Genomic DNA, 57,671 nt, shown 5'->3' on the forward strand with positions numbered 1-57,671 from the left:
AGCGCTGAATTTAAGATCTGCAAATAATAAGACTAGCTAAGTACCCCTTAATTAACAAAGATATATAATCAATAAATAAGGTTACTCTTTAGTAAGATTTTTTAATAAAAAAAATCAATTTTTCTTCTGAAAATTTTACACTCATGTGTATGACAAATAGAAACTATATGTTATAAATATTGAATAGGCATGATTTTTGCTTGTTTTATGGAAACTAGAATATATGAAATTATCTGTTGGGTTGAAAGTTGCGAATTCTCTATCGTTAACACCTCAATTGCAGCAGGCGATTCGTTTGTTACAACTCTCCAGTTTAGAGCTTGAACAAGAAATTCAGATACAACTAGATAGTAATCCTTTACTTGAAAAAATAGAAGAAGAGTCATTAACAGAGAGTCTGTCTACATTAGAAAGTAAAGAATCAGATGACTTAACAACTGAGTTAAATGCAAACCATTTACCCGATGATTTACCAGTCGATACCGAGTGGGATGACATTTACACTCATCAGTCGACGGCTTTGGCTACTCCAGAATTTGAAGAGCGAGAGGATAACCGCCAAGTTCAATTATCTTTAAAAGAACACATTTTAGAACAGGTTAATCTTCTGCACTTTTCCAAAATAGATCAATTAATTGCTTATTGTATTGTTGATGCATTAGATGATAATGGATTTTTGGATGCTGAGTTAGAGGAAATCATTTTAGCCTCACAGCAATTATTGAATGAAATGGATATTGAGGAAGAGATAGAAGAAGATGAAGTTTTGGTGGTTTTAAAGCATATTCAAAGACTTGATCCCTTAGGAATTGGGTCACGTAATTTAGCAGAATGCTTAAAAATACAGCTCGAATTTTTATCAAAAGACGTTGAATATTTAAATGAGGCCAAAAGCCTATTGCAATATTATGAACTTTTAATAGCAAATGATCTGAATAAATTACTCAAACAGACAGGTCTAACGAAAGAACAATTAAAGTTTGCAATCAGTCTTTTAAAAACCTTAAAACCCTATCCGGGTATGGATTTTGATAAACAAGAATCAGATTATCAAATTCCAGATGTAGTGGTTTCTAAAAAGGATTTACATTGGCAAGTTCAACTAAACCCAGATGTGTTACCTAAATTAAGAATTAATTCTTTTTATTCAAGTATGATTCGTAGAGCAGATCAAAGTGAAGACAATTTATATTTGCGTAATCAGATGCTTGAGGCAAAAAACTTTATTAAAAGTATTGATGAAAGACATAAGACGTTATTAAAAGTAGCATCTTGTATTGTGGAGCATCAAAAATCTTTTTTGGAGATAGGTGCTGAAGCAATGAAACCGCTGGTTCTTCGAGATGTTGCTGAAGAAGTAGAGTTGCATGAGTCTACAGTTTCTCGTGTAACTACAAATAAATATATGCTTACTCCACGCGGCCTTTTTGAGTTGAAATATTTTTTCTCTAGCCATGTAGGTACTACTGCCGGAGGAGAAGCTTCTTCTACTGCAATTCGTGCAATGATTAAAAAACTTGTAGCAAGTGAAAATCCACGTAAACCTTTGTCTGATAATGTAATTGCTACATTATTAAAAGATGAGGGGATTGAAGTAGCAAGAAGAACTGTCGCAAAATATCGTGAATCGTTACATATTCCTTCATCGTCTGAAAGAAAAGTCTTGATCTGAATTTTGAAGTATGGCTATTCTAGAGATTCATTATGACGAAATAATGAAATTTTAATTTCACCAAGAGGAGTCGCTAGAATGGTTTAATTGTCCTAAGTCTCTTTTTGATAGCATTAAATCGTTTTAGTTCTTCTTTAAATAACCTAAAAAAGGTGAGGGATAGAATTATGCAAATAACGATTCGTGGACATCATTTAGCAATTACACCAGCTATAGAAGAAAATATTAAATCGAAATTTAATCAATTAACGAAACACCTAGATCAGGTGAACAGTATGCAGATTAAATTAACGAAAGATCATCAAATTGATAAGCGCTCTCATAAGGGCAGTTCAAATCATGTTGCAGAGGCTATCGTAAGATTGCCGGGGATTGAGTTGTTTGCTCAGGCAACTGCTGATGATATGTATACTTCAATTAAAAAACTGACTGAAAAATTAAAAAGACAATTATTAAGATATCGAAAAATGCAATGTACTTATTCTCAAGTTGCTGTTTCTATTGAATAAGTTTTGATAAATTAAGGGAGGCTTGAAAGATAGCCTCTTTTTTATTGATAAAATATAAACACGTACTGAATTCTTGGAAAAAGTTATAGTAAAATACTCCGTTTTACCCCTTAGGTTGTGTCAGAGGTCTTTGCAATGAATAGTGAACAGCTCACTCAAATTTTAAAAGAAGCTTTCCCTGTAGCGGAAGTGGCGGTGAGCGGACAGGCTGGAAAATTTGACCTCCGTATTGTGGATGATCAATTTGAAGGTAAGCGTACGGTGGCTCGTCAACAATTAGTTTATGCACCATTAAATACTTATATTGCAAGTGGGGAAGTTCACGCGGTAACAATTCGTGCAATGACCAAAGATGAATGGCGTAAAGCAAGCCTTTTCGGAGCTTAAATATTAATGGATAAATTTTTAATTACGGGTGGTGTTAAGCTCGAAGGCGAAGTGCGCATTTCTGGTGCTAAAAATGCGGCTTTACCATTACTTGCTGCAACTATTCTTGCGGATTCTCCAATTACAATAACCAATGTTCCAAATCTTAAAGATGTTAATACTTTGGTAAAGCTAATTGGCGGATTAGGGGTAACGATTGGCTATGAAAATGACACAGTAAAAGCAGACACTTCTACTTTAGATAATCAGTTTGCACCTTATGAACTGGTAAAAACAATGCGTGCCTCAATTTTGGTTTTAGGACCATTATTAGCACGTTATGGTAATGCTAAAGTTTCTTTACCTGGTGGTTGTGCGATTGGTTCAAGACCTGTGGACCAACATTTAAAAGCTTTAGAAGCTTTGGGTGCGCATATTGAAGTCGAAAATGGTTATGTCCATGCTTCAGTTGATGGTCGCTTAAAAGGCGGTGAAGTTGTTTTTGATATGGTTACTGTTGGCGGTACCGAAAACATCTTAATGGCAGCAGCATTGGCTGACGGTGTTACGACTATTCGTAATGCAGCTCGTGAACCTGAGATCACTGACCTTGCTCAAATGTTAATTAAAATGGGCGCCAAGATTGAAGGTCTTGATACAGATACTCTTGTTGTAACTGGAGTAGAAAGTTTACATGGTTGTGAATATGCTGTTGTGGCTGATCGCATTGAAACAGGTTCTTATTTAGCAGCTGCTGCAATTACAGGCGGACGTATAAAAACAACGCATACGGATCCGGCATTGCTTGAGTCTGTTTTAGATAAGTTTGAAGAAATGGGTGCTGAAGTCACTCGTGGTGATGACTGGATTGAACTTGATATGATGGGTAAACGCCCTAAAGCTGTAAGTTTTAGAACTTTGCCACATCCAGAATTTCCAACTGATATGCAAGCACAACTGATGGCAGTAAATGTTATTGGCCGTGGATTCGCGACAATCTCTGAAACGATCTTTGAGAATCGTTTTATGCATGTTCCTGAATTGTCACGAATGGGCGCTAATATTCAGGTGGAAGGTCACGATGCTGTCGTAACCGGAGTTGAAGTTTTACAGGCAGCACCTGTTATGGCAACAGATTTACGTGCTTCATTCTCTTTAGTTCTGGCTGCTTTAGTTGCAGAGGGAGATACCTTAATTGATCGTATCTACCATATTGACCGTGGTTATGAACATGTCGAAGAGAAGCTTCAAGGTTTAGGTGCCAAAATTAAGCGAGTAAGTTAATGAATGATGTAAGAAACGATGATCCTAATTTTGATGTGATGGGTAATTTTGATCATGGTTTGACCTTGGCATTAAGTAAAGGGCGTATTTTAAAAGAGACATTACCTTTACTGGCTACAGCGGGTATTAATTTACTCGAAGATCCGGAAAAGTCTCGTAAGCTAATTTTCCCTACTACGCATAAGCAAGTACGTATTTTAATTTTACGTGCATCTGATGTACCGACCTATGTAGAAAATGGTGCAGCAGATATAGGTGTAGCAGGTAAAGATGTGTTGATGGAGCATGGTGCTCAACATGTCTATGAGTTGCTTGACCTGAAAATTGCTAAATGTAAGTTGATGACTGCTGGTAAAGTAGGCATGGAGCATCCAAAGGGTCGTTTAAAAATCGCCACGAAATATGTCAATCTTACACGTCAGTATTATGCAAGCTTAGGTGAACAGGTTGATGTTATTAAGCTCTATGGTTCTATGGAGTTAGCACCATTGGTAGGGTTGGGTGATTACATTGTGGATGTGGTTGATACTGGTAATACTTTAAGAGCAAATGGTCTTGAGCCATTAGAAGAGATTTGCAAAGTCTCTTCTCGATTAATTGTAAATAAAGCCAGTTTTAAACGTAAACAAACTTTGTTAAATCCAATCATTTCACAGCTTGAGCAAGCTGTTCAATCGCGTTAAAAGCAATTTCCCATCATGCTTTTGCGATAGTTAAGCTAGATGATGCCCACAAGCGTATAGAAAAAGGGTAAACTTACTTTTTCTTTTTCGCCTTGTGGGTAAATTGATGCGACGTTTATCGACTCAAGATCAAAACTTCAAACAGGTTTTTGCTGAGCTATTGGCATTTGAAACCGTGAATGATCTTAATTTAGTGCAAACAGTAGATCAAATTATTGCTGATGTTCGTCAGCATGGGGATGATCATGTTTTAAAACTTACTCAACAGTTCGATCGACATCCAGCGTATCAATTTTCAGATTTAGAATTATCTCAAGAACAACTAAAAACTGCTTTTGATAATTTAAGCCCAGAAATTCGTGATGCTTTAGAGTTGGCAGCAAAGCGTATTCGCACATTTCATGAAGCTCAGAAACAAGATAGCTGGACTTATATAGATGATTTGGGCAATACATTAGGGCAAAAAGTTACGCCTTTAGACCGTGTTGGTATTTATGTGCCAGGTGGTTTAGCCTCTTATCCATCTTCAGTTCTAATGAACGCTGTACCTGCTCATGTTGCGGGTGTACCTGAAATTATTATGGTTGTTCCAGCACCGAATGGTGAATTAAATCCATTGGTTCTTGCGGCAGCTTACCTTGCAGGAGTCAGCCGAGTGTTTACCATTGGTGGGGCACAGGCTGTAGCAGCTTTGGCTTATGGGACACAAACCATTCCACCTGTAGATAAAATTACTGGCCCAGGGAATCGTTTTGTAGCAGCTGCTAAACGTGCTGTATTTGGTCAAGTTGGTATCGATATGATTGCTGGACCTTCTGAAATTTTAGTCTATGCAGAAGGTGAGAATAATGCAGATTGGTTAGCTATGGATGTTTTATCTCAGGCTGAACATGACACAGTTGCTCAAGCTATTTTTATAACTCCAGATGAAGCTTTGCTCAATGCAGTAGAGTTGGCAATTGAAAAGCATTTAAATGAATTGCCAAAGGCAGATATTGCACGAACTTCAATTGAAAACCGTGGTGCTTTGGTATTAGTCAAAGACCGTGCCGAAGCAATTGAGTTGATTAATCAGGTTGCACCAGAGCATTTGGAGCTGTGCTTAGATGATGCCGAAGCGATGAGCGAAGATATTCGTCATGCTGGAGCAATTTTCATGGGGCGTTATACACCTGAAGCAATCGGTGACTATTGTGCGGGCCCAAATCATGTATTACCGACATCTGGAACTGCTCGTTTTTCTTCTCCATTAGGCGTTTATGATTTTCAAAAACGTTCGAGCCTAATTATGTGTTCGAAAGATGGGGTTAAAACCTTAGCTAAAACAGCAGACATATTAGCAGTTCAAGAGAATTTAGATGCCCATGCACGCTCAGCACGCTATCGTTATCAATAAGCTTATAAACCTTGTAGTTTTTTAATTATTACTCAGGGCTGATTTTCAGCCCTTTTTTGAGATAAGACCATGACTTTATCTACAGCACAAATGCGCTTTTGGAGTCCAGAAGTTCGTGAATTAGAGCCTTATGTTCCGGGTGAACAGCCTAAAATTCAGAATTTATTGAAACTTAATACGAATGAAAATCCATATCCGCCATCACCAAAAGTAGTTGAAGCAGTTCAAGCTGTTTTAACTCAGCAAGCTGATGCATTGCGTTTATATCCAGATCCAGATGCAACAGCTTTAAAGCAAGCAATTGCTAAACAACAGAATATTGAGATTTCTCAAGTTTTTGTTGGGAATGGCTCAGATGAAGTACTTGCTCATATTTTTAAAGCATTTTTCCTTCAAGACGAACCTATTCTTTATCCGGATATTACTTATAGTTTTTATCCAGTTTATAGTCAGTTCTTTGGAACAAAAACTAAAGAAATTCCACTTAATGAGAATTTTGAGATAGAAGCTAAGGACTATATACAACCAAATGGCGGGATTGTTATTACAAACCCTAATGCACCAACCAGTATTGCAATGGGTTTGCCTGATATCGAGCAAATCTTAAAAGCAAATCCAGATCGGGTAGTGGTGATCGATGAGGCTTATGTTGATTTTGGGGCAGAATCCGCAGTTGGTCTTGTAAATCGCTATGAGAATTTGGTTGTTTGTCAAACAACTTCGAAGTCTCGTTCATTAGCTGGTTTGCGCGTTGGTTTTGCAATCGCTCAGCCACATTTAATTGCAGCGCTTGAAGCTGTCAAAAATAGTTTTAACTCATATCCTATTGACCGTTTTGCAATTGCAGCCGCGGTAGCTTCTTTTGAAGATCAGGCTTATTTTGAAGAACAATGCCAGAAAGTTATTTCTAGTCGTGAAAAGCTAGTAGATGAATTAACTGCTTTGGGTTTTAAAGTTTTGCCATCTAAGGCGAACTTTATTTTTGCTTCGCACGCAGTACATGATGCAGGTAAACTTGCACAGCAATTACGTGAACAAGGTATTATTGTGCGCTATTTCAATAAGCCTCGTATTAATCAGTTTTTGCGTATTACAGTGGGTACTGATGAGCAAAATATGCGTTTAGTGCAAACGTTAAAACAAGATATTCTTTAAGTTTTAGTCTGCTGTGCTGTTCATCAAGTTCAGCATGGCAGAGATTTTATCAAGGCTTTCTTGATATTCTGCTTCTGCATTTGAGGCAATCGTAATACCACCGCCAGCCCACAAAGAGAGCTGATTTTGATATTGTTGAAAGCTACGGATAAGAATATTCCAGCGACCCGTTCCATCAAAATTGAAGTAACCTAATGTCCCGCAATAAGCACCTCTTGCTTCTTCTTCTAGCTCTTCAATAATTTGCATTGCCCGAATTTTTGGGGCTCCTGTAATCGATCCCCCAGGTAAAGCAGAGAGCAACATTTGCATCGGATTAACATCATCTTTAAGGGTGGCAACAATCTCACTGACCATATGATGAACTTGATTAAAACTTTCAATCTCGAATAATTGTGTTGTTTTTACCGACCCTGTATTGGCATAAATGCTCAAATCATTACGTAATAAATCAACAATCATGACATTCTCTGCCTGATCTTTTTGCGAGTTTTTTAAAGTTTGTTTTGAAATAAAATCTTTTTCGATATCTTCATATCGAGGCATGGTTCCCTTAATAGGTCGGGTCTTAATTTGTTTGTTTTGATTGAATTCAATGAAAAGCTCAGGGGAACAACTTAGTAATTCAAATTGATCTAATTTTAAATAACCTGCATATGGTGCATTAGTAAGGCTCCATAAATCTTCAGTTTTATTTAATAAAGCGCCTTTAAAATCAGCTTTAAATTCTTGGGTTAAATTAATTTGATAACAATCTCCAGCTTTAATATATTCGTGTATTTTATTAAAAGCCTCAAAATATTGCTCTTTAGACCATCTTGGCTGAATAGGAGTTTTTAATTCAAATGTATTTTTATATTTATTACAAATAGAGTTCTCTATTTTTTTTTCAATATATCTGAATATATCAAGTGCATCTATTTCATCGCTAAAAAAATACCAATCATTATCTATATATTTTAAAAAAGAACGATATCGACCTAAGAATAAAGATGGCTGGATATGAGTTTGAGCATTAATAAATTGATGTGCAGCAAAATCATAACTAATAAAACCGATATAGCCGCCGTTAAAACTTGTTATCGAGTTAATGTTTTTACTTTCTTTTAATTCATTTTTTTTTAGTTGAATAAAATCTAATAATTGATTCGATTTTGTTATATTTTTATATTTATTAAAATTTTGACGTTGAAATACTAAGTTGTTTTTATTTTGAATAAGCATGTATTGCTGAGGAAGAAAACCAATAATGGGATTGTTATTGTCATTTAAATAAATGAGCCCAGTTAATTCTTGTAAAATTTTTAAAATCTCTGCAACACTTTCACCATGTAATGAGATTTTTTTCTTTAACTGAGACATTTTAAATAAGAGAATAGTTAATGAGGGAAATGTTAGTTTACTACAACTTGTGGACCATCAGCGAGAAGACTTACGAGGGAGATACTTTTCGTTGATAAAATAGTCGAATTTTAGAAGGAATCAGGGGCGTATTTTGACGTTAAAAGTGGAATAAACTGAGCGTACCGTTTGTCGGGTAGTTGGCAAAAAATGCACAACACTAGTTGAACAAAAAGTAACGTAGAGGTAATTTAGTAATTGCTAAGCAAAACTACTCAAGGATTGGAAGTTTCGGTTGCTATAAAAGAAAAATGCAACTTGAGACAATGAGAGTGGTTAAAGTCAAAAAATAAATGCTCTTGGGAGAGTGCTCAATGAAAATGTTCACTAAACTTGCTTTAGTTTCTTCTTTAGCTATCAGTGCAAATGCAATGGCAATGCAGTCAATGGACGATGCTGCGCTTAGTGCTGCTACAGGTCAAGATGGTATTAACATTGGTATCGCTTTAGGTTCTGGCGGTATTTCTATAGATAAATTATATATTCATGACAACGATGGTTTAAACCCTACTACAGGAATTACGGGTGCTGCAGCAACTGCGGGTGCAATCGCAGTAAGTGGAGTAACTGTTAAACAAGTGGATACAACAACGAACCTGCTAGATCTTAAAATTGATAGCGTTGGTGCTGCAGGTGCAAATGGAGCGTTTTTAAACGTTGCTGCAAATGTAGGCGCGGTTGATGTACATGTCGGTTCTGTGGGTGTTGGTACTTCTGGTACATTAAATACGACTACTGCTGTACGCGGTATTACTGAAACAGCTCCAACTGAAATTATTTCTGGTCTAGACTTATCTTTAGGTGCTATTTCAGCGAATGTACAATTAGGTGCTACTCCACAAGGCGCAATGATTAAAGTGAATTCAGCTTTAAAAGGAGGATTAACTTTATCTAACTTCGGTATTAATGATGCTGCAGGGGGCGGTAAAATTGTTCTTGATAAAGTTATGGTTCGTGGCGCGGGTAATACAACTGGTGATTTAGACGTAAATGCGAATATTTCAGTTGTACCAACTGGTTTGAAAATCCAGAATAATAGTACTCAAGGTATGAATCTTTATGTACAAGGTGTACATTTAGGTTCTAGTACTGCGGCTTCAATTGGTGATATTGAAATTCAAGGTTTAAATGTAGGTACTTCTACAATTACAGTTTCTGGTCACTAATTTAAAAAAGTTTAAAATAAAAAAGCGCGTTTTATACGCGCTTTTTTATTTAATGAAAATTAAATTAATTTTATCTAGTTGTTTAATATAAATTATTATATGAATAATAAATATATTAGAAGTGCCAATATTAAAAAATGAGAGTTAATTAACAGTTTAATTAAAGTAGAACTATACATTCATCAAAAAGATTAAAAAAAAGCTGTTTTTTACAAAAAAAAAAGGTATCTTCAACACACAGGGATGTAGAGCTATTGCTCTAAGAATAAAATGAATAAGGCCAGTTGCGCCACCATTTAGAACAAGTGCTTATGTTAGAGATTGCTTTAGGCTCAGCATTGATATATTACTTTGCGACAGAAGCCTTCGAAATAGAAAAAAAGCCACCAGGAACTGTGTATTACACAGAGACTGCCGATTCACGTAATTTATCTTTTCGCCGTAATCATATTGAACCCGTTAGGATTAAACCCGCTGTAGAAGACCAGTTTCGCGGCATTGTTCGGCAGGCATATGATTATAGCTGTGGTTCAGCCGCTCTTACTACACTTCTAAATGGTTATGTGGGTACTAGTTTAACTGAACAGCAGACCATGAGCGGCTTGCTACAGTATGGTGAATATCAGCGGATTATTGAACGTCGAAGCTTCTCGCTACTTGATATGAAACGCTTTGTAACTGCTATCGGTTTAGATAGTGGGGGATATCGTGGCGAGTTTTCAGATTTAGTCAATCTTAAACAGCCCGCAATTGTTCCAATTTCTTATGCTGGATTTAAGCATTTTGTCGTATATAAAGCTTATAAAGATGGACGAGTCTATGTTGCTGACCCTGCATTAGGGAATATCAGCTTTGATGAAAATCGTTTTAAAGAAGTTTGGGATAATAATACATTATTTGTAATTTCTGTCCCTGAATCTCAGCGTAAAGACTTACTGGCTTTAAAAGATTCAGATATGCGTCATGTGGAAGATGCAACTGTTAACCGTTATGCCTTTGTGGATATTCAATATCCTGCATTTAATTATGACCGTTTAGCAAATAAAGCTTCGACCATGCGACGGGTGCTAGATAAAGACCCAAATTCTGCAACCTATAATCAGCCAATAGAAACTTATATGCGTCTTTACTATAAGCGTAAATAATCAAATGTAAATTGAATAAAATAAATACATTAGGTGGGAAGAAATATGAATAATCGATGGATGAATATGAGTGTGTTGGCATTAAGTATGAGTGCTATTACAGGTACACTCTATGCTGATGATCAAGTTGCACAAACAGAAGTACAAAATACTGCACTTGCATCTGAAGTCAGTACGACCTCAGAAGTAACAGCTAAAAAAAATTCAGTTCAAGAAGGGGGAGCAGCTTCGACTACAGAAGCTGTACCTACTGAATCTGCTCCTGCATCAGCTAATCCAGAAGTACACCAAGCTGCTAATGCTTTACAGAAAAAAGAAGGCGATGCGACACAAGAGACAAATTTACAAGAAGTATTCACATCAAATGAACGTCAATATTCTTTGATAAAACGAGGTGCGGTTTCTGCATATTATGACCTTGACTACACTTATTATCGTGATGCTCGAATTGATTTAGCTTTGGCAGATAATTCATCTCAACTGAACCGTTTACGTGTTGAAGAAGATGCTAACCATACTTTGACAAATAGTTTTACGGTCCAGTATGGAGTCTTGGATAACTTAACTCTTTCAGCAACGTTACCTTTTGTTGCAAAGTCTGAAATTATTAAAAATACAACTACTGCCGGTTTGGGTGATATCTCTTTGGGCGCGCGTTGGGAACCATTTCCTTTAAAGCAAGGTCGTTTACCACTCGTTCTCTTTGGTAGTTTATCTACAAAAACTGGTGATAGTCCTTATGAAATTGGCTTAGATGAACTTTCAACAGGTAAAGGTTATTACTCTGCTGGAATCGGGGCAAGTACTCGTAAATATATTGATCCGGTTGTTTTATTCGCTTCTGCCTCTGCCAACTATGGTTTTAAAGAGAGTGGCTTAAATCAAGCCAGAGGTACACGGACCTTAACTTCATTTGATCCTGGTATTAGTGGTGGTTTTGCTTTCGGTTTTGCTTATTCATTTAACTATGATGTGTCATTAACCATGTCGTATCAGCAAAGTTTTAATACAAATGCTGAGTTCCAGTTTAATAATGGTGAATCATATAAATCACCAGACCAAAGTAGTGCAATGTTGTCTTTTGCTTTAGGCGTGCGTGTTTCACCTGAAACAATTGTCAATGGCACGGTTGGTATTGGCTTAACCCAAGATGCACCAGATGTTTCACTTGGTCTATCTTTCCCGCTAGATTTTATAGGCTTTGGCAAAAAAAACAAATAAGGAGATATGCAGGTGAAATATCCTAAATTATGTCCTTTAACGGCGGCAATTGTCATCTCCGGTGTTTCTAGCTTTGCCAATGCTCAATTAGGACAAAACTTAGCAGTTGATATTCGTTCACTATCGATGGGGAATGCTGTAACTGCAGATCCGCCTGGTATTAGTGCAGTTCATTTTAACCCCGCAGCTTTAGCAAAAATTGATGGATTACAGACAGATGTTCAAGGAATTTTAGCTAATTTCGATATTCAGCGTGAGTATTCGGCACCTCCTGGTTATAACGTGTTTGGTTATTCAGATGATCCTCTTGTTTGTAATGATGGTCCTGAAGTTACCGCAAATATTTGTACCGATTTTAAGGGTCCTGTACGAGGGGATGTTGAATACGCCAGCTTATATATACCGATTCTTAAAAAAATGGTTGATTTGGGAGCGGGTTACCCACTCGTTGCACCTACAGCAGGAATTGCTTATAAGCCACCTGGTTCAAAAGTAACTTATGCGACAGCAATTTATGCGCCTTTAATTGCAGGTTTTGGTGCTGAAAATGGTAATGCTGGCAACTATATGGGGCAGCAGGTTGCTGTAGAGCGTATTACTTATTTGTCTCCATCTTTTGGCTATCAAGTAAATGACCATTTATCTGTGGGCGCATCTATAGGCATGTCATATAACGCCCTTGCTCTGAAAACAGATTTGCGATTTCCCAATGAGATGATTGGGGTATTGCGTATGGTTGATGACGTAATATGTGGGCCGTTTAAAGATAATAACGATATGATTACCAATCTATTGTTATTTGGCCTATGTAATACCCAAGAAGGTATGAATCCCTTTAATAAAATGGGATCACTTCAAGTTTCAATGGAGCAGTCTTTAAGTCCTAGTTATAACTTGGGATTGCTTTGGGAGCCGACGGATGATTTTGGCCTTGGTATGGTCTATCAAAGTGCTGCCAAAATGCGTATGAAAGGGAAATATCTGATTAATAATGCCAGAGCTCCTCAAGAGTTAATCAAGGGATTAAACTCATCACCTTCAGGTCAGGTTCTAGCAGCTATTCTTGGACTACCAGGGAGCGTACCAAATTCTGAGTCTGGTTTAGTCGCAATGGATCTTGAATATCCAGCACATTTTCAGGCAGGTATTAAGTATAAAGTATTACCCGATTTACAAGTTAACTTTGATGTAGGTTGGACTGACTATGCTGCGTGGAATAAGTTTAAATTCGAATTTGATCGCCCAATTTCGTTATTAAAAGTGGCCAAACTTTTATCTAATGATGTTACTGATAACTCATTGTCATTACCTTTGAAATTTACTTCCCCATGGAGTTGGGGCATTGGTTTAGAGTATTCAGCAACGGATCGTTTAAAGTTGCGTGCCGGTTATGAGCCTCGTTCCAGCGCTATTCCCAATGATAAACGTAATACAATGATTCCAATTAATAATGCGCAATTATTTGGTTTAGGGGTTGGATATCGATTTGACGCAGATACAGATCTAGATCTTTCGATTGGTTTTTTACGAAGTCGAGATAATATTCCGGCCTGTACGAGTAGCCTATCGAACAAGTGTGGTGTTGATAATATCCTGTTAAATCCTTATGCAGGTTTAGATGTTAAAACCAATACCAAAGTTACAGTACTCGGTTTAAATTATAGAACAAAATGGTAAATTTACATTACGAACGGATGTCTTGGTCTAGACTTGCTATTGCGACTTTTTTTGTTGCAATAGCAGCTAATTCTGCTGTTTATGCAGATGGTTTCTATACAATTATTGGGCCAGATGGTCGCCCAATGATTGTGCCGAGCAAAAAAGTAGAACGGGAGGTATCACCTGCTAAAGTATTAGCTCGTCCAGATGTAAAGGTCGATCGTTCAGAAGAAATGGTTTTACCTGAAGCAACTCAAAAATTAATACCATTGCCTAAAACAGTTTCAAAATCGTCTAATACTGCATCAACTGCATCAACTGCATCAACTGCATCAACTGCATCAACTGCATCAACTGCATCAACTGCATCAACTGCATCAGTGAACATTAAATCTGCGATTCCAACACAGACAAAAAAAGGTAAAGAAAAAGCAGGAGCTTCTGAGCAAAAGTCTGGTTTAGGTCGTAGTAAAGAAAAAATAATAGTCAAAGATTCTGATCTGGAACAAGCACTTGAAGAAAAAGTAAAGTCAAATCCAGTTCCATCCCCGAATAAGGATGTCGCTACTTCATCAGTACCAACACAAAAAAAGGATGAGAACAATTACATTACAATTGACGGTGTTGAATACATTAATAACGAATATTTAGAGAAACAAGAATTTAACCTTGAGGGTAAAAAACGTTTTTATATTATGCCGGACGGCTTAGGTCGTACTGAGTCTATTGAACGTAAAAAGGGTGTCAGTCAGTCTATTCTTGATAATGTATTAAATCGATCACGAAAAGATCAAGTCTCTTCTGTTGTGCTGGCTCCTACTTATCTACGATTATCACATCAAGAGTTGGCGAAGACTTTTGAGAATGATATGTGCTTCATCAAAGACAATAATAAGTCGATTAAAAAATTAAGCCAGAATAAGGAAATTGGTTTATGGCCAAGAAAACCCCTCAAAGAGAAATTTGAATACGAGGTCGTAAAAATAGATTCGTCTATTAAGAATATACAGGTGGCATCTTATGCTATGACCAATGAGAAGCCAGTATATTATTGGCCACTTGCGGTCTTTTTAGATGAAAAGGGTTGTGTTTTAGAGGGTGCAAGTGGTTTTAAGAGTAAAGCATATCCTGCGACAATTTTACAACATGCATCGATTTCAGGTGTTTTACAAGTACCTGACCGTACTTATTATATTATGTTGACGCCTTTATCTTCTGCTGTGGACATGCCAGACCAAGAGTTATCGAATCAGGGACAAATTAAAATTTCAGTATTACGTTAAAAATAAATTAGGAATTATGATGAGTAACAAAATTTTATTACCTTTTGCAGCATCCACACTGGCAATTTTATTAAATGGTTGTGGTGGTGGCAGTTCAACTATTAACGAAGATCCTACACAAGGAGGCGGTGGTATTCCAACCACCAATTTAGCCTGTAAAGCCGCTAGTATTTCAGATGAGTCTTGTTTGAACTTTGAACTGGATTATCCAATTGCTGGCCTAAACTTTGATTGTAGTTTATCCCCTAATCAGCATTACATTACAAAACTAGATCGTAACTCGGTTGGAGGTGCATGCAGCATTAGTAGCAGTAAGTCAGATGAAACGATCTCACTTTATTTGCAAGGGAGTGGCGCACGCAAGATTTCTTTAGGAACGATACCGCTTGATTCACTTGGTAAGTATGGGACTGTACATTTAACTGTATTAGATATGGCTACTGCATTAACTGGTCAGCCTCCAGCTTCCATGAGCAATACTGATCCGACAATCAAAGTTGCAATGGCTTTAATTAAGTTATTTCAGAGTATAGGTATTGAACGTGGCGATAATGTGGTTGGCGATTTACAGCCAACACAATTTACACAAGATAAGAAAGACTTACTGAGCAGTTTGACACAAGATGTAACTGTAGCTGAATGGAAAAGCGGTGAATATGCGACCATCTTAAAACCTTGGTTAGATGTAAGCCAAGTTTCTGATGAGCAAGCTTACGAATTGCTAGTTCAATCAACAAATATCTCTAATGCTGCATTATATCAAGCAAATGAAGCATTATATGCTGGAATTAGTAATTTACCAGCAGCTCTTCCACTGGGTTTCTATGGTTGTAACCAGACATCTTTAAGTAGTTGTTTCAGTACATCTGCAAACAATTTACGTCATATGATGGGCAACATGTTCTTGCTTACAGACCGTCAAGGCTATGGATTTGGTTATGGTATGCAATGGCGGGGGGATGCAACTCTTTCCAAAGATGCTAAAGGTAATGTTTTAGGTGTATTGCCAGCCATTATTTTATTGACCAAAGCGAAGCCGGTACAAATGATTGCTTCAGGACAAAATGGGTGGTTGAGCCCAATTAGTAGAGAAATTCAGTCTAGTCAGCCCCTACGTTTAAGTGTAGACAGTAATGCGAATAATGACTTACAGATTTATCAAGGTAAGCTTGTTAATGAATATGCTGTAGCTGGGAACGAAGGTTTTTATAAACAGTTAACACGTACAACTACCGCTGGAAATGCACAACATTATGGTTTGTGGCGTCAAACTGTAGGTACGGAAAGTTATAATGGTTCTTTAGATATTTTAAAAGCAAATCCAGTAAGTTATTTAGGAAAATCTATTTTTAAAACATCGAAAAATGTAAGTACTGGCCAGCGTTACGTATTTCCATTGTATGCAACTTTGACTTTTAAGTTTAATACAGCAGGACTTGCTCCCATTGATTTGGGCATTGTGGTTGATGAATATGGTGATATTCGTACAGATATTAAGCCAAATGCAACGGATACCGACAAATCTGGTCAGTGTGCGACAGTAGCAGATAGTAGTCTGATTGATAGCAATGGTATTCAACAATACCGAATCGGAACTACTGGTGGTACACAATCTTCAGATAATGATAGTTCGATTACAGTTCGTATGATTTTATCAAATCCTCAATTAGGTAATCTTAATGGGATTATGATGGGTCTGAATTCTATAGTGAAACAGGATTCTAATACAGGGGACAATATAGATGATTCGATTTCTGTGAGTGGTGCTAAGATTAATATTTATAATTTGTTAGCTGGTCAAAATACAGGGAACAGTATTAATTTAAGTACCTTTGATAATACGACAGTAAATTGGCTCAACTTATACGCTTATTATCAGGCTGTTTATAATAATATTAAGGATATTAGTCCGGCACCAACCGATGCTGAAAAAGCTTTGGCTCAACGCATGAATGGTACAGTATCGATTAAATTAGCGGATCAATCTATTCCAGCTTGTAATGCGATTAAGACTAAACCTTAAAAATAAGAGACAAATAAAAAAGACCGCATAGCGGTCTTTTTTATTATCTATGTATTAATTAACCTGTATGGTCTAAACGAGTACCTAAAGTTTCAAGATGTGTTGGGAAAACTTGTTGTTTACGATCTTCAAAATAGTGTCTTAATGTATGTTCAACACTAGGGAAAGCAAGCTCCCCCCATGGAATTTCATGCTCTTCAAACAGACGACTCTCGATGCTTTCTTCACCTGCACCAAAAATTCCATCTTTCAGCTGCGCTTTGAAGAGCACATAAATTTGTCCAATACGCGGAATATTGTACATACAGTACAGTTGCTCTATTTCTATCTCGGCTTCTGCTTCTTCACGAGTTTCACGTGCTGCCCCTTGCTCCATGGTTTCGAACAATTCCATATAACCAGCAGGTAATGTCCATAAACCATAACGAGGTTCAATCGCACGACGACAGAGAAGTACTTTGTTTTCCCATAACGCTAAGGCACCACATATTACTTTAGGATTTTCATAATGAATATTTCCACAATGAGTACAAACACGGCGTACTTTATGATCACCTAAAGGAATTTTTTGTTCGGTTTTATGCCCACACGCTACACAGAAACTCATAATTATCATCGAGTATAGAGATGCCTCAGCATAACTGAATTTTTAGACTTACGCATCAACTCTATTCCCTAAGTTTGATTTTCAGATATGATGCAAAGAGAGATAGAATAATAGGTGAATGGTATGGAAGAGCACTTGCTAACAAAAAAGTTACAGCAAAGATTGCGCTTTTCCACCCGCATACAAGAAGCACAAGCTGCAGTACTCATTGCCATTACTAATGAGAATAATCCAAAGGTACTGCTTACACGCCGTTCAATACATATGAACAACCATGCGGGGGAGGTTTCTTTTCCTGGTGGAAAGCGTGATCCTAGTGATACCAGCAATATTGTTGTAGCGTTAAGAGAAGCTCAGGAAGAGACAGCTTTAAATCCGTTTGATGTACAGTTGCTCGGCGATTTGCCAATGCAACGTGCAAGAAGTGGTTTGTCTGTAAAACCGATCGTTGGGCTTATTCCTCCAGAGGTGACTTTAATACCTCAGCCTACTGAAATTGATCGAATTTTTTTTGTGCCTTTGCAAGAATTAATCGATACAAGACCAATGCCTTATGAAGTGCGTTATGCCCATCAATCTTTATATTTTCCGAGTTTACAGATTGATAATGAAATTATTTGGGGTTTAACTGCTCGTATGTTGGTTGCTCTGTTTAAATATGGATTGGGTTATCAGAAAGATTGGCCATTTTTACTCAATTCACCAACATTTGGCATGCCAAAATTTTCTCATAAGAATAAATGATCAGGATTGATAAATTATGATGTATAGCTATCAAGGACAGTATCCAAAAGCATTACATGAACCATGGGATGGTTGGGTTGCTCCAACAGCAACGCTCATTGGACAAGTAGAGTTAGGGTGTCAAGTCAGCATTTGGTTTGGAGCTGTAGTACGTGCCGATAACTGTGTAGTTCGAATTGGTGATTTCTCTAATATTCAAGAAAATTCTGTATTACATACCGATGCTGGACTTGAGTTAAATATTGGTGAATATGTCACAGTCGGGCATAAAGTCATGCTGCATGGTTGTACGATTGGTGACAACAGTTTGATTGGCATGAATGCCGTGATTTTAAATCGGGCTGTGATTGGTAAAAATTGTATTATCGGTGCTAATGCTTTAATTCCTGAAGGAAAGGTGATTCCAGATAACTCAGTGGTGATGGGTTCACCTGGCAAAATTGTCAAAACTTTAGATGAAGATGGTGCTGCAAAAATACGTTTGAGTGCATTGCATTATGCTGAGCACTTTAAGAACTATGCAGATTTAAAAGAATTCCACTTTTAACTCTTTTTTAGAAAAATATTTTTATGCCAAGCACAAGCTTGGTATTTTTATTTAGAAAGAGAACAACTCGCCTATCAGAGCCGAGTGGGGTATCATAACCCTCGTTTTTAATCTGATTTAATACTAAGGTTGTGCATGAAACTGCTGGCGTTGGAAACTGCAAACGAGCATTGTTCCATTTCATTAATTGATGAAACCCAAGAACTATTTTTCCAACTCGATACAAGAGCAAAAGCACAAACTCAGACTATTCTGCCAATGATTGAGCAGGGCTTACAGCAGACAGGACTTGACGTTGCTGGTTTAGATGCGATTGCCTTTAGTCGTGGCCCAGGTTCATTTAGTGGTGTCCGAATTAATGCGGCTGTAACTCAGGCTTTAGCTTGGTCACAAGATTTGCCGGTTATTCCAGTTTCTACCTTACAAGCTCTCGCGCAAGCAGCTTTTCGACTTGAAGGTTTAAGGCAGGTAACCGCGGTACTCGATGCGCGTATGAATGAAGTTTACATTGCAAGTTTTGTTCTAAATGAACAAAACATCATGCAGTGTATTGATGAAGAAAAATTAATAGGCTACGAGCCAGCTACTGCTTACGCAAAACATTGCTTAATTGGTTCGGGCGCAAAGCTACTTCAAGCTGATGCAGATCATCAAACAATCACTGCAACTGCACAAGACATTGCTTCTATTGCACGTGTTTATGCAGAAGAAAAGCAGTGGGTTGATGCTGAACATGCTTTACCAGTTTATTTACGTGATGATGCATGGAAAAAAATAGCAGATCAGGGTAAAGCAAAATAAAGGCTAATCATGCACATATATTTTGAAGTAGATTTTCAAGAGCAAGCACAGCACTACCAAGCTGTGCTTTGTTCTAGAGGCGTGACTGTAGAATTGCAGCCAGTTGAAAAACTGAATGCACGTTTTTTACGTTTAAATCCTGAGTTGGCAATTTGTGTGGATGAAAACGGGTTATGGTTATCTGCAAATGGCATGAAAATGCAGCCCGACTGGAAAGCCGAAATTTCCCGTTTAAAACGTGCAAGTCTTAAATCAGAAATGATTGCCCGTGCTTGTCAGTTAAGTGAAAAGCCAATACTGGTTGATGCTACGGCTGGTTTAGGACACGATAGTTTGCTCATGGCTTATCTTGGCGCACAAATACAATTGGTTGAGCGCCATCCGATTTTATTTACCTTACTTGAAGATGCAAAAGCCCAAGCTGAACAAGATAGCTTTTTAAGTCAGTTTATGGATCGGATTCAACTGATCTTTGCTGACTCTGCAAGTTATTTACAACAGTTACAGCAAACAGCTCAAATGGTTGATGTGGTTTATCTAGACCCGATGTTTCCGCAGCGTGATCAGAATCACCAAGCCATCAAAAAGCAAGCCCAAGTTAAAAAACAGATGCAGCTTTTACATCTGCTTTTACCCGAAGATGGTGAGATGGATCTGGGAAATGATTTACTGGTTTTGGCACAGAAAGTTGCTAAACGTGTAGTCGTTAAACGACCACGCCATGCTATTTTTTTGGCAAATCAAGAGCCAGCTCATCAATGGCAAGGAGATGCTTGTCGTTTTGATGCGTATTTTCAGTAGGCTTATGTAAGGTTAGGTTTTATTGCTTGAATAATGCACAAATATATGTGATATAGTTCAAAAGCATGATTGCTAAAATTCTTAGCAGGCATACACTTAAGATGCCTGACAAAACGAAATTTTTGAAAACCTTTTATGATTGATCTTAAACCCTCCATTAATTTTTGGCATGATTTTAAAAGCAACCAAATTGCCGGAATGTGGCTGTTTTTGGGATCAAGACGTTCTTTACAAATTGTACATCCATCTATTCTTCAGCTGATTGTCTGGGGAATTTTAGGGGGATGTACTAACTCTCTTTATAGTTGGCTTGTGGCTGGTCAAATCGGTGATTTTAATTCACAAGGTTTAATTGGTTATGCACTTTGGCCGTTTATTGCCTTAATTGTTGGTATTTTCTTATCACAGCGCACCAACCAACCTCGTTTAATGCTAGTACCTGCTTTACTGTGGTTGGTTCTAGATACAAATATCTTATTAATTCAATGTTTAATTCAGTATTTGGGTTCTAACGGTTATCTCAACTTTATTCCCGATGCTATTTATAACGGAATTTTACCGAGCTTATTTGTGGCTTTGTTTGTGTGGCAAAGTTTAGCGGTGATTTGGGTTTTCTCACGCGAACTTAAGTGGCCTTGGTGGGAACGTGCACTCGTCATGGTTGCGACTATTGCGACGATGGTGGTATGGCAACTTTCCGTAAAAGATCAACCAATTTGGAAGGTCGAAGATTCGGCTCCAACATTTGCTGAAGATGCTTTTTACGCACAAAGTAAGCTACTGACTGACTCTTTAGAGAAAGTGCAATATGGTGAGCAGGCAAAAAGTCATTGGTATTTTTTAGGTGTTGCTGGCGATAGTTACCAAGATGTTTTTAAATCGGAAGTAGTCCGTATTAAAGAACAGTTTGATACACGTTTCGGAACGATTGGTCGTTCGATGATGTTGGTCAATAATCCAGACACCCGCACAGAAATTCCGATTGCCTCTAAAACCAGTATCGAGTTAGCCCTACGCCGTATGGGGCAGCAAATGAACCGTGATAGCGATGTCCTATTTCTATATATGACTTCACATGGTGAACAGAATCACTTCGAAATTGAAAATGCACCATTAGATTTAGGGCAAGTAGACCCTAAATGGCTGCGTGAAACACTTGATAAATCTGGTATTCGCTGGCGTGTGATTGTTATCTCAGCCTGTTATTCAGGAAGCTTTATTCCTGCTTTACAGTCTCCTGATACTTTAATTATTACTGCATCTGCCGCTGATAAAACTTCTTTTGGATGTAATAACGAAGCTGATTATACCTATTTTGGACGAGCTTTCTTTGATTTGGCTATGCGAGAGCAATCGTCAATGAAAGATTCATTTAGTACAGCTAAGCAAACGGTAACCAAATGGGAAGTGGCTCAAGGTGTTGAACCTTCAGAGCCTCAGTGGATGATTGGTAAAAATATGGAACTTATGCTACCTCAATTGGAAAAGTATTTATTTCCTCAGCAAAATACGAGTAGTGTAGATATTGCTCAAACAAAAACAGAGGCTAAAAACGATGCAACTCCTGCAAAAAAACCGCTGCTTTGAGGGCGAGCAGCGTATATACCAATTTGAATCTTCTTATTTAAAAGGACAAGCGAAGTTTGGTGTTTATTTACCACCGGCAGCTTTAGAGGGTAAAGCTTGCTCAACTCTATTTTACTTAGCGGGTTTAACGTGCACTGAAGAAACTTTTGCCATTAAAGCCCATGCACAGCATATGGCATCACAACTTAGTCTTATCTTGATTACACCTGATACTTCTCCACGTGGTGAACAGGTTGCCGCAGGTGATCATTGGGATATAGGTCAAGGTGCAGGCTTTTATATTAATGCCACAGAAGCACCTTGGTCTGAGCATTATCAAATGGAAAGTTATTTGATTGATGAGTTATATCCACTCATTTTAAAAAGCTTTCCTGTAAACGCTCAACAAGTCGGTATCTTTGGGCACTCAATGGGTGGTCATGGCGCATTAACTTTAGCGTTTAAATATCCTGAAAAGTTTAAGTCTGTATCTGCTTTTGCTCCGATCTGTGCACCAACTGAATGCGCATGGGGAGATAAAGCCTTTAGCCATTATTTAGGTGCAGATCGCGATAGCTGGTTGGCTCATGATGCCACAGCTTTAGTATCAAAAAATGGTGCAGTATTTGACGAAATTTTGGTTGATCAGGGATTAGATGACCAATTTTATGAACAACTTCACCCTGAAAAATTTAAGCAAGCATGTTTAAAAGCAGGACAGCCTTTAACTTTAAGACAACATGCTGGTTACGATCATGGCTATTACTTTATTCAAACCTTTATGGATGAGCATTTGCAGTTTCATGCAATCCAGTTAGAAAAGGTTTCTGGCTAATTAGTGTTGCCATTCAACCTGAAATTCTTGTTGAGCCATACGGTTTAGATGATCAAGGACAACTTTTTCTAAGTGGTTGTGGTCATCTAACTGGCTATCAATAGCAACGTTTAACTGTTCAGTTGCTGGTGCAAGCGTAATCGTTGCCGTAGGCATTAAGATTTTAAAATCTTGTTCAGTCTCTTGTACTTCAAATTTGTGTTTCCAATGATTAACTAGACGTTTTGCAATACGTTTACCATCGTTTGTTAATAGATGAGTTGTGCTTTTCATTATAAATCCTCACATTGGTTTAATGTACCTTAACAAATTCGTTTCGCCGTTAGCATTCTATTGTTGCAACATTACGTTGCAAGTTTGAAATGTTGTCATTTGAGCAAGGAAGAGCGGCCCAATTAGGTTGTTTTTTGTTATAATTTAAGCCTCTCCTTAAATTTTTAGCCAGGTCATCCACCTATGTCCAAGCCTTATTTGATTGCTCCTTCTATTTTATCTGCCGATTTTGCTTGTTTAGGCGAAGATGTAGACAAAGTGTTAGCCGCGGGTGCAGATGTGGTGCATTTTGATGTTATGGATAATCACTATGTTCCAAATTTAACTTTTGGTGCAGGTGTGTGTAAGGCGCTCAAAAAATATGGTATTCAAGCTCCTGTTGATGTGCACTTAATGGTATCTCCAGTTGACCGTATCATTGGAGATTTTTTGGAAGCGGGTGCAGATATTATTACGTTCCACCCAGAAGCGTCGCACCACATTGATCGTTCATTACAGCTGATTAAGTCTGGTGGTGCTAAAGCAGGTTTAGTCTTTAACCCAGCAACGCCGTTGCACTATTTGGATTATGTACTTGATAAAGTTGATCAAATTTTAATAATGAGCGTAAACCCCGGTTTTGGTGGGCAAAAGTTCATTCCAATGACATTAGAAAAATTGCGTGAAGCTCGTAAAATTATCGATGCAAGTGGCCGTGATATTCGTTTAGAAGTTGATGGTGGTGTTGGCCCTGCAAATATTCGTGAAATTGCAGAAGCGGGTGCAGATATGTTTGTTGCTGGTTCAGCTATTTTTGGTCAACCAGATTATAAAGTTGTGATTGATCAAATGCGTGCAGAGCTTGCGAAAGTGGGCAGTGTAGACGCTTAAAAAGTATGTTGAACTGAGAATAAGCTTGTGGATAACTTTGTTTATAACTATATGGATAACTGTGTTGATAACCGTATGGATAAGATGTTGGTAAAATAAACAAAATTAGATCAACTGTTTATTCTCTAATCGGAATGCATAAAAAAAGAACGGTTTGGCGTTCTTTTTTTATGCATGTTGGATATTTTATTATCTGATTTTTTATTAAGCTTTGCTAAAAAATAACCTGTGCAAAAAACGATACGGCCCTGTGTAAAAAATTTTTAGAGAGAGATAAGTATAAAACTGTAAAAGTGTCATGAAAAATAAAGCTAAATTTGCTTTAATAAGATTTTAGTAAGATAAGAGATTTAGATAATTAATGACGATAAAAATTTTAGCGGTAGATATGGATGGGACTTTTCTTAATTCTAAGAAGCAGTACAACAAAGCACGTTTTTTAAAACAGTATGAACAACTCAAACAAAATAATATTCATTTTGTGGTTGCCAGTGGTAACCAACTCGCAAAGCTGATTACCTATTTTCCAGAAATTAGTCATGAAATTGCTTTTATTGCAGAAAATGGCGCGCACGTTGTAGATGCAGGGCAAGAAATAGCTTTTGCTCATTTAAGCCAGCAACAATATATTGATATTCTAAAAGCGATTGATCCTGTATATACCTCGACTATGGTGATCTGTGGAAAACAGAGTGCTTATGTGCATAGCAGCATGAACACGGAGGACTATGCCAAAGTCGCTAGATACTTTGAAAAGCTAACAGTTATTGATGACTTTTATGCACTAGATGACTTGGTGTGTAAAATTACTTTTACTGCTCAGGAAAACGAAAGCTTTGCGATTTTTGAACATTTTCAAAAGCAAAGTTTTGTTGCAGATAAAGTCTTAGTGCCTGTTTCAAGTGGTTTTGGCTTTATCGATTTGATCCTTCCTGACCAGCATAAAGCACATGGTTTGAAGCTCCTATTGCAAAAGTGGCAGATTGAGCCTAATCAAGTGGTTGCGATTGGTGATAACAATAATGATATCCAAATGATCAAAGCTGTGGGTTATGGGTTTGCGGTTGGAAATGCCGTGCAAGCTTTGAAAGCAGTAGCTCCTTATACAACTGTAAGTAATGAACAAGAAGGTGCATTGCAGGTAATTGATTTAGTGCTTCAGCATCAACCACCATTTGCTTAATTACTTTAAAACAAACAGTTAAGATTGAAAATTGTATCTGTTTAAAAACTTGGTTATGCTAATGGAGTTAAGATTACTCATCAGCTCTAGGCGATAAACCACAATGGCTCTACAACACTTACGCAAGTATGCTTGGTTTGTGTTCCTAATGACTTTGGTCATTGGGTGGAGTGGTGTATCTGTTGCTCAGATGCCTATGCAGCATGATCTTCATACGATGCCATGTCATAGTGAAAAAACTTCGCATAAGAATATGCATGTTCAAACAGATGATCAGACTGTATGTCAGCAAACCATGACTCAGTCTCTTCATTCGCACGGTGAGCATTGTAAGAACTGTAACCCCGTACATTGTCAAATGGTTAATTTGGCTTTACAGCAAGCAGTCCCAGATGTTGAATCACAATTTGTTCCTATATCATCTCAATTTAGCAGTGTTTATCAGGCTCAGCATTTAGCCGGCTACTGGCAAGAAATTTTACGTCCTCCAAAAGCTTAATCCTTTCTTACTTATTTTTTTAGTTCAAAGGATTACAGCAATGTCTCATAAAACAATTAGCAGCCTCGTCGCTGTATTTGGTCTATTGGTTTCACCATGGACCCTCGCGGCAATTAAGGAATATCACCTTAATATTAATGAACAACAGGTCAATGTTACTGGTCAGCCACTCAAGCGAATGACCGTAAATGGCAAGTTTACAGCCCCACTTCTTGAGTTTGAGGAAGGGGATGAGGCTGTTATCCATGTTCATAACCAATTAAAGAATCAAGATACGTCTTTGCACTGGCATGGGTTGTTACTGCCAGGGTTAATGGATGGTGTGCCCAGTTTCAATAATTTTAAAGGAATCGCGCCAAACGGAGATTTTGTTTACCGCTTTAAGGTGAAACAAAACGGCACTTATTGGTATCACGCGCATACTAAAGGTCAGGAGCAAGATGGTTTATATGGCCCGCTCGTGATTTATCCAAAAGGGAATATACCCGTAGCTGCACATGAAAAAACTGACCGTGATTATGTGGTGATGCTTTCAGATTTTCATAATTCTTCAAGCGATAGCATTATGAAGAATTTGAAGAAATCTGCTGAGTATTATCAAAACCGCCGTGAAACCGTATCTGATGTTTGGAAGCAAGTTAAAGCACAAGGCTTAAAGGCAACTTGGCAAGATCGTTCGATGTGGAATCAGATGCGAATGTTAAAAACCGATATGTCTGATGTAACGGGTTATACCTTCTTAGTTAACGGTAAGACACCAGAGCAAAACTGGACAGGTAATTTTAAAGCTGGCGATAAGGTTCGATTACGATTTATTAATGCATCGGCAATGTCATTTTTTGATGTCAGAATTCCAAATTTAAAAATGACTGTCGTGAGTGCAGACGGACAGCCAGTTAAACCTGTAGCAATTGACGAGTTTCGTATTGGTACAGCCGAAACCTACGATGTGATTGTAGAGCCTAAACAAGCAAATTATCAGATTGAAGCAGAGTCTATTGACCGTAGTGGTTTTGCTATTGGTACTTTGCACAATGAAAATACGCAAGCTGTAGGGCCAATTCAAATGCCGCAGCCACGGCCACGTTCTTTGTTAACCATGGATGATATGGGCATGAGTCATGGCAAAGGGGCAAGTGATGAACATTCTGTCCATCAAATGAACATGCAACATGATATGTCGACCATGCCTGAAATAAAAAAAGAGGCGGTTCAAGACAGTACTAACCATGATCACGCAATGATGAACATGAGCCATGACATGAAAAATATGTCATCTGACGGACATGATCATTCTATGATGCAAATGAAGCACGACATGTCAGCGATGTCTGAAATGAAAAATCAGGATGCTCATGATAGCCATAATCACGCAATGATGAATATCGGCCACGACATGAAAAATATGTCATCTGGTCAACACGATCATTCTATGATGCAAATGAAGCATGACATGTCAGCGATGCCTGAAATGAAACATGATATGCAGGCAATGCCATCGGGTGAACATGGCCATGCCATGATGAATATGAAGCATGAGATGCCGAATCAATCTGACAATAAAACTAAAAAGAATGAGCCCGTTTATGGCTGGGCAAATGCTTCGACACCTGAGGGTATGAAAGCGCTGCAATATAGTGATTTGCAATCTTTAACACCTCAGCCAGACACACGTGCGCCAGAACGAGAGCTTGTTATTCGTTTAGGTGGCAACATGGAGCGTTATATCTGGACCATTAATGGCAAGAAATTTAGCGAAGCTGAGCCATTGCAAGTTAAGTATGGCGAACGTATTCGCTTGAAGTTCGTGAATGACAGCATGATGGCTCATCCAATGCATTTACATGGCATGTTCATGCAATTGGAAAATGGTCAGCAAGCTGAAAACTTACCCAATAAACATACCGTTATTGTTCCACCAGGAAAGACAGTTACTGCGTTATTAACAGCCGATGCTTTAGGAGAATGGGCGATTCATTGCCATCTGCTTTATCACATGAGTGCAGGGATGATGAATAAGTTGATTGTGGCTCAAGTGAATGATGGAGCAGTAGATGCATCTCAAGCACCTGTTCAATCTGAAAATGAAAAAGGAGCTAGTCATGCGCATCACTAAGTTATTTTCTCAAATGATATGTTGCGGTGCTTTCTCGAGCGTATCTGTATTTAGTTTTGCTCAAGAACCTTTAACGCATGATCATTTACGCGAACATGGTGGACAGATCTATCAAGCAACAAAAATTGATACTGGCTGGACTCAAAATGAAAAAGGAGAAGGCAGTTTTTCTTCTGAATTAGAAAGTTGGGTGGGAACTGATGAAAATAAATTATTCATCAAAGCTCATGTTGAAAAGGCCGAGTCCGAAGATGCTAATTACGGTGGCTCATTACTTTACAGCCGAAATGTAGCTGATTATTGGGATGTACAGGCTGGGGTAAATTACGAGCGTTTACAGCGAGAAGACAACAAGCAGGATCGCTGGGCAGGTGTAGTAGGTTTGCATGGCATGGCACCTTACTTTTTTGAAACCGATGCCTATTTATATGCGGGTGAAGACCAGCTATGGAAGCTAAGTTTAGAAACGGAAAGAGACTTACTCTTTACCCAAAAGCTAATTGGTAAACCTTATTTAAAAGCAGATGTTGTTTTGCAAGATGAATCTCACTATGCAAGTAAAACAGGTTTATCAAGTTTACAAGCTGGTTTTCAAACCCGTTATGAAATCAACAAAAAGGTCATGCCATTTGTTGATGTGGGTTACGGCTATGAAAAAGGTTTAAAACAAACTGCTTGGCAAACTGGAACCGACTCTGAACATGGTTGGTATTATGGAGCAGGGTTAACACTTAAGTTCTAATTGCCGAACAAAAATTAAGCTTAATGACATGCCATTGGTTTATACTGATGGCATTGTTTTTTGTGTCAGTTATGGTGCACAGATGGCTTTAGAAAAACAAGAGAATCAAATACATTTAAATAAAACTAGCTCTAGCTGCGGGTGCTCAAGCATACCGTCTCAGGAGTATTCTACACCTAGTGAAGCTGTGCCTAGAAAGAGCCAATGGGTGAGTTATTATCATATTCCTCACATGGATTGTGCAGCTGAAGAGCAAATGGTACGGATGGTTTTGGCCTCTTACGCTGACGATATTCAAGAGCTTCATTTTGACTTACCAGCACGGCATTTGGCGATTTATCACAGTGTTCAAGCGGAAAAGATCACCCAAAGCCTGCAACGTCTAGGACTAGGAGCAGAATTACAACAAACGCAGCCGCATTATGAACCTGTTGAAAAACCTAAAAAGGTTCGAGCTAGTTCTTCAACAAATGCGTCACAAAAGCAAGTTTTACAATGGCTGTTACTCATTAATGGCGTCATGTTTGTCATTGAGTTTATGGCAGGTATTATTGCTTCATCGACAGGATTAATCGCCGATTCGCTTGATATGTTTGCGGATGCTGCAATTTATGGCATTGCCTTATTTGTGGTGGGTAAAAATCTAAATGCACAATTAAAGGCTGCCCATCTTTCAGGATGGTTCCAGTTTGGCTTAGCCATAATTGTGTTAATTGATGTGTTGCGCCGTTTTATATACGGCAGTGAACCTGTTTCAATTCTCATGATTTTAATTGGTGGCTTAGCACTTGCGGCCAATATTAGTTGCCTTTATTTAATGAGAGACCATAAAGAGAGTGGGGCACATATGAAGGCGAGTTATATCTTTTCTGCAAATGATGTCATCGTAAATTTAGGTGTCATTGTTGCGGGAATATTGGTTGCCATTACAGGTTCTCCTTACCCTGATTTAATGATTGGATTAATTATTGTTTTGTTCGTTTTAAACGGTGCACGAAAAATTTTACAGTTAAAAAACGAATAATATTTTCTAAGACAGGCAAGCTTTAGATAGGGTTTGCCTTCATTTTTTATTTTAAAGTAAACTGAGCCCTCACATAAAGGAGGAACGACCTCCCCCATATTGGGTAATCATGTCGGGACGACCTGACACTATAAAAATTAGTGAATGTTATGGCTTGGGCTATTTTAATTTTAGCAGGTGTATTTGAAATCATTTGGGCATATTCTATGAAAATGTCCGAAGGTTTTACACGCTTAACCCCTAGTATTATTACCGTAGTTTTTATGATTTTGAGTGTAATTCTGCTTTCAATGTCAATGAAAACGTTACCTCTTGGCACTGCCTATACGGTTTGGACAGGAATTGGCGCAATCGGGTCATTTCTAGTCGGTATTTTCTTTCTTCATGAGCCTGTTGGTGCTATGCGAATGATTGCTGCCGTATTGATTGTGTCAGGTTTGGTTTTAATGAAAATTTCATCGCCGTCCTAAGAGAATAAACTATGTTGCTATCTTATAAGTATATCAATTCGCCGGTTGGGCAATTAAAGCTGGTTGCGAATGAAAATGCTTTGGTGGCAATACTCTGGGACAATGAAAATCCAAAACGTGTTCGACTGGCCGAGCTGGTCGAACAAATTGAGCATCCGATTTTATTAAAAACTGAACAACAATTAAAAGAATATTTTGAAGGCAAACGCCGTGAGTTTACATTGCCATTAGATTTTGAAGGAACCGATTTTCAAAAGCATGTCTGGGCTGCTTTACTGACCATTCCCTATGGTGAAACAAGAAGTTATAAACAAATTGCAATTCAAATTGGCAATGAAAAATCAGTGAGAGCAGTGGGTGCTGCGAATGGTAAAAACCCGATTTCAATTATTGCACCTTGTCATCGAGTTATTGGTGCAGGCGGTGCCTTGGTTGGTTTCGCTGGTGGTCTTGATAAGAAAGATATTTTATTAAAGTTAGAGCAAAAATAAGCTATTTTTAGCGCTCGATTTTTTTAGGCTTTTCTAATAAGCTGTCAACAATGATATTTCATATAAAGCGGGTTTTATTGCATCGCTATTTTGAAATATTGATCTTATTCATAACAAACTTTGGATGTTCTAAAAATGGCTGTCGGCGACGTAACAATGCCACAAATGCATGTGGTAAAAGGTGTAAAAATTGGCTCAACAGAAGCATATGTACGTTACCCAAACCGACGAGATTTAGTCATTTTTGAGTTTGCAGAAGGTTCAAATGTTGCAGGTGTATTTACTCAAAATGCATTCTGTGCCGCACCTGTTCATGTTTCTAAAGCTCATCTTGCTCAAGGTAACCCTCGTTATTTAGTAATTAATACAGGTAATGCCAATGCGGGAACTGGGCCTAAAGGCTTAAAAAATGCTCAAGATACTTGCGCGAAGTTAGCTGAGCTTGCAGGTGTGAAAAGTTTTGAAGTGCTTCCGTTTTCTACGGGTGTGATTGGTGAGCAGCTTCCAATGGAACGTTTACTCGCTGGTCTTCAACCTGCATTAAATAACCTACAAGACACTGCTTGGAATGATGCTGCAACAGGTATTATGACGACAGACACAGTGCCTAAAGGCGCATCTGAACAATTTGAACTTGATGGCATCACCTATACCATGACTGGTATTAGTAAAGGTGCCGGAATGATTCGCCCGAACATGGCAACCATGCTGAGCTTTGTTGCTACAGATGCGCCTATTAGCCGTGATTTAGTACAAAAGTTACTAAAAACGACGGTGGAGTATTCATTTAACCGTATTACCATTGATGGTGACACTTCAACAAATGACTCTTGTATTTTTGTCGCAACAGGTCAGGCGGGCGGCGCTGAAATTACATCAGATAGCGATGCGCGCTACGCGAAAGTATTAGAAGTGCTTGCTCGTGTAATGAACCGTTTAGCACAGTTAATTATCCGTGATGGCGAAGGTGCGACGAAATTTATTACTGTTGCTGTAGAGGGTGGTGGTAACATTCAGGAGTGTTGTGATATTGCGTATAGCATTGCTCATTCTCCACTTGTCAAAACTGCACTTTTCGCATCGGACCCAAACTGGGGGCGTATTTTAGCTGCGATTGGCTATGCTGGAGTGAAAGACTTAGACGTGTCTAAAATTCAAGTATGGTTAGACGACGTACAAATCTGTAAAGATGGCGGCGCAGCTGAGGACTATACCGAAGAAGCGGGCGCGCGCGTTATGGCTCAAACCGAAATCACCATTCGTGTTGATTTAGGACGTGGTCAAGCCAAAGACACGGTATATACCTGTGACTTATCTTACGACTATGTCAAAATTAATGCTGATTACCGTTCTTAAATATCAGTTATAATCAAGCCTCGACAAAGAGGCTTTTTTATTAGCCCCAACTTTTGATATTAAATGATTCAATCCGTAAATCATTTAAGCAGTAACGTTATATGCGAGCAGGTATGCCAGCATGAAGGATAGAGAAGACGTTTTATGAGTGATGCGACTTTAATTGCCAACGATGCAAAAAACATTGTACAAGCGCATTTAGACCGTTTAGGTGAGCCAAAAGACAATCGCTTAAGTGAAGAAGCAAAACAACAAAAGTTTGCACAGATCGAAGCAGAGCTCAAAAAACGTGATGCTGTCCTTGTTGCTCATTACTATTGCGACCCTGAAGTACAGGAGCTTGCCGAAAAAACAGGTGGATGCGTTTCTGACTCTTTAGAAATGGCCCGTTTCGGACGAGATCATGCTGCCTCAACACTGGTTGTTGCTGGTGTAAAGTTTATGGGAGAAACAGCTAAAATCCTGTCTCCTGAAAAAACAATTTTAATGCCGACACTTGAGGCAACCTGTTCACTCGACTTGGGCTGTCCTGTCGATGAGTTCACAGCATTTTGTGATCAGCACCCTGACCACACCGTAGTTGTTTATGCCAACACATCGGCTGCTGTTAAAGCACGTGCAGATTGGGTGGTGACTTCAAGCTGTGCTGTAGAAATTGTTGAGCACCTAGATAGCTTAGGCGAAAAAATTATTTGGGCACCAGATCAGCACTTAGGTCGCTATATTCAAAAGAAAACTGGTGCAGATATGTTGCTTTGGGATGGTGCATGTATTGTGCATGAAGAGTTCCGTGCACGTGGCATTGCCAACATGAAAGCACTGTACCCAGATGCGGCTGTATTGGTACATCCAGAGTCACCAGAGTCAGTTGTAGACATTGCAGATGCGGTAGGTAGTACTTCTCAACTGATTAAAGCTGCGCAGACTTTGCCAAATGAAAGACTCATTGTGGCAACTGACCGTGGCATTTTCTACAAGATGCAGCAAGCTGTACCCAATAAGATTTTAGTTGAAGCACCAACAGCGGGTGAGGGTGCAACTTGCCGTTCATGTGCTCACTGTCCGTGGATGGCAATGAATGAACTCGATGGAATTTTAGAAGTTTTACAAAAAGGTGATCAGGAAATACACGTTGATCCAGCGCTTGCTGAACGTGCCAAAATGCCTTTAGATCGAATGTTAGCCTTTAGTGCATCGTTAAAGCGTTAAAAAACCTCAAAATGCTTGTTAAATATACATTTGATAAGGATTTTTAATTTTTTTTGACAATAGGTGTTGACGTCTGAGGGCGTCGCGCCTAGAATGCACACCGTACCGCACGATGTGCGATACAGCAAAAGCTGAGATAGATCGGAGCATAGCACAGCCTGGTAGTGCACCTGGTTTGGGACCAGGGGGTCGTAGGTTCGAATCCTACTGCTCCGACCACTTAAAATAATATTTTAAGATCGGCGAAGTATCGCATGATAAGCATCATCGGTTAAGCGCCTGTAGCTCAGTTGGATAGAGCATCCGCCTTCTAAGCGGATGGTCACAGGTTCGAATCCTGTCAGGCGCGCCAATCGGTAGCTTGGTAAATAGAACTATTTGATGGTGGATGTAGCTCAGTTGGTAGAGCCCTGGATTGTGATTCCAGTTGTCGCGGGTTCGAATCCCGTCATTCACCCCAATTTCGGAGCATAGCACAGCCTGGTAGTGCACCTGGTTTGGGACCAGGGGGTCGTAGGTTCGAATCCTACTGCTCCGACCATATTTTAAAAGCGTTCAAGCTTTAAAAAATATCCCAAATATTAAAAAGAATTTCTTCTTATCTTAACGATAGAAGGAATTTTTTTGTTTTTCTACTTCGAAATTTTAATTCAAACTCACTCCAATATTTGAACTCGTATTCCTTATATACATATAACCTCTGTTCTCTGTTCTCTGTTCTCTGTTCTCTGTTCTCTGTTCTCTGTTCTCTGTTCTCTGTTCTCTGTTCTCTGTTCTCTGTTCTCTGTTCTCTGTTACTGATATTTTTGTCTTAACTCATCTTTTTCTTTATCTGATAAAAATGCGATTTTAAGACCATTTTCTTGAGCTGTATAAATTTGCTCAGGGCTTAAACCTGCCAATGGAGCAGCAGTTAAATATTCATGTTGTATCTCAATACCTTCAACCGCGGGGTCATCTGTATTAATGGTGGCAAGCACGCCATGTTCTAAAAACGTCTTTAATGGATGTTCAGCTAGTGAGGGTACTGTGTTGGTTTGAATGTTTGAGGTGAGACAAGACTCAATGCCAATCTTATGTTTCGCTAAATAATCTAAAAGTTTTAAATCTTGAACTGCTTTAACGCCATGTCCAATTCGTTCGGCACCTAATTCTTCAATGGCTTGCCAAATACTTTCTGGACCAGCTGCCTCTCCTGCATGTACAGTAATGTGCCAACCTGCATCACGTGCTTTTTTAAAGTGATCAATAAATAAATTGCCCGGAAAACCAAGCTCATCTCCAGCCAGATCCAACGCTTTAATATTATTTTTATGGGCAAGTAGGGCATTTAATTCTTTTTCGCAGGCTTCTTGGCCAAAAGTACGGCTCATAATGCCAATTAAATTCGCTTTTACCCCGTAAGCTTGACTGCCTTCTTTGACTCCAGCAATCACAGCTTCCACAACGCCTTCAAGTGGAAGTTGATGTGTCATTCCCATATAACCCGGTGAAAAACGCAGCTCTACATAATCTAGGCCTTGCTGTGCTGCATCTTGCATATTTTCAAATGCAATACGCTTACAGGCATCTAAACTGGCTAATACTTTTACGCCCCAATCTAGCTTAGATAAAAAACTTAATAAGTCAGGTTCGTTGTTCATCACTTGGACGTGTGGGCGTAAAGATTCAATGTCGTAGGCAGGCAAATCTAAATGGTATTGTTGCCCTAATTCTAAAATAGTTTGAATGCGGATGTTGCCATCAAGGTGGCGATGTATATCTGTAAGGGGAAGTGTTTTTGTAATCATAGGTGTCTTCTTATCTGTTCGTATCAATTCATCATGCCTGTTTAGGGTTACTGATAAAAGTTTGGATTTGCTATGTTTTTGTGAAAATGGGTTTAGTTGAGTTTTTTGAACTTAAGATATTCGTTTAAGTTTTAATTTTGATGACATTGTTCTGGCCTAAGAAGATAACGCAGTCTGTGTAAGATACAAGCACTAAGATTTTTATTGTTTTTAATCTCGCTGAGCCTACCTACTGTTGACTCTTTAACAATGGATTGGCTAAAGAATGGTCATTGGTATTTCGTCTGTTACTTGTAAATATGAGTGAAGGCTTGCTAAAGACCAAACTGATAAGGCGATTAATTTATCTGTAGAAATCTATTTCTGGCAAGTAAATGAAAAGAAGAAATAGGAAGCGTTCAAATGAAGTCGGTACTTTGTCATCAAGCAAAACTACAAGTGGTGGACCAACCGAAATTAACGCCTGCAAAAGGACAGGTGTTATTGGAAGTGGTGCGATGTGGGATCTGTGGCTCTGATTTACATATGCAGCATCACTGTGATCACATGCATGATTTGGCTGCACGTGTCGGGTTTCATGGTTTAGCCAAGTCTACAGACCCATTTGTACTTGGACATGAATTTTGCGGCAAGGTTTTAGACTATGGTCCAAAAACACGTCATAAATTTAAAGCCGATACACTTGTTTGTGCAATGCCGCTTTTAAATGTAGATCAGCATGGTTATTTGTCTACAGGGCTTTCACCAAATGCTTCGGGCGGTTATGCCGAGCAAGTATTGGCTCAATCGAGCTTGATGTTTGAAGTACCCAACGGTCTAGATGCCGATAGTGCTGCCATGACTGAACCTATGGCGGTTGCATTGCATGCTGTTCGCCGTAGCCGTGTGAAAACTGGTGAACCTGCAATTGTGATTGGCTGTGGTCCTGTCGGGCTAGGTGTTATTTTAATGCTTAAAGCAGCTGGGGTTAAAACTGTAGTTGCCAGCGACTTTTCACCAAACCGTCGTAAGCTTGCCGAGCAATGCGGTGCGGATATTGTAGTAGACCCTAAAGAGACATCGCCATTTGCCAACTGGAAAGAGTTTGGTTTGCTTGGCAATGTTTCTGATGCCATTAACATGGGCATGGGACTGTTTGATAAGTTGCAAGCGACTCGCTTACCGTGGTGGCATGGATGGCGCATGATTGATAAATTGGGTGCTTTACCAAAACGTCCTGTTATTTTTGAATGCGTGGGCGTACCGGGTGTTTTACAGCAAATTATTGAAGGTGCACCTTTATTTTCCCGAATTGTCGGGGTAGGCGTATGTATGCAAAGTGACAAAATCGAACCCGCACTTGCAATTAATAAAGAGTTAGAAATTCAGTTCGTGTTGGGCTATACACCACTTGAGTTTCGAGATGCACTACACATGATTGCGGAAGGTAAAGTGAATTGTTCACCGCTAATTACCGGTGTTGTCGGTTTAGAGGGCGTTACGAGCGCATTTGAAGCATTACGTGATCCTGAACAGCATGCCAAAATCTTGATTGATCCAAAACGTAGCGGTTCAGATATTCAATTAATGAGTCATTAATTCAAAGTTATTTATGCATAACTAAAAGGTTGTGATTTGATTAATCACAACCTTTTTTATGAGTATAGATCGTAATATTGAGCATAAATAAAAACTGCTGAGCTAATTTATATTGCTCTTTAGTTGTTCTAGTTCTTGGTAAATCCACTCAACAAATTTTTGAATGGTTGGGGTGATGTCTTGGCTCGAATGAATGAGATAGTATTTTCGGCTACCTTTAAGTTTTTTATTGGAAACAATCACCAGTTCCTTTTTTTGCAGTTCAGACTCAATCAACATTTGTGGAATTAGAGCCATTCCCATGTCATGGCTTGCAGCAACTGCAAGCATTGAAAATAACTCATGACGTTGTCCATCAAAAGGTTTAGGGTGCTGCATCTGATGGGTTAGAAACCATTCTTGCCAAATACTAGGTCGAGTGGTTTGTTGTAGTAAGGGGATTTTCAATAAATCTTCTGAGTTTAGATCATAGGTATTTTCATTGATCATCACTGCATCTGGAAAATACTTTTCGATCAGTCTGGGCGAGCACACAGGTACAATTTCTTCATCCATTAAATAATGTGCTTGTATGCCGGGCCAGTGATCAATTTGCTGCTGCGTACCTGCAAAAATAGCAGCGTCAAAAATATTGTCATTAAATAAAAAAGGCTTGGTACTGGTTTCTAAGTGAACCGTAATTTCAGGGTGTTTTTGATTTAAAAGATGAAGTTTGGGTAATAGCCAGCGTGTTGCAAAGGTAGGAACGACACCTAGCTTTAATGTTCCACCTAAACCCTTATGGGAAATCACATCGGCCGTACATTTCTCTAAGCCTAATAAGTAGGGTTTAATGCTTTTAAAATACTGCTGACCAGCAATGGTGAGTTCAACACCATGCCGAGTACGTATAAAGAGTTCAACGCCCAAGAAATCTTCTAACTGCTGAATTTGGCGAGAGACTGCACTTTGGGTAATACATAACTCTTGTGCAGCATAGGTATAACTTAGATGTTTTGCTGCACTTTCAAAGCAAATCAGGCCCTGAATAGACGGGATGCTTCTTCGCATAAATAAATCCTTTTATTTGTCGTCATATTTCAAAATGGCATATGACCTACATGCAGTTATCAAAGTTTAGTATAAAAATAAGCCATTTTTAATGAAATACAACGAATTAAATATCTAAATTTAAACCTTCTTATTTTAAATATGCATAAGTCGCATATCTGCATGAACATTTATCGTTTGATTACTGCATTTTTCACGCATAACATCGAGTTAAATAAAGAAGATCAAATCAAGCAGAGGATGCGATGAATCACATGGTGACAACAAAAAAAGCAAAAGTTCAATTTAACTGGCAAGACCCATTTTTAATTGAGCAACAGCTTACCGAAGATGAGCGCATGATTCGTGATGCGGCTCATGCCTATTGCCAAGAACGTTTACAACCCCGTGTACTTGAACAATTCCGTCATGAAAAAACAGACCCATCTATTTTCCGTGAAATGGGAGAGCTTGGCTTACTGGGCCCAACCATTCCTGAACAATATGGCGGCGCGGGTTTGAACTATGTGAGTTATGGTTTGGTTGCGCGTGAAATTGAATATGTGGATTCGGGCTACCGCTCTATGGCGAGCGTGCAAAGCTCATTGGTGATGGTCCCGATTAATGAATTTGGTACCGAAGAACAAAAGCAGAAGTATTTGCCTAAATTGGCAACTGGTGAATATATTGGCTGTTTCGGTTTGACCGAACCAGACCATGGTTCGGACCCAGGCAGTATGATTACCCGTGCTAAAAAAGTTGACGGTGGTTATCGTTTAACTGGCGCAAAAATGTGGATTACCAATAGCCCAATTGCTGATGTATTTGTGGTTTGGGCAAAAGAAGTTTCTGCTGAAGGTAATGTTGGTGATATTCGAGGCTTCATTTTAGAAAAAGGCTGGGAAGGTTTATCTGCACCAGCAATTCATGGCAAGGTCGGTTTACGTGCATCGATTACGGGTGAAATTGTGATGGATAACGTTTTTGTGCCTGAAGAAAATGCATTCCCTGAAGTTCGAGGGTTACGTGGTCCGTTCACCTGTTTAAATAGCGCACGCTATGGTATTGCATGGGGCGCAATGGGTGCTGCCGAGTTCTGTTGGCATACTGCGCATCGATATACAATGGACCGCAAACAATTTGGTCGTCCGTTGGCTGCAAATCAGTTGATTCAAAAGAAACTAGCAGATATGCAAACTGAAATTGCATTAGGTTTGCAAGTGGCTCTACGTTTTGGTCGTATGAAAGATGAAGGCATTGCGTCGGTTGAAGGTACATCTCTAATTAAGCGTAATAACTGTGGAAAGGCACTTGATATTGCCCATATGGCACGTGACATGATGGGTGGAAACGGCATTAGTGATGAGTTTGGTGTGGCACGTCATTTGGTTAACCTTGAAGTTGTGAACACCTATGAAGGTACACATGACGTTCATGCCTTGATTTTAGGTCGTGCACAAACAGGCATCGCAGCATTTAGTAACTAACTCATTCATTTAAAAGATAGAGGTGTTCTTTCGAGAGCACCTTTAGGGATTTTTACGCAAAAATTTATGGATAATGACAAGATTCATCGTAAGGATACTCATGTGAAGCTACATCTCTGTGTACTTAGAATTGAATATAAGATAATGAAAAGTATAGAAGATTAAGTCATACAGAAAACATAAGTAGGCTATCGATGACTCATTTGGGAAAATGAGGAACTAAAGATGAACAATGACGTTCAAGTAATATCGAAAGAGTTAAGATCTACATTTCCAAGTAACCTTGGAACATATGAAAAGATTGGCCCTCATACATGGAAATGGGCGTTGTTATTTGCCTATTTTGCGATGGTGGTTGATGGCATAGATATTATGCTGTTGTCTTATAGCTTGACCAGTTTAAAGGCAGAGTTTGGTTTAAGTACCTTTCAAGCGGGTGCTTTAGGTAGCGCTTCTTTAGCTGGTATGGGTATTGGCGGTATTTTGGGTGGCTGGGCATGTGACAAGTTTGGTCGTGTAAGAACCATTGCAAACTCGGTAACCTTCTTTTCGGTAGCGACTTGTTTATTAGGTTTTACGCAAAGCTTCGAGCAATTTATGGCTTTACGCTTTATTGGTGCTTTAGGGATTGGAGCACTCTATATGGCTTGTAATACCTTAATGGCTGAATATGTTCCGACCACTTACCGTACAACGGTATTGGGTACATTACAGACTGGTCAGACCGTAGGTTATATTGCGGCAACCCTCTTAGCAGGGGCAATTATTCCAGATCATGGCTGGCGTATTTTGTTCTTCCTAACCGTCGTGCCTGCTTTCGTTAATATTTTCCTACAACGATTTGTGCCAGAGCCAAAATCTTGGCAGCTCACCAAAATTGAAAGCTTACAAGGCAATAGACAGCCTAAAGAAATTGTAGCGACTGAGAAACCCAAAAGTAGCAGCATCTATAAGCAAATTTTTAATAACTTTAAGCACCGCAAAATGTTTTTATTGTGGATGACCACAGCATTCTTCTTACAGTTTGGTTATTACGGCATTAACAACTGGATGCCAAGTTATTTAGAAACAGAAGTGCATATGAACTTTAAAAACTTAACCAGTTATATGGTGGGTTCATATACCGCAATGATTCTAGGCAAAATTTTAGCGGGTTATCTTGCTGACAAATTTAACCGCCGTGCTGTTTTTGTGTTTGGAACAATAGCCAGTGCCGTGTTCTTGCCAATCATTATTTTCTTTAATACGCCTGACAATATTTTGTATCTATTGATCACCTTTGGCTTCTTATATGGCATTCCATACGGTGTGAACGCGACGTATATGGCTGAAAGTTTTTCAACTGATGTGCGTGGAACAGCGATTGGCGGTGCCTATAACATTGGTCGTGTTGGGGCAGCGATTGCACCAGCAACCATTGGTTTCTTGGCATCGGGCGGTACGTTTACCATGGCCTTTATTGTGATGGGCGCTGCGTATTTTGTTGCGGGTGTATTGCCAGGCTTATTTATTAAAGATCGTCAGTACGATCCGCAAAAACAATCATAAACAATGACAAGAAGGTGCGTTGAGTACCTTCTAAAAGATAAGGGTATCGTTATGGGTGCATTACAAGGAATTCGGGTTTTAGATTTAAGTCGTGTGCTTGCGGGTCCGTGGTGTGGGCAAATCTTGGCTGACCTTGGCGCAGAAGTGATTAAAATTGAACGTCCGCGAGTAGGTGATGACACCCGTATGTGGGGACCACCATGGATGCCTGATCAAGATGGAAACATGACCCGTGAATCTGGCTATTTTCAATGTACCAACCGCAATAAATATTCTGTTGCGGTGGACATAACCACACCTGAAGGTCAGGCCCTACTTTATGAAATTGCTAAGACTGCTGATGTTGTAATTGAAAACTATAAAACAGGGTCTTTGGCTAAATATGGTTTGGATTATGCTTCCTTAAGTGAGCTGAACCCAAATCTTGTGTATTGCTCAATTACTGGGTTTGGGCAAGATGGCCCACGTGCAGAAGAACCCGGCTATGATTTTATTATTCAGGGTATGTCTGGCTTAATGAGCATTACTGGCGAGCCTGATGATGTGGCAGGCGGTGGTGCGCAAAAGGTTGGCGTGGCTGTTGTGGATATTCAAACTGGATTGTATTCCACCATCGCGATTCAGGCCGCATTGATTGCGCGCTCGCACACGGGACGTGGTCAATATATTGATATGTCACTCCTTGATGTGCAGGTCGCGGCACTGGCAAATCAGGGAATGAACTATTTAGCTTCAGGTAAAGCCCCGCAGCGCATGGGTAATCAACATCCAAGTATTGTGCCGTATCAAACTTTTAAGGCTAAAGATAAAGAATTTATTATTGCTTGCGGTAACGACAAACAGTTTAAAGATTTGTGTATTGCGATTGGTTATCCAGAGCTGCTCGAAAATGAAAATTTTGTGCGCAACCAAGACCGCGTCAAATATCGTGATGAACTGATTCCTTTATTATCCGAGCATTTTTTGCAGAAAACTGCCAAAGAATGGGTTGAGATGATTCATGCGCTTAAAGTGCCAGTAGGTGTAATCAACTCTATTGAAGATGCCTTGGCTGAACCACAAATCGTGCATCGTAATTTAGTGGTGAATATTCCTCATCGTTTAAATGAAAACTTCCAAACGATTGGCTCACCAATCAAGTTGTCTGATACTCCAGTTGAATATCATCATGCACCGCCAGAGCTAGGTGAACATACTGCTCAGATCTTATCGAGATTTAAAACAGCAGAAGAGCTGGCTACGTTAAAAGAGAAAGGCATTATTGATGGAAAAATTGCTTAAGCTGTTACTTTTTTAATGTGATTCAATTTAAATAAAACTGTGATTTGCAATAAATCACAGTTTTTTATTAAAAAATAAGAGCTTTAATATTTAAAAATAAGCGGCAGCTCTGGTCTGAAATCATGAATCATTCCTTGAGGCTCATGATCAAAACTAATTTCCATTAAATGCTCTAATCCATTAGTTACTTCAAAACTATCAAGCGTATTGAACAGTAACGAAGTAGGGTGCTGTTCAAGGTTTGGAATAGAAACCTTAATCGCGGTGATTTCTGATAAATCTTTGCTATGCACAAGTGGTTGTTGTTTTTCTTTTGCAGCAAGGTCTGGTCGTGAAGCAAATGAGAGGAAGAACCACATCGGTTCAGATATCACAGAATCTTTGGCAACATTTACTTCTAAGCTGGCTGGCAAATAGCTTGGCTTGTAAACCCAATGAGGAAATTTTGCACTGTTATCATCTTTATTTTTAGGGCGAAAACAAATACCAAAAGGGGACGCGATATTATTTTGAGTACTTAGTCGCTCAAAAAGCAGAGTTGGTTTTGTGAGATCACTTGAGGCTTCTTCTGGGTTATTTAAAAAGATTAATTCGATAAAGCTATTTTTAAAGAAAAAGCGTCTGTTTTCGGTACCTTGACCCGGGTGCTTATTGGATGAACCTTCTGTTAGACCGAATTTTTTTAAAGTTTCAGCTTCGGGAGCGCCTGATTGTACACAAATAAAAATATGGTCCACTTCCATTTTAAGTTCTCATGCTAATGTTGATGAATATTAAATAATTGATTAATCGAATTTTTCATGTTTATCGCAAGTGTTTCATCGAAACCATCGACTAAAAAGCGGCTAATTAATCCTTCAATCACCGTATAGATCAGCTCAGATAAAGCTTCACCATTCGGTATATTGCAGTTTTCCGCAATCAATACTTTAATCCATTGTTTATGGGCTTTAGAAATAGAAATAATGTCTTGATCATCTTGGTTAGATTCAGCGACTGCTCTTACAAATAAACAGCCTTTAAAAAAATCTTGTCTAAACCAGTTGGTGTGCCAATCCAGAATTTTATTGATGGCCTCTAATCCCGTTGCATCTCCAACATAACCTAGAAGGCTTTGCTTAAACCGTTCATCACGTGCAACGAGTACAGACTTAACGAGTTGATTTTTATTTTTATAGTACGTGTACATGGTGGTTTTAGAGCAGCCAGATTCATCGCGAATCAGGTCAACGCCAACCCCGACAAAACTATTTTCATTAAATAACTTCTCGGCTGTATCTAATATTTTTAAGGCAGATTTTGACATAAAACTTTTCCAAAAAATAAAATAGTACAGATCTGTACTATTTGGAATTTTATCTATATGCTTTTTAAAAAGCAAATTTTTGTTTGAGGAATAAAACCATGTTCTCGATCTTTTATGGCAAAGAAAAACTGGCTCCATCGCCCAGTAAAGTTGATGTTTTAAGAAGCCTTGTTGGAGGTACGGTCAGTATTTTTATACTTTTGTGGTTGAGTAAGCTCACACATAATATCTTTATCATGGCGCCGTTTGGTGCGACCTGTGTATTGCTCTATACCGTGTCTCAGTCACCTTTGGCACAGCCGAGAAATATCATATTTGGGCATCTTATTTCGGCGTTTGTGGGTTTGTTTTTTCTAAAATTTGTTGGTGTTTCTATTTTTACAATTGCTTTATCAGTGGGCTGTGCCATTGCACTCATGCAGATTTTTAAATGCGTTCATCCACCTGCTGGGGCCAATCCTTTGGTTATTTTGCTCACTGCGAGCAGCATACATTACCAGTGGAGCTTCTTAATTTTCCCTGTTTTGGTTGGCGCAGTGTCTTTAGTTTTGGTAGCAATGCTGATTAATAATATTAAAGCGAGTACCAAGTGGCCGATGTATGGCTTGGGAATTTTAAATAGTAAAAAGTAGACAAGGTATGAAGTATTTTGAGCTTAAGAAATAAAAAAAGTATTCACTACGGTAAGATAGTGAATACTTTTGACTGAAATTATGATTTTTTAGAAATACGTTCTTCGATGGCAAATTTGAGTAAAGAAGCACTGCGGTAAAAACCATGTGCAAACTTTCCAAATGGCATGGTAATAAAAAACGTCATGACCGTAGCTAAATGGAAAATCAGTAAAAGTGCCATGTAAGGTGTATTACGGAATGCCATAAGAGCTAAGCCTGAAGCACTGACTAAAATTAAAAGGAAAATAAAGCCTCGATCTACTGGTTTTTGCTCGCGGTCACCATGTAAAGGATGGCGTTTAAGGTTTAAATAGAGCAAGCCAGATGGCCCAATCACTAAACCAAGCCCACCTAAAGTGCCCAGAATAACAGGCAAGCTAAAGATAGGGTAAGGCGCATGTAGGTTAAGGAAATAGTGATATAAAGTCGCTACACCTGTGGCTGCAAAGCAGAGCATAAAGCCATAAAAAGTCAGGTGATGGAACACGCGGCGGATTTGTGTGTAACGGTCATCTTGTTCATTACAGCCTTTGCCATGTCCACCATCTAAATATTTAAGCGTTAATACATTTTGAGAGGCTTGAATAAGGTCGGGTTTCTCAACTTTGCCGTGAATAACTTTAGACGTCTGTCGCCAGAATTTACTAATTCCAATGCCGAGCAGAACAATCGCAACTGTAAAGGTCGCTCCAAACAATAGAGCTAAAAAGTTATGCGGGAAAATCGCATAGAAATTACCTTGGTAGCCTGCAAACAGGTCAGTGCCTTTGTACCACACCACAGCTAACATACATAAAAAGAAAATAAGTGTTAATGCCGAGACAAAAGGAATCCCGACAGACTTATAAAGTCGGCCTAAAGGCTGCGGCGTAGCAAACTCTTGGTAAGTTTCCAAACGTACTTGCGCCATCGCTTTTGGAATGTTTACACCAAACTCATGCGGCGGGGCATATTGGCAAGCGTGTAAACAAGCCCCACAGTTATGACACAGGTTTGCGAGGTAATGAATATCGGCTTGGTTAAACTCAAGGCGCTTGGTCATTGCCGCAAATACAGCACAAAACGACTCACAGTAGCGACAAGCATTACAAATCTGTAGGGCTCTTTGAACTTCCTGCTCATGGTCAGAGAGCTGAACAACTGGAATTAGGGCTTTAGTACTAGCATTCATGTTCAACTCCTTGTGAAAGTGCATAGTGGGCTGCATTTTGTCCGGCAATGCGTCCAAAGGTCGTACCAATCGACATACCAACGCCTGCGGTATAACCCTGACCGAGTACGTTACCTGCCATCATTTCACCTGCGACAAACAGGTTGCGGCTTGGCTTATTTTTAAAACGTACCGCAGCATCATCTTCGACTTTTAAGCCTAAATAGGTAAAGGTAATACCGGGTTTAAGCGCATAGGCGTAGAACGGTGGGCGATCGAGAGGAACGGCCCAATGGGTTTTGTTGGGAACAATATTTTGGGTGGTGCAGTCATCTAAAACCGTGTGGTTAAAGGTGCCTTGCACACAAGATTGGTTAAATTCTTCTACGGTGTGACAGAAGGTTTTTGTATCTAGCCCGATTTTTTCAGCCAGTTCTTGAATGCTATTTGCTTTTACACCTGCAAATACAGGTGGCATAAAGCGACCAATAGCTTTTGAATCAATAATCGAATAGGCAATTTGCTGCGGTTGTTTGGCAACAAGGCGACCCCAAATCGCATAACGTTTTGGCCAGAAGTCTTCGCCTTCATCGTAAAAACGTTCGGCTTTGTTATTGACCACAATACCCAATGAAACGCAGTCAATACGGGTGCAGATACCGCCATCATATAACGGTGCTCGTGCATCTACGGCCACGCAATGCGATTGTGATGGGTCACCAATAATATCGGCACCTTGATCTATCATAAATTTGAGTAAGTTGCCCTGATTAAAGCGGGTTCCGCGAATAATGAAATTATCGGCAGGCCATTCGCCGTTTTCATTTTGTCCCCATGCTTCTCTTAACCATTCCAGATTTGACTCAAAACCACCTGCGGCCAATACACAGCTTTTCGCTTTAAACACACGACCATCTTCAGCAATTGCAGCTTCAAAATGTCCTTGGTTTAACTTTAAATCTTTAATTTTTGTGTTGTATAAAATTTCGATGCCAAGTTCTTGGGCACTACGGTAATACGCATTAATGAGGGCTTTACCACCACCCATAAAAAAGGCATTGGTACGTGCAACATGCAAAGCACCCGATAGTGGTGGCTGAAAATTCACACCATGTTTACGCATCCAGTCGCGGCAGGTCGCCGTGCTACGAATGACCAGACGAGCTAAGTGCTCATTGGTTTTTCCGGCAGTTACTTTAAGTAGGTCTTGCCAATATTCTTCTTCGGGGTAGGCATCGACCAATACATCTTGAGGAGCATCATGCATGCAGCGAAGGTTACGAGTGTGTTGTGAGTTACCACCACGCCATTCTTTAGGTGCTGCTTCTATTACAAGCACAGACGCGCCACTTTCTTTTGCCGTGAGCGCGGCACACAGTGCGGCATTCCCACCACCAATTACAATTACATCATGCATGGATTTCTCCCTTTCTCAGCTAGGGTTAATGTAGCTTTAAAAGGGAAGGTGAAGTGAGAGGCTAAGCTTGAATGGGTGTTTAGTAAAAATAAACACTAATGGCTTAAGTGTTTATGATTTTCGCACCGGGCCAGCGCTTTTCATTAATCAGGTTGGTCACACAAGCACGAATCACTACTTTGGTGGCTAAAGTAGCAGGCGAGAGTTCTTCTTCAGACAGACTAATTAAATAGTTAATACGCTCAATAGCAGGTTCTACAATACGTAGTAAACATAGGTCTTGCCGTGAGTTTAATGAGGCACCCGCAGGTTGGATGGTTGCCATTTCGAGTTGGCTAATGCTTTCCATTAGCAAATGTAGCCCATCAATTTCATAGGCCACTTTAAGTTGATGAATTTTCTGTTCGAGCAACAAACGTAGTCCATGTCGTTGGCTCGGTAAAATCAGGGGAAGTTTTTTAAGCTGCGAATGGGTAATCGTTTGAGTGTCTATGCAGCTTTCAAGATGGTACTGACTCAGCACTTCTTTAGGCGAGATTAAAAACATCTGTTCTTTGACTAAAGGCTGTATGGCCCACTGTGGGTCGACATCGTCACTAAAGATGATGGCAACATCGAGCTGCCTTGCATTAACTAAGGCCTTGAGGTCACCCGATAAGCCTTCAATTAGACGGACTTTAATGTCGGGATAACGGTTTCTCATGAGTTTTAAAAAGTGTGTACCAATAACCGACGCGACACTTGGCGAAAAACCGACGGTGACATGACCACTTAAACGTGAAGAGTGTGCAGAATCTACGGCATGATCTAAGTGTCTAAGCGCCAGTTGAACCTGTTGAAAAAAAGCTAAACCCGCAGGGGTGGGAACTGTACCCAAAGCAGTACGTTGTAAAAGGCGAATAGAAAGCTCGCTTTCTAATTTTGAGATTTGCTGACTTAATGCGGAAGTTCCAATATCGAGATTTTTTGCAGCTTTACCCAAGCTTCCTGACTCGATGACCGCAATAAAATACTTTAATTGTTTGAGTTCCACGGCAAATACTACTTTAACCTTTATTGATTATTCTACACTGGTTTATCGCTATACATTTTGTTCTATTAGGCTGAGTAAACCACCAACAGAGTAAAGGCAACATCACCTCAAGACGTTGCCTTTTAGAGCTTTTATTGTTTAACCTGCTCCAGACCCTGTTCTTCAATAATTTGTGTTGCTTGTGGTGATTTCACAAATTTGATGAGCTCTTTTGCGACTTTTTCATGTTCAGAGTTTTTACCAATGCCCGCTGCAAATACAGTGACTTTTTGATAAGGCGCAGGAATTGGGCCGACTAAATCAACTTGACCATATTTGCCAGTAAAAGGTTTGATTTCACTAACTTGTTGGAAGCCAATATCAAACTGACCTTCAGCAATACGTTTTGCAACACGATCACCTACTACTTTTTCAGCTTTACCAGAAATCACTTTGTATTCGACAGGTGGGAAGCTTGGGAAAACATCTTTTTCAAGATGTGTACCGCTTGCACTTGCTGAATAGCCAATATGCTTAGCATTTAATAAAACTTTTTCAAATTTTGCCGCAGAGCTAATATCTGGTTTTGGCGCACCTTTAGGCACAGCCATGCCAATACTTGAATTGACTAAAGCACTTTGTGAATTTGAGTCGACATAACCTTTTTCTGCGAGCTTGTTCAGTTCAGGAGCAGCCAACACCACCACATCAAAATGTTCACCACGATCGAGTCGATTTGGAATCGCAGTTGGCGACGCGCCCATTGATGAACCAGATGAAAGGTGAACCGTATGACCAGTTTGTTTTTCAAATATTGGAATGAGTTTTTCCATAGATGAATAGAAACCGCCTGAGCTAATCACTTCGAGTGTATCTGCGTTAGCAAGGGTTGAGCCTAAGCCTGCACCAGCTAGGCAAATGGTCATGAAGATAGGTGACTTTTTCATAGTATCTCGCTTTAATGATAGGAGAGCACAGTACGGCTGCAATATGCGCCGTACTGTTCATTAAAATTTCAGGTTAAGTTGTTGTTTTAAGCGCTAACCTTCGCAGGTTCAGCAATCGAGTCAGCATTCTTCTGCTTAGAACCACGACATAGATATAAGCTTGAGATTAAGCTACATACCGCTGCTAACATCAGCCAGAATGCTGGTGTACTTGCGTTGCCTGTGTGTTCAACTAGATATGTACATGCAATTGGAGTCATGCCACCAAAAATAGCTGCTGCAAGGCTGAACGCTAAAGAGAAGCCGACTGTACGTACGCGTTTTGGCATTACTTCGGCAAGCGTTGCGACCATGGTGCCGTTGTACAGACCAAAGAAGAAAGAGAAGTAAGCAAGCGTAATAATCAGATTGGTAAAGCTAATGTCACTCACCAACCAGTTTAAAACTGGATACGTTGTAAAGATGGCAAGGGTTGTAATACCGACTAAAACTGGACGACGGCCAATTTTGTCTGAAAGTAAGCCACCCATTGGTAACCAGAAGAAATTTGATAAACCCACAAATACAGTGGCTAAAAGACTGTCTGTAACCGACATTTCTAAAGTACGTTTTGCATACACCGTGGTGTAAACCGTAATAAAGTAGAAAGTGGTTGTGGTCATGGCACTCATCATCATGCCAGCAAGTACGATGCGCCAATTGCTCGCCAGTATGCTGAAAATTTCTTTGGTTGATGGATGAGTTTTTTGCGCTTTAAAAGCTTCAGTTTCCTCTAAAGTACGACGGAACCAGAAGATTAAAGGAATAATCAAACAACCAATTAAGAACGGAATGCGCCAGCCCCATTCACTCACTTGCGCATGAGTTAAAATGGTGTTGAGCCAGTAGCCAAGTAGTGCTGCAAATACAACCGCAATTTGTTGGCTGCCAGATTGCCAGCTTGTGATAAATCCACGGTTTTTATCGGTTGCAATCTCTGCGAGATAAACCGATACACCGCCAGTTTCAACACCTGCCGAGAAGCCTTGTAGTAGACGTCCTATCACCACCAAAATTGGGGCCATAATACCAATGGTGTCGTAACTCGGTACAAAGGTAATTAAAATGGTACCCAAGGCCATCAAGCTTAAAGTCACAATCAAACCTTTACGGCGACCAATTCTGTCGACATAGGCACCCAAGAAAATAGCGCCGAGAGGACGCATAAGAAAGCCTGCCGCAAACACGGTAAATGTCATCATTAAAGAGACATATTCATTTTCAGAGTGGAAAAATTTTGCTGCGATATAAGTGGCATAGAAACCAAAAAGAAAAAAATCGTACTGTTCTAAAAAGTTGCCACTCGTTACATTTAATATTTTTTTAAAAGTAGCCCTACGGTTATTAACGACATCCATTGGAGACCTCCTTGGCCTGACAAAATGGAAACATTCACGATTTTCAATAGAGCGCCTTAAATCTACTCATTCAATAAACCTAAATAGCACATGGGTTAGAGATGAGATTTAAAGGTGTTCTTCGTAGAAAATGTGATGCCTTGTTTCCAGTTCAAACTACACATCTATAATTCGATAAACAGAAATTCACTTATCATTCAGATGAAAATGTAATCTTAAAAAGCAGGAGGGAGTGAGAGGGCAAAATTAATTAGGTATTTAATAAAATTAATGACCCTTTATAAAATAATTTCAGAACACGGCCAAATTTGGTTTTGAATCAATTCTTTCACACAGGCTTTAATTGCCGATTTTGCAGCGAGTGCAGCAGGTGATAATTCTTCTTCGGCAAGGCTCACCAAGTAATTGATTCGCTCAACTTCAGGGTCGATTAATTTTAGTAATTGAAGTTGGTGTTTGTATTCTTGCAGACAAGCACTTCCGGGGCGGACACTTGCAAGGTCAAGGTGAATCAGACTGTCCATGAGTAAGTGTAGACCATCAATTTCATAGACGACATTAAGCTGCCCAATCTTGTGCTCAAGCAGCTTTCTTAAGCTATGACGCTGCCGTGGCAACACCAAGGGAATGTCACCAATTTGTTGAGATTGAATAATTCCACTTTTGATGCAGTCAGCAAGACCATATTTTTCAAGCACTTCTTTGCGTGCCATTAAATACATTTGTTCGCGGACCAAAGGCTGTATAGACCACTGTTTATCAATTTCATTGGTAAAAATAATGGCAATATCAAGCTGACGCGAATTAATTGACTGAATTAGATTGCCCGACAAGGTTTCCACAATTTCTAGACGAATGTCTGGATAGCGTTCAGACATTAATTTCATTAAAGGGATGCCAATTAAAGCGGTAATGGTCGGTGGAAAACCAAGGCTGACATGGCCTGAAAGCCGTGCCGAATGAGCAGCATCTACCGCAAAGTTAATCTGACGTAAAATAAGTTGAGAATGTTTTAAAAAGGCGAGACCTGCGGGTGTCGGGGTCACGCCAAAAGCATTACGCTGTAATAGGCGAATGCTTAGCTCTTGTTCTAGCTTGCTAATTTGTTGACTGATTGCTGACGCACCGACATCGAGTTTTTGAGCAGCTTTGCCAATACTGCCTGCTTCAACCACCGTCAAAAAATATTTTATTTGCTTGATTTCCATAATAAATGTATTCGCTCATCATCCTTGATTTATAGAAATATGAAGGATTGGAAAATCTATCATGCGTTTTAATATTAACAGCAAAAAATATGAAAGTTTCTGAAAAATTAAATGGATTTATTGAAACTTAGCAAATTGGCTGGGACTTTCACCCAACACCCTTTTGAAAGTCATCGAGAAAGCACTAGGGCTGCTATAACCAATTTCCATCGCGACATGTGTGATGGACTCACCGTTTCCCAATCTAACTATGGCAGCCAACAGACAAGCCTGTTGTCGCCATTCAGTGAAACTAATTCCAGTATGCAGGCGAAATTGTCGCGTGAAGGTACGGCGACTCATACCGCAACGTTCTGCCATATCATCAATTCCCATGTCTAAAGAAGGCGCATTTAAAAACTCATGACATGCTCGTGCCAGACGTGGTTCGTTAGGTATTGGAGCATTAAGGGATAGCGGAGGCATTTTTGCTATTTCATGGAGCAACAGCCCCATTAGGTAGTTATCTCGTTCATTGGCAGGGAAATCGGTAGGTACGTCGACAGCGTTCTTAAGGAGTTGTTGAACTAATGGCGATACTCCAAAAACTTGGCAATGAATGGGAAAACCCAAACGCTGTGCAGCTTGTGGATGAATATAGCTATTTAGCATTGTCACGGGGCCACGCATGTGCATGGCATGGGGAACTTCTGCTGGCACCCAGATTGCTCTGTGCGGTGGAACTGCCCAATTACCCAAGGCTGTTTCTACCGTGATGACACCGCTGGCAGCATAAGCGAATTGTCCTCTCCGATGACTATGCTTGGGGAATAACTCACCATCAACGTAGTCCTTCTTCGTCACTATTAGATCGAAAGGTGTGTTCTCATTTAAATCATAGGGATCTTTTTGCATGGCCCAATTTTAATCATATTTGACCTTAAAGTGAAAGCAGGCCAAGTCGGTTAGTGGCATCTTTATTCGGAAGCAAATGAAGTTTTTCTTAATTACAGAATAAAGGCCACTAATCTATGCGTAGAAAACACCTGATCCTTGCCGTATTGGTAACAGCAATATGGGGGCTCAACTTTCCAATAACTAAGCTAGGGCTAGCCAGAATTGATCCATTAATTTTAACGGCCATTCGTTTCTCATTTACTGCATTTCCATTAGTTTTTTTTGTAAAACGGCCTCAAGTGGCAATGCATTGGCTGGTGGCATACGGATTGATTTTTGGTGTGGTTATGTGGGCATTGATCAATCTTGGTATTTCAATGGGAGTACCACCTGCTAGTGCATCTCTACTCATACAGTTCAGCGCGTTTTTTACGCTTGGCTGGGGAGTATTGTTGTTTGGTGAAAGGCTAACCAGATCACAACTTATTGGCATTTTGTTGGCTGCCGTTGGCTTGGTTTGTATCTTGATCGAAAGTCCAGCTAAGTCCACGACCTTTGGTTTTATTCTGATCATGATCAGCGCGATAGCTTGGAGTATTGGAAATATCATCATTAAGCTATCCAACGTTAAACAGATCTTTGCTTTTGTTGTATGGGCAAGTGTTTTTTCACCCATTCCTCTGTTGTTGCTGACTTGGTGGTGGCATGGGACGGTTCCATTTATCACGTTACTGTCTAGTATTGGGGCCGTAGAAGTATTTTCTTTAATATTCCAAGTGTATGCAGCTACCCATTTCTGCTATTGGGGTTGGAATCTTCTATTGCGTAAATATCCAGTATCGAGAGTTGCGCCTTTGTCACTCCTTATTCCTGTATTTGGAACGATTAGCTCTGTACTTATACTTCATCAAAAGCCTAGTGCTTGGGGATGGGCATCTATATCAATAATTTTGCTTGCGCTTATTATTGGTATGAAGTCAGGCAAGTCTCTGGTTGCACAAAAAAATGTCATGATAAATGGGGCAAACAAATAATCATCTCGGTTACCAGCCAGTGATGCTTAAATTAGATCATTTCTGAAATTGTAAAGACGGGTATAACAACTGCAAGGCCGAACTAGATGGGAGTACGCTGGTTCGAGCCATCAATTTTAGCTAATCAATTCTGTGATCAAGTGGTTTTCTTAAACATGACTCTACTGAAACTTGGTAAAAAGCAAAATCACCCCTAAAACACATAAAATTGAACCAATCACCTTATTAATCTGCACTTGTTTGGCTAACATTTTTTGTCTCAACAGCATTGATGAAAACAGTACAGCTACCAGTGAAAACCATACAAAATGGGCAAAAGACATAAAAAGGCCATAAGCCAAAAGAATGGTTTTAGGTGTAGTTAAACTCACAATTTGTGTATAGGTACTAATTACAAAAAGCGTGGTTTTAGGGTTGAGGGCATTGGTAAAAAAGCCGTATTTTATGGCTTGCAAAGTACCTATAGACGTTAAGGCAGCGGTGTCTAAAACAGGTTTTTGCGTAAAAGTTTTATAGCCAATATAGATCAGGTAAAGCGCGCCAATATACTTCACAATATTCAAAATTTGCGGTGTATAAGTCATCACAAAGGCAACGGCAACTAGCGTATAGGTCACATGCACCAACACGCCAAGCGATATCCCGAGTGAAGTGAACACACCTATTCTTCTACCGTACAGATAACTATTTTTGGTAACGATCGCGAAGTCAGCTCCGGGGCTTACCACTGCCAAAATCGTAATCAAAATAACTGCAATAAACTCTGCCATTATCTTGTACCCTCACTGAACAAGAGGGAATTCATCTGTACTTTTTGGAATGTATGTAAGAAGGTAAAAGCATTCCTTAAAGTTACTATTCTTTTTGTAAGAGATGCTGGGGCTTCAGGTTTTCGAAGATAGATATAGATATTCAATATGTTTTTCATCATCTAAAATAGGATTTAATAAAGATGATTTTTATTTTGAACAGAAACCTAGAAATAAAAATCGATAAAAACGACTACATATCTATGAGTTTTTGGAATGATCGAAAGAATATCGCTGAATTCATTAAAATTTTTCTATTTTGTGGCGAAGTATGGCAGTGTCACTTTAGCTGCAAAGAAATTATTTGTGACACAAAGTGCGGTCAGTAAACAGATTTATAATTTAGAAGAAGCTTTAAATACGGCTTTATTCGATCGAAAAAACAAAACACTTGTGATGACCGAGCAGGGTGAAACTTTATTGAGTTGTTGCCATCAAGTTTTTGGTCAACTCGATGAATGTTTGATTCAACTCAGCCAGCCTAAAACTCAGAACAAACAATTGGTTTTGTCGTGTGAACCGACTCTTTCAATGAAATGGCTCATTCCGCGTTTGTCGAAGTTTAAAAAGCTCGGTCATGATTTTGAGGTTGTGCTACTTACCGCAGGCGGCGTGGTCGATTTTGAAAAAGATAATATTGATATCGCGATTCGCAGAAATGATTTTGATTGGGGAGAGCATATCTATAGCGAAAAAATTGCCGATGAATATATCTCTCTAGTTCAAGCAACCAAGCCATCGGAAACAAACGACGTACTCATCTCGACCTCTAGACCGAATTTTTTCAAAAGCATGAGTCGCATTGCTGAGTTAAAGCAAAGTCTAAAGGGCTACGCTAAAGTTGAACTCGAACATTTTTATTTATGTTTAGAAGGTTGTTTGGCTGGACTCGGAGCTACAGTCATCTCAATTTATATGATTGAAAAAGAGCTTGAGTGGAACTTACTGAAAAAAATTTCACCTGTTGCACAAGATAATTCAGCCTATTTTTTACTTTCTCATAGCGCTTTTGAGGAAGATTCACGTAAAACCATATTTTTAGAATGGCTAAAAACAGAGATGAATGAGAGTCAGCATAAATTACTTTAAGTCTAGCCATTCAATCTAAATTTATACTAATTAACTTGTTGAAAGTAATAATAAATATTTAAAATGATTAAGGTGCTTTTCGAGCGCCCTATAATGAATTTCTGCTGTCTAAAATTTCCAAAGATGAAAAATATTTAACTTACTACTTCTTTATTAAACCTTAAACATGAATTTCACTCAGTTTTGAATGAGACTAAATCATTTTTATTCATGTTGTGATTGCGGTATAAATCTATTCACGCTCTGAAGCGTTCCAGTCATTCACTTTTGATAAGACCTTAAGGCACAAATCTGACAAGGCTGGAAAGTTTAAAAAGAGTTCGAAATATTTTTAGGTTTATCTCAGAAATTAGGGTACTGATCAAAATGAGTAAAGAATTTACATTTACGATTAAGAGTATTTGTTTCGATGAAAACTATCGTCCAGCAGACAATACGCGTATTACAACCAACTTTGCTAACTTAGCGAGAGGGATGAGCCGTCAAGAGAATCTGCGCAACACATTACAGATGATCGACAATCGTTTTAATGCCTTAGCTCATTGGGACAACCCTAAAGGCGACCGCTATGGCGTTGAACTTGAAATCATTTCAGTTGAAATGAATGTTGATGCTGCAAGCCAAAACAGTGCGCTTCCTTTAATCGAAATATTGAAAACCAATATTGTTGATAAAAAGACTAATGAACGTATTGAAGGCATTGTAGGCAATAACTTCTCGTCTTATGTACGTGATTATGACTTTAGTGTGCTATTGCTAGACCACAATAAAAATCAGTCTACCTTTAGCACGCCAGAGAAGTTTGGTGAATTGCACGGTAACTTGTTTAAGAGCTTTATTAACTCTGAAACTTACAAAGCCAACTTTAAAAAGGCACCTGTGATTTGCTTAAGTGTTTCAACAACTAAAGAGTACCATCGTACTGAAAATGAACATCCTGTTTTAGGTGTTGAATACAAGCAAGAAGACTATTCATTAACTGATGAATATTTCCAAAAAATGGGCTTAAAAGTTCGCTATTTCATGCCTAAAAACAGTGCTGCACCTTTGGCGTTCTATTTTACGGGTGATTTGCTGAGTGATTACACCAACCTTGAGTTGATCAGCACCATCAGCACCATGGAATCGTTCCAAAAGATTTACCGCCCTGAAATTTACAACGCAAATTCAGTGGCTGGACAGTCTTATCAGCCAAGCTTGAAGAACGAAGATTACTCACTTACTCGAATTGTGTATGACCGTGAAGAACGTAGCCGCCTCGCTATTGAGCAAGGGAAGTTTGTTGAAGAGCAATTTATCAAACCATACCAAGCGATTCTTGAGCAGTGGTCTGCTAATTACGCTCCTAATTAATCAACATACGGGTCATTGATCATGAAAAAACTATTACCAACTTCAACTGCTGGCAGCTTACCTAAACCGTCTTGGCTTGCAGAACCTGAAAAGCTTTGGTCGCCTTGGAAACTCGAAAACGAAGGCCTGATTGAAGGTAAAAAAGACGCGTTACGTTTGGCGTTGCACGAACAACAACTTGCTGGCATCGACATTGTGAGCGATGGCGAACAAACCCGCCAACACTTTGTGACCACGTTTATTGAACACTTAAATGGCGTAGATTTTGAGAAGCGCGAAACAGTTCGAATTCGTGACCGTTACGATGCAAGCGTACCGTCTGTCGTGGGTGCAGTATCTCGTCAAAAGCCTGTGTTTGTTGAAGATGCTAAGTTTTTACGTCAGCAAACCAATCAACCAATTAAGTGGGCGTTACCTGGCCCAATGACTATGATTGATACGCTTTACGATGGTCACTACAAAAGCCGTGAAAAACTTGCTTGGGAATTTGCTAAAATTTTGAACCAAGAAGCGCGTGAGTTAGAAGCTGCTGGTGTAGACATTATTCAGTTTGACGAACCTGCATTTAACGTCTTCTTTGATGAAGTAAATGATTGGGGCGTTGCGACTTTAGAGCGTGCAATTGAAGGTCTTAAGTGTGAAACTGCGGTCCACATTTGCTATGGTTACGGCATTAAAGCCAACACTGACTGGAAAAAGACATTAGGTTCGGAATGGCGCCAGTACGAAGAAGCTTTCCCGAAACTGCAAAAATCTAACATCGATATCATCTCGTTAGAATGTCACAACTCGCATGTGCCTATCGATTTACTCGAACTTATTCGCGGTAAAAAAGTCATGGTTGGCGCAATTGATGTTGCATCTAACCAAATTGAAACACCAGAAGAAGTGGCGAACACACTTCGTAAAGCACTTCAGTTTGTAGATGCTGATAAGCTTTATCCTTGCACAAACTGCGGTATGGCGCCTCTTTCACGTGAAGTGGCACGTGGCAAGTTAAATGCCTTAAGTGCAGGTGCAGAAATCGTTCGTAGAGAACTTACGGGTTTTGAACTCTCTGCTTAATATTTACCAATAAGTGGTATAAAGGGTTACTTTTTTGATGGCAGTTGATAATCAAACAAGTAACCCTCATTTTACTTACTACATGTCGTTCTACTCAGAATGCATGTCGATAAAGTACCTTCCTGATGGAGTTGGGCGGTATAGCAAACACTCAGGAAAAGGTACGATTCAATTTAGGAATAATGTCATGGTTCAAGCAACAGACTTTAGAAATGCAATGTCTTTACTCACAAGTGCGGTTAGTGTTGTGACTACGGCAGGCATGTCTGGCCGTTTTGGATTTACTGCCTCTGCTGTTTGTAGTGTGACTGACACACCGCCGACATTATTGGTCTGTATGAACCAATCTGCGAGTTCACATGCACATTTCCTAGATAACAAAATCTTAACTGTGAATGTTTTAGGTGCACACCACGAACATATTTCAAAAGCATTTTCGTCTAAGCTGACTCCAGAAGAACGCTTTAAACATGGCGCATGGATTGAGTTAGAAACGGGTTCACCTGTGTTAGATGATGCTTTGG

Annotated in this window: 54 protein-coding genes and 4 tRNA genes (1 of these 58 running past the window's edge); 43 read left to right on the forward strand and 15 right to left on the reverse strand. The window is 39.3% G+C overall.

Annotated features, from left to right (window positions below):
* The first annotated feature begins 223 nt into the window (after window positions 1-223).
* The 7 genes from WA249_RS17040 to hisC all read left to right on the forward strand — a co-directional run bounded on the left by WA249_RS17040 (window position 224) and on the right by hisC (window position 7,065).
* Window positions 224-1,672: an RNA polymerase factor sigma-54 gene (locus WA249_RS17040; RefSeq protein WP_336170459.1), complete on the forward strand. Its 1,449-nt coding sequence runs from the start codon at window positions 224-226 to the stop codon at window positions 1,670-1,672.
* Between the two features lie 167 nt (window positions 1,673-1,839).
* Window positions 1,840-2,181: a ribosome hibernation-promoting factor, HPF/YfiA family gene (hpf, locus tag WA249_RS17045; protein WP_336170462.1), complete on the forward strand. Its 342-nt coding sequence runs from the start codon at window positions 1,840-1,842 to the stop codon at window positions 2,179-2,181.
* Between the two features lie 135 nt (window positions 2,182-2,316).
* Window positions 2,317-2,568, forward strand: coding sequence for a BolA family iron metabolism protein IbaG (ibaG, locus tag WA249_RS17050; protein ID WP_004794487.1), 252 nt, complete (start codon window positions 2,317-2,319; stop codon window positions 2,566-2,568).
* A 6-nt stretch (window positions 2,569-2,574) separates the two neighbouring features.
* Window positions 2,575-3,831: a UDP-N-acetylglucosamine 1-carboxyvinyltransferase gene (gene murA / locus WA249_RS17055; protein WP_336170464.1), complete on the forward strand. Its 1,257-nt coding sequence runs from the start codon at window positions 2,575-2,577 to the stop codon at window positions 3,829-3,831.
* Entirely contained in the window at window positions 3,831-4,514 is a 684-nt protein-coding gene (gene hisG, locus WA249_RS17060) for an ATP phosphoribosyltransferase (RefSeq protein ID WP_005043031.1), read from the forward strand. The genes murA and hisG overlap by 1 nt, the downstream gene beginning before the upstream one ends.
* Window positions 4,515-4,620: 106 nt before the next feature.
* Window positions 4,621-5,910 carry a histidinol dehydrogenase gene (hisD, locus tag WA249_RS17065; RefSeq protein WP_336170467.1) on the forward strand — a complete coding sequence of 430 codons (1,290 nt, stop codon included), beginning with the start codon at window positions 4,621-4,623 and terminating at the stop codon, window positions 5,908-5,910.
* 69 nt (window positions 5,911-5,979) lie between these two features.
* Window positions 5,980-7,065 carry a histidinol-phosphate transaminase gene (gene hisC / locus WA249_RS17070; protein WP_336170469.1) on the forward strand — a complete coding sequence of 362 codons (1,086 nt, stop codon included), beginning with the start codon at window positions 5,980-5,982 and terminating at the stop codon, window positions 7,063-7,065.
* Between the two features lie 3 nt (window positions 7,066-7,068).
* Here hisC and WA249_RS17075 read toward each other — a convergent pair whose 3' ends face one another.
* Window positions 7,069-8,427, reverse strand: a complete 1,359-nt coding sequence (locus WA249_RS17075) for an anthranilate synthase component I family protein (protein ID WP_336170471.1) — start codon at window positions 8,425-8,427, stop codon at window positions 7,069-7,071.
* Between the two features lie 353 nt (window positions 8,428-8,780).
* Between WA249_RS17075 and filA the strand changes: the two genes are divergently transcribed.
* The 6 genes from filA to filF all read left to right on the forward strand — a co-directional run bounded on the left by filA (window position 8,781) and on the right by filF (window position 16,963).
* Entirely contained in the window at window positions 8,781-9,632 is an 852-nt protein-coding gene (gene filA / locus WA249_RS17080; protein ID WP_336170473.1) for a putative pilus system protein FilA, read from the forward strand.
* A gap of 311 nt (window positions 9,633-9,943) precedes the next feature.
* Window positions 9,944-10,777, forward strand: coding sequence for a putative pilus system C39 family peptidase FilB (filB, locus tag WA249_RS17085; protein WP_336170475.1), 834 nt, complete (start codon window positions 9,944-9,946; stop codon window positions 10,775-10,777).
* Between the two features lie 45 nt (window positions 10,778-10,822).
* Window positions 10,823-11,998, forward strand: a complete 1,176-nt coding sequence (gene filC / locus WA249_RS17090) for a putative pilus system protein FilC (RefSeq protein WP_336170476.1) — start codon at window positions 10,823-10,825, stop codon at window positions 11,996-11,998.
* A 12-nt stretch (window positions 11,999-12,010) separates the two neighbouring features.
* Window positions 12,011-13,675 (forward strand): putative pilus system OmpP1/FadL family transporter FilD, encoded by a 1,665-nt coding sequence (gene filD, locus WA249_RS17095; RefSeq protein WP_336170478.1) that lies wholly within the window; start codon window positions 12,011-12,013, stop codon window positions 13,673-13,675.
* The gene (gene filE / locus WA249_RS17100; protein WP_442891993.1) at window positions 13,669-14,940 is read left to right on the forward strand and encodes a putative pilus assembly protein FilE; all 1,272 of its coding nucleotides are present in this window, start codon (window positions 13,669-13,671) and stop codon (window positions 14,938-14,940) included. Before filD ends, filE begins: the two co-directional genes overlap by 7 nt.
* Window positions 14,941-14,953: 13 nt before the next feature.
* Window positions 14,954-16,963 carry a putative pilus system protein FilF gene (gene filF / locus WA249_RS17105; protein WP_336170553.1) on the forward strand — a complete coding sequence of 670 codons (2,010 nt, stop codon included), beginning with the start codon at window positions 14,954-14,956 and terminating at the stop codon, window positions 16,961-16,963.
* Between the two features lie 58 nt (window positions 16,964-17,021).
* Here the strand turns inward: filF and WA249_RS17110 are convergent, their stop codons facing one another.
* Entirely contained in the window at window positions 17,022-17,570 is a 549-nt protein-coding gene (locus tag WA249_RS17110) for an NUDIX hydrolase (protein ID WP_336170480.1), read from the reverse strand.
* 114 nt (window positions 17,571-17,684) lie between these two features.
* Between WA249_RS17110 and WA249_RS17115 the strand changes: the two genes are divergently transcribed.
* From WA249_RS17115 to fghA, 6 genes are all read left to right on the forward strand, one after another.
* A complete protein-coding gene (locus WA249_RS17115) occupies window positions 17,685-18,314 on the forward strand; it encodes a CoA pyrophosphatase (protein ID WP_336170481.1) in 630 nt (209 codons plus the stop codon).
* Window positions 18,315-18,333: 19 nt separating this feature from the next.
* Window positions 18,334-18,861 carry a gamma carbonic anhydrase family protein gene (locus tag WA249_RS17120; RefSeq protein ID WP_336170555.1) on the forward strand — a complete coding sequence of 176 codons (528 nt, stop codon included), beginning with the start codon at window positions 18,334-18,336 and terminating at the stop codon, window positions 18,859-18,861.
* 135 nt (window positions 18,862-18,996) lie between these two features.
* Window positions 18,997-19,662: a tRNA (adenosine(37)-N6)-threonylcarbamoyltransferase complex dimerization subunit type 1 TsaB gene (gene tsaB, locus WA249_RS17125; RefSeq protein WP_336170483.1), complete on the forward strand. Its 666-nt coding sequence runs from the start codon at window positions 18,997-18,999 to the stop codon at window positions 19,660-19,662.
* Between the two features lie 9 nt (window positions 19,663-19,671).
* A complete protein-coding gene (locus WA249_RS17130) occupies window positions 19,672-20,463 on the forward strand; it encodes a class I SAM-dependent methyltransferase (protein WP_336170486.1) in 792 nt (263 codons plus the stop codon).
* Window positions 20,464-20,598: 135 nt separating this feature from the next.
* On the forward strand, window positions 20,599-22,050 hold the full coding sequence (locus WA249_RS17135; protein WP_336170488.1) for a C13 family peptidase: 1,452 nt from the start codon (window positions 20,599-20,601) through the stop codon (window positions 22,048-22,050).
* A complete protein-coding gene (gene fghA / locus WA249_RS17140; protein WP_336170490.1) occupies window positions 22,019-22,864 on the forward strand; it encodes an S-formylglutathione hydrolase in 846 nt (281 codons plus the stop codon). Before WA249_RS17135 ends, fghA begins: the two co-directional genes overlap by 32 nt.
* On the opposite strand, the gene WA249_RS17145 is transcribed toward fghA, so the two are convergent.
* A complete protein-coding gene (locus WA249_RS17145; protein ID WP_017481242.1) occupies window positions 22,865-23,137 on the reverse strand; it encodes a DUF2218 domain-containing protein in 273 nt (90 codons plus the stop codon).
* A gap of 183 nt (window positions 23,138-23,320) precedes the next feature.
* Here WA249_RS17145 and rpe point away from each other — a divergent pair, with 183 nt between their 5' ends.
* From rpe to WA249_RS17215, 14 genes are all read left to right on the forward strand, one after another.
* Window positions 23,321-24,007, forward strand: a complete 687-nt coding sequence (rpe, locus tag WA249_RS17150) for a ribulose-phosphate 3-epimerase (protein WP_336170492.1) — start codon at window positions 23,321-23,323, stop codon at window positions 24,005-24,007.
* Window positions 24,008-24,368: 361 nt separating this feature from the next.
* Window positions 24,369-25,190: a Cof-type HAD-IIB family hydrolase gene (locus tag WA249_RS17155; RefSeq protein ID WP_336170494.1), complete on the forward strand. Its 822-nt coding sequence runs from the start codon at window positions 24,369-24,371 to the stop codon at window positions 25,188-25,190.
* Window positions 25,191-25,293: 103 nt separating this feature from the next.
* Window positions 25,294-25,689, forward strand: coding sequence for a hypothetical protein (locus tag WA249_RS17160; RefSeq protein ID WP_336170496.1), 396 nt, complete (start codon window positions 25,294-25,296; stop codon window positions 25,687-25,689).
* A gap of 40 nt (window positions 25,690-25,729) precedes the next feature.
* Window positions 25,730-27,805, forward strand: coding sequence for a multicopper oxidase domain-containing protein (locus tag WA249_RS17165; protein WP_336170498.1), 2,076 nt, complete (start codon window positions 25,730-25,732; stop codon window positions 27,803-27,805).
* Entirely contained in the window at window positions 27,792-28,547 is a 756-nt protein-coding gene (locus WA249_RS17170; RefSeq protein ID WP_336170500.1) for a copper resistance protein B, read from the forward strand. Before WA249_RS17165 ends, WA249_RS17170 begins: the two co-directional genes overlap by 14 nt.
* Before the next feature lie 28 nt (window positions 28,548-28,575).
* Complete coding sequence (locus WA249_RS17175; protein WP_336170501.1) at window positions 28,576-29,571, forward strand: cation transporter; 996 nt, start codon at window positions 28,576-28,578, stop codon at window positions 29,569-29,571.
* A gap of 149 nt (window positions 29,572-29,720) precedes the next feature.
* A complete protein-coding gene (locus tag WA249_RS17180) occupies window positions 29,721-30,041 on the forward strand; it encodes a DMT family transporter (RefSeq protein WP_336170503.1) in 321 nt (106 codons plus the stop codon).
* 11 nt (window positions 30,042-30,052) lie between these two features.
* Window positions 30,053-30,532 carry a methylated-DNA--[protein]-cysteine S-methyltransferase gene (locus tag WA249_RS17185; protein WP_336170506.1) on the forward strand — a complete coding sequence of 160 codons (480 nt, stop codon included), beginning with the start codon at window positions 30,053-30,055 and terminating at the stop codon, window positions 30,530-30,532.
* 135 nt (window positions 30,533-30,667) lie between these two features.
* Entirely contained in the window at window positions 30,668-31,888 is a 1,221-nt protein-coding gene (argJ, locus tag WA249_RS17190) for a bifunctional glutamate N-acetyltransferase/amino-acid acetyltransferase ArgJ (RefSeq protein ID WP_336170508.1), read from the forward strand.
* A gap of 144 nt (window positions 31,889-32,032) precedes the next feature.
* Window positions 32,033-33,097 carry a quinolinate synthase NadA gene (gene nadA / locus WA249_RS17195; protein ID WP_004794428.1) on the forward strand — a complete coding sequence of 355 codons (1,065 nt, stop codon included), beginning with the start codon at window positions 32,033-32,035 and terminating at the stop codon, window positions 33,095-33,097.
* Between the two features lie 142 nt (window positions 33,098-33,239).
* A tRNA-Pro gene (locus tag WA249_RS17200) sits at window positions 33,240-33,316 on the forward strand.
* 56 nt (window positions 33,317-33,372) lie between these two features.
* Window positions 33,373-33,449, forward strand: a tRNA-Arg gene (locus WA249_RS17205).
* 32 nt (window positions 33,450-33,481) lie between these two features.
* A tRNA-His gene (locus tag WA249_RS17210) sits at window positions 33,482-33,557 on the forward strand.
* Between the two features lie 4 nt (window positions 33,558-33,561).
* Window positions 33,562-33,638 (forward strand) — tRNA-Pro (locus WA249_RS17215).
* A 253-nt stretch (window positions 33,639-33,891) separates the two neighbouring features.
* Here the strand turns inward: WA249_RS17215 and add are convergent.
* The gene (add, locus tag WA249_RS17220) at window positions 33,892-34,887 is read right to left on the reverse strand and encodes an adenosine deaminase (protein ID WP_336170511.1); all 996 of its coding nucleotides are present in this window, start codon (window positions 34,885-34,887) and stop codon (window positions 33,892-33,894) included.
* Between the two features lie 402 nt (window positions 34,888-35,289).
* Between add and WA249_RS17225 the strand changes: the two genes are divergently transcribed.
* Window positions 35,290-36,465, forward strand: a complete 1,176-nt coding sequence (locus tag WA249_RS17225; protein ID WP_009390617.1) for a zinc-binding dehydrogenase — start codon at window positions 35,290-35,292, stop codon at window positions 36,463-36,465.
* A gap of 102 nt (window positions 36,466-36,567) precedes the next feature.
* On the opposite strand, the gene WA249_RS17230 is transcribed toward WA249_RS17225, so the two are convergent.
* Window positions 36,568-37,515, reverse strand: a complete 948-nt coding sequence (locus WA249_RS17230; RefSeq protein WP_336170513.1) for a LysR substrate-binding domain-containing protein — start codon at window positions 37,513-37,515, stop codon at window positions 36,568-36,570.
* A gap of 245 nt (window positions 37,516-37,760) precedes the next feature.
* Between WA249_RS17230 and WA249_RS17235 the strand changes: the two genes are divergently transcribed.
* The 3 genes from WA249_RS17235 (at window position 37,761) to WA249_RS17245 (ending at window position 41,810) form a co-directional block, all read left to right on the forward strand.
* A complete protein-coding gene (locus WA249_RS17235; protein WP_336170515.1) occupies window positions 37,761-38,981 on the forward strand; it encodes an acyl-CoA dehydrogenase in 1,221 nt (406 codons plus the stop codon).
* A 225-nt stretch (window positions 38,982-39,206) separates the two neighbouring features.
* A complete protein-coding gene (locus tag WA249_RS17240; RefSeq protein ID WP_336170517.1) occupies window positions 39,207-40,529 on the forward strand; it encodes an MFS transporter in 1,323 nt (440 codons plus the stop codon).
* A gap of 51 nt (window positions 40,530-40,580) precedes the next feature.
* Window positions 40,581-41,810, forward strand: coding sequence for a CaiB/BaiF CoA transferase family protein (locus tag WA249_RS17245; RefSeq protein WP_336170519.1), 1,230 nt, complete (start codon window positions 40,581-40,583; stop codon window positions 41,808-41,810).
* Window positions 41,811-41,893: 83 nt separating this feature from the next.
* On the opposite strand, the gene WA249_RS17250 is transcribed toward WA249_RS17245, so the two are convergent.
* Window positions 41,894-42,553: a VOC family protein gene (locus tag WA249_RS17250; protein ID WP_336170521.1), complete on the reverse strand. Its 660-nt coding sequence runs from the start codon at window positions 42,551-42,553 to the stop codon at window positions 41,894-41,896.
* 14 nt (window positions 42,554-42,567) lie between these two features.
* A complete protein-coding gene (locus tag WA249_RS17255) occupies window positions 42,568-43,116 on the reverse strand; it encodes a TetR/AcrR family transcriptional regulator (protein ID WP_014208449.1) in 549 nt (182 codons plus the stop codon).
* A 98-nt stretch (window positions 43,117-43,214) separates the two neighbouring features.
* Here WA249_RS17255 and WA249_RS17260 point away from each other — a divergent pair, with 98 nt between their 5' ends.
* Window positions 43,215-43,748, forward strand: a complete 534-nt coding sequence (locus WA249_RS17260; RefSeq protein WP_336170524.1) for an HPP family protein — start codon at window positions 43,215-43,217, stop codon at window positions 43,746-43,748.
* A 79-nt stretch (window positions 43,749-43,827) separates the two neighbouring features.
* Here WA249_RS17260 and tcuB read toward each other — a convergent pair whose 3' ends face one another.
* From tcuB to WA249_RS17295, 7 genes are all read right to left on the reverse strand, one after another.
* Complete coding sequence (tcuB, locus tag WA249_RS17265; protein WP_336170526.1) at window positions 43,828-44,961, reverse strand: tricarballylate utilization 4Fe-4S protein TcuB; 1,134 nt, start codon at window positions 44,959-44,961, stop codon at window positions 43,828-43,830.
* A complete protein-coding gene (gene tcuA, locus WA249_RS17270) occupies window positions 44,951-46,357 on the reverse strand; it encodes an FAD-dependent tricarballylate dehydrogenase TcuA (RefSeq protein ID WP_336170528.1) in 1,407 nt (468 codons plus the stop codon). Before tcuA ends, tcuB begins: the two co-directional genes overlap by 11 nt.
* A 103-nt stretch (window positions 46,358-46,460) precedes the next feature.
* Window positions 46,461-47,390 (reverse strand): LysR family transcriptional regulator, encoded by a 930-nt coding sequence (locus WA249_RS17275; protein WP_336170529.1) that lies wholly within the window; start codon window positions 47,388-47,390, stop codon window positions 46,461-46,463.
* 131 nt (window positions 47,391-47,521) lie between these two features.
* Window positions 47,522-48,316: a substrate-binding domain-containing protein gene (locus WA249_RS17280; RefSeq protein WP_336170531.1), complete on the reverse strand. Its 795-nt coding sequence runs from the start codon at window positions 48,314-48,316 to the stop codon at window positions 47,522-47,524.
* Between the two features lie 86 nt (window positions 48,317-48,402).
* The gene (locus WA249_RS17285; RefSeq protein ID WP_336170533.1) at window positions 48,403-49,713 is read right to left on the reverse strand and encodes an MFS transporter; all 1,311 of its coding nucleotides are present in this window, start codon (window positions 49,711-49,713) and stop codon (window positions 48,403-48,405) included.
* A gap of 278 nt (window positions 49,714-49,991) precedes the next feature.
* Window positions 49,992-50,921: a LysR family transcriptional regulator gene (locus WA249_RS17290; protein WP_199968076.1), complete on the reverse strand. Its 930-nt coding sequence runs from the start codon at window positions 50,919-50,921 to the stop codon at window positions 49,992-49,994.
* 117 nt (window positions 50,922-51,038) lie between these two features.
* Window positions 51,039-51,815, reverse strand: coding sequence for an AraC family transcriptional regulator (locus tag WA249_RS17295; protein ID WP_336170536.1), 777 nt, complete (start codon window positions 51,813-51,815; stop codon window positions 51,039-51,041).
* Between the two features lie 116 nt (window positions 51,816-51,931).
* Here WA249_RS17295 and WA249_RS17300 point away from each other — a divergent pair, with 116 nt between their 5' ends.
* A complete protein-coding gene (locus WA249_RS17300) occupies window positions 51,932-52,831 on the forward strand; it encodes an EamA family transporter (RefSeq protein WP_336170538.1) in 900 nt (299 codons plus the stop codon).
* A 161-nt stretch (window positions 52,832-52,992) separates the two neighbouring features.
* Here the strand turns inward: WA249_RS17300 and WA249_RS17305 are convergent, their stop codons facing one another.
* A complete protein-coding gene (locus WA249_RS17305; protein WP_336170540.1) occupies window positions 52,993-53,601 on the reverse strand; it encodes a LysE family translocator in 609 nt (202 codons plus the stop codon).
* A 255-nt stretch (window positions 53,602-53,856) separates the two neighbouring features.
* On the opposite strand from WA249_RS17305, the gene WA249_RS17310 reads away from it, so the two are divergent.
* From WA249_RS17310 to WA249_RS17325, 4 genes are all read left to right on the forward strand, one after another.
* Window positions 53,857-54,729: a LysR family transcriptional regulator gene (locus WA249_RS17310; protein ID WP_336170541.1), complete on the forward strand. Its 873-nt coding sequence runs from the start codon at window positions 53,857-53,859 to the stop codon at window positions 54,727-54,729.
* A 366-nt stretch (window positions 54,730-55,095) separates the two neighbouring features.
* The gene (locus tag WA249_RS17315; RefSeq protein WP_336170543.1) at window positions 55,096-56,082 is read left to right on the forward strand and encodes a DUF1852 domain-containing protein; all 987 of its coding nucleotides are present in this window, start codon (window positions 55,096-55,098) and stop codon (window positions 56,080-56,082) included.
* Window positions 56,083-56,103: 21 nt separating this feature from the next.
* Window positions 56,104-57,147: a methionine synthase gene (locus WA249_RS17320; protein WP_005048816.1), complete on the forward strand. Its 1,044-nt coding sequence runs from the start codon at window positions 56,104-56,106 to the stop codon at window positions 57,145-57,147.
* Window positions 57,148-57,334: 187 nt separating this feature from the next.
* On the forward strand, window positions 57,335-57,671 hold the 5' portion of the coding sequence (locus tag WA249_RS17325) for a flavin reductase (RefSeq protein ID WP_042896825.1). The gene runs 155 nt beyond the window's last position; only the first 337 of its 492 coding nucleotides appear in the window; the start codon lies at window positions 57,335-57,337; its stop codon lies off the right edge, out of view.

This window comes from Acinetobacter sp. 161(2023), assembly GCF_037027805.1.
Taxonomy (GTDB): Bacteria; Pseudomonadota; Gammaproteobacteria; order Pseudomonadales; family Moraxellaceae; genus Acinetobacter.

Excerpts from the sequence above, each read along its gene's own strand:
- WA249_RS17040 (WP_336170459.1), top strand. The coding sequence starts at position 224 with ATGAAATTATCTGTTGGGTTGAAAGTTGCGAATTCTCTATCGTTAACA.
- hpf (WP_336170462.1), top strand. The coding sequence starts at position 1,840 with ATGCAAATAACGATTCGTGGACATCATTTAGCAATTACACCAGCTATA.
- ibaG (WP_004794487.1), top strand. The coding sequence starts at position 2,317 with ATGAATAGTGAACAGCTCACTCAAATTTTAAAAGAAGCTTTCCCTGTA.
- murA (WP_336170464.1), top strand. The coding sequence starts at position 2,575 with ATGGATAAATTTTTAATTACGGGTGGTGTTAAGCTCGAAGGCGAAGTG.
- hisG (WP_005043031.1), top strand. The coding sequence starts at position 3,831 with ATGAATGATGTAAGAAACGATGATCCTAATTTTGATGTGATGGGTAAT.
- hisD (WP_336170467.1), top strand. The coding sequence starts at position 4,621 with ATGCGACGTTTATCGACTCAAGATCAAAACTTCAAACAGGTTTTTGCT.
- hisC (WP_336170469.1), top strand. The coding sequence starts at position 5,980 with ATGACTTTATCTACAGCACAAATGCGCTTTTGGAGTCCAGAAGTTCGT.
- WA249_RS17075 (WP_336170471.1), bottom strand. The coding sequence starts at position 8,427 with ATGTCTCAGTTAAAGAAAAAAATCTCATTACATGGTGAAAGTGTTGCA.
- filA (WP_336170473.1), top strand. The coding sequence starts at position 8,781 with ATGAAAATGTTCACTAAACTTGCTTTAGTTTCTTCTTTAGCTATCAGT.
- filB (WP_336170475.1), top strand. The coding sequence starts at position 9,944 with ATGTTAGAGATTGCTTTAGGCTCAGCATTGATATATTACTTTGCGACA.
- filC (WP_336170476.1), top strand. The coding sequence starts at position 10,823 with ATGAATAATCGATGGATGAATATGAGTGTGTTGGCATTAAGTATGAGT.
- filE (WP_442891993.1), top strand. The coding sequence starts at position 13,669 with ATGGTAAATTTACATTACGAACGGATGTCTTGGTCTAGACTTGCTATT.
- WA249_RS17110 (WP_336170480.1), bottom strand. The coding sequence starts at position 17,570 with ATGAGTTTCTGTGTAGCGTGTGGGCATAAAACCGAACAAAAAATTCCT.
- WA249_RS17120 (WP_336170555.1), top strand. The coding sequence starts at position 18,334 with ATGTATAGCTATCAAGGACAGTATCCAAAAGCATTACATGAACCATGG.
- tsaB (WP_336170483.1), top strand. The coding sequence starts at position 18,997 with ATGAAACTGCTGGCGTTGGAAACTGCAAACGAGCATTGTTCCATTTCA.
- WA249_RS17130 (WP_336170486.1), top strand. The coding sequence starts at position 19,672 with ATGCACATATATTTTGAAGTAGATTTTCAAGAGCAAGCACAGCACTAC.
- WA249_RS17135 (WP_336170488.1), top strand. The coding sequence starts at position 20,599 with ATGATTGATCTTAAACCCTCCATTAATTTTTGGCATGATTTTAAAAGC.
- fghA (WP_336170490.1), top strand. The coding sequence starts at position 22,019 with ATGCAACTCCTGCAAAAAAACCGCTGCTTTGAGGGCGAGCAGCGTATA.
- WA249_RS17145 (WP_017481242.1), bottom strand. The coding sequence starts at position 23,137 with ATGAAAAGCACAACTCATCTATTAACAAACGATGGTAAACGTATTGCA.
- rpe (WP_336170492.1), top strand. The coding sequence starts at position 23,321 with ATGTCCAAGCCTTATTTGATTGCTCCTTCTATTTTATCTGCCGATTTT.
- WA249_RS17155 (WP_336170494.1), top strand. The coding sequence starts at position 24,369 with ATGACGATAAAAATTTTAGCGGTAGATATGGATGGGACTTTTCTTAAT.
- WA249_RS17160 (WP_336170496.1), top strand. The coding sequence starts at position 25,294 with ATGGCTCTACAACACTTACGCAAGTATGCTTGGTTTGTGTTCCTAATG.
- WA249_RS17165 (WP_336170498.1), top strand. The coding sequence starts at position 25,730 with ATGTCTCATAAAACAATTAGCAGCCTCGTCGCTGTATTTGGTCTATTG.
- WA249_RS17170 (WP_336170500.1), top strand. The coding sequence starts at position 27,792 with ATGCGCATCACTAAGTTATTTTCTCAAATGATATGTTGCGGTGCTTTC.
- WA249_RS17175 (WP_336170501.1), top strand. The coding sequence starts at position 28,576 with ATGCCATTGGTTTATACTGATGGCATTGTTTTTTGTGTCAGTTATGGT.
- WA249_RS17180 (WP_336170503.1), top strand. The coding sequence starts at position 29,721 with ATGGCTTGGGCTATTTTAATTTTAGCAGGTGTATTTGAAATCATTTGG.
- WA249_RS17185 (WP_336170506.1), top strand. The coding sequence starts at position 30,053 with ATGTTGCTATCTTATAAGTATATCAATTCGCCGGTTGGGCAATTAAAG.
- argJ (WP_336170508.1), top strand. The coding sequence starts at position 30,668 with ATGGCTGTCGGCGACGTAACAATGCCACAAATGCATGTGGTAAAAGGT.
- nadA (WP_004794428.1), top strand. The coding sequence starts at position 32,033 with ATGAGTGATGCGACTTTAATTGCCAACGATGCAAAAAACATTGTACAA.
- add (WP_336170511.1), bottom strand. The coding sequence starts at position 34,887 with ATGATTACAAAAACACTTCCCCTTACAGATATACATCGCCACCTTGAT.
- WA249_RS17225 (WP_009390617.1), top strand. The coding sequence starts at position 35,290 with ATGAAGTCGGTACTTTGTCATCAAGCAAAACTACAAGTGGTGGACCAA.
- WA249_RS17230 (WP_336170513.1), bottom strand. The coding sequence starts at position 37,515 with ATGCGAAGAAGCATCCCGTCTATTCAGGGCCTGATTTGCTTTGAAAGT.
- WA249_RS17235 (WP_336170515.1), top strand. The coding sequence starts at position 37,761 with ATGAATCACATGGTGACAACAAAAAAAGCAAAAGTTCAATTTAACTGG.
- WA249_RS17240 (WP_336170517.1), top strand. The coding sequence starts at position 39,207 with ATGAACAATGACGTTCAAGTAATATCGAAAGAGTTAAGATCTACATTT.
- WA249_RS17245 (WP_336170519.1), top strand. The coding sequence starts at position 40,581 with ATGGGTGCATTACAAGGAATTCGGGTTTTAGATTTAAGTCGTGTGCTT.
- WA249_RS17250 (WP_336170521.1), bottom strand. The coding sequence starts at position 42,553 with ATGGAAGTGGACCATATTTTTATTTGTGTACAATCAGGCGCTCCCGAA.
- WA249_RS17255 (WP_014208449.1), bottom strand. The coding sequence starts at position 43,116 with ATGTCAAAATCTGCCTTAAAAATATTAGATACAGCCGAGAAGTTATTT.
- WA249_RS17260 (WP_336170524.1), top strand. The coding sequence starts at position 43,215 with ATGTTCTCGATCTTTTATGGCAAAGAAAAACTGGCTCCATCGCCCAGT.
- tcuB (WP_336170526.1), bottom strand. The coding sequence starts at position 44,961 with ATGAATGCTAGTACTAAAGCCCTAATTCCAGTTGTTCAGCTCTCTGAC.
- tcuA (WP_336170528.1), bottom strand. The coding sequence starts at position 46,357 with ATGCATGATGTAATTGTAATTGGTGGTGGGAATGCCGCACTGTGTGCC.
- WA249_RS17280 (WP_336170531.1), bottom strand. The coding sequence starts at position 48,316 with ATGAAAAAGTCACCTATCTTCATGACCATTTGCCTAGCTGGTGCAGGC.
- WA249_RS17285 (WP_336170533.1), bottom strand. The coding sequence starts at position 49,713 with ATGGATGTCGTTAATAACCGTAGGGCTACTTTTAAAAAAATATTAAAT.
- WA249_RS17290 (WP_199968076.1), bottom strand. The coding sequence starts at position 50,921 with ATGGAAATCAAGCAAATAAAATATTTTTTGACGGTGGTTGAAGCAGGC.
- WA249_RS17295 (WP_336170536.1), bottom strand. The coding sequence starts at position 51,815 with ATGCAAAAAGATCCCTATGATTTAAATGAGAACACACCTTTCGATCTA.
- WA249_RS17300 (WP_336170538.1), top strand. The coding sequence starts at position 51,932 with ATGCGTAGAAAACACCTGATCCTTGCCGTATTGGTAACAGCAATATGG.
- WA249_RS17305 (WP_336170540.1), bottom strand. The coding sequence starts at position 53,601 with ATGGCAGAGTTTATTGCAGTTATTTTGATTACGATTTTGGCAGTGGTA.
- WA249_RS17310 (WP_336170541.1), top strand. The coding sequence starts at position 53,857 with ATGATCGAAAGAATATCGCTGAATTCATTAAAATTTTTCTATTTTGTG.
- WA249_RS17315 (WP_336170543.1), top strand. The coding sequence starts at position 55,096 with ATGAGTAAAGAATTTACATTTACGATTAAGAGTATTTGTTTCGATGAA.
- WA249_RS17320 (WP_005048816.1), top strand. The coding sequence starts at position 56,104 with ATGAAAAAACTATTACCAACTTCAACTGCTGGCAGCTTACCTAAACCG.